The organism is Agromyces sp. P2_B3 (genome assembly GCF_056404815.1).
This window is the reverse complement of record NZ_JBFUDH010000003.1, coordinates 57,672-115,123: the sequence shown is the minus strand read 5'-3', so window position 1 is coordinate 115,123 and position 57,452 is coordinate 57,672. Positions and strand designations below refer to the sequence as shown.

At 70.5% G+C, this 57,452-nt stretch carries 51 protein-coding genes, 4 tRNA genes and 1 pseudogene (2 of these 56 cut by a window edge); 40 read left to right on the top strand and 16 right to left on the bottom strand.

Features of this window, described 5'->3' with window-relative positions:
- Positions 1-1,477: the 3' portion of a 1-deoxy-D-xylulose-5-phosphate synthase gene (gene dxs / locus AC1DZA_RS06150; RefSeq protein ID WP_476761702.1), read on the top strand. 470 nt of this gene lie to the left of the window's left edge; only the last 1,477 of its 1,947 coding nucleotides appear in the window; the start codon falls outside the window, past its left edge; its stop codon occupies positions 1,475-1,477.
- 124 nt (positions 1,478-1,601) lie between these two features.
- Here dxs and AC1DZA_RS06145 read toward each other — a convergent pair whose 3' ends face one another.
- The 4 genes from AC1DZA_RS06145 to AC1DZA_RS06130 form a co-directional block, all read right to left on the bottom strand.
- A complete protein-coding gene (locus AC1DZA_RS06145; protein WP_476772075.1) occupies positions 1,602-3,743 on the bottom strand; it encodes a 3-hydroxyacyl-CoA dehydrogenase NAD-binding domain-containing protein in 2,142 nt (713 codons plus the stop codon).
- The gene (locus AC1DZA_RS06140) at positions 3,740-4,954 is read right to left on the bottom strand and encodes a thiolase family protein (RefSeq protein ID WP_476772074.1); all 1,215 of its coding nucleotides are present in this window, start codon (positions 4,952-4,954) and stop codon (positions 3,740-3,742) included. The genes AC1DZA_RS06145 and AC1DZA_RS06140 overlap by 4 nt, the downstream gene beginning before the upstream one ends.
- A 78-nt stretch (positions 4,955-5,032) precedes the next feature.
- A complete protein-coding gene (locus AC1DZA_RS06135) occupies positions 5,033-6,229 on the bottom strand; it encodes a ribonuclease D (RefSeq protein WP_476761848.1) in 1,197 nt (398 codons plus the stop codon).
- Positions 6,222-6,812, bottom strand: coding sequence for a DUF3000 domain-containing protein (locus AC1DZA_RS06130; protein ID WP_309978910.1), 591 nt, complete (start codon positions 6,810-6,812; stop codon positions 6,222-6,224). The genes AC1DZA_RS06135 and AC1DZA_RS06130 overlap by 8 nt, the downstream gene beginning before the upstream one ends.
- A 93-nt stretch (positions 6,813-6,905) precedes the next feature.
- Here AC1DZA_RS06130 and AC1DZA_RS06125 point away from each other — a divergent pair, with 93 nt between their 5' ends.
- A complete protein-coding gene (locus tag AC1DZA_RS06125) occupies positions 6,906-8,120 on the top strand; it encodes an alpha/beta hydrolase family protein (RefSeq protein ID WP_476772073.1) in 1,215 nt (404 codons plus the stop codon).
- 51 nt (positions 8,121-8,171) lie between these two features.
- Here AC1DZA_RS06125 and AC1DZA_RS06120 read toward each other — a convergent pair whose 3' ends face one another.
- A complete protein-coding gene (locus AC1DZA_RS06120; RefSeq protein WP_309978906.1) occupies positions 8,172-8,609 on the bottom strand; it encodes a SufE family protein in 438 nt (145 codons plus the stop codon).
- A 50-nt stretch (positions 8,610-8,659) separates the two neighbouring features.
- On the bottom strand, positions 8,660-9,559 hold the full coding sequence (locus AC1DZA_RS06115; RefSeq protein ID WP_476772072.1) for a sulfurtransferase: 900 nt from the start codon (positions 9,557-9,559) through the stop codon (positions 8,660-8,662).
- A 141-nt stretch (positions 9,560-9,700) separates the two neighbouring features.
- Here AC1DZA_RS06115 and zapE point away from each other — a divergent pair, with 141 nt between their 5' ends.
- The 3 genes from zapE (at position 9,701) to AC1DZA_RS06100 (ending at position 12,834) form a co-directional block, all read left to right on the top strand.
- Entirely contained in the window at positions 9,701-10,756 is a 1,056-nt protein-coding gene (gene zapE / locus AC1DZA_RS06110; protein ID WP_476772071.1) for a cell division protein ZapE, read from the top strand.
- Between the two features lie 215 nt (positions 10,757-10,971).
- A complete protein-coding gene (locus tag AC1DZA_RS06105; RefSeq protein WP_309978901.1) occupies positions 10,972-12,234 on the top strand; it encodes an ammonium transporter in 1,263 nt (420 codons plus the stop codon).
- 42 nt (positions 12,235-12,276) lie between these two features.
- Positions 12,277-12,834, top strand: a complete 558-nt coding sequence (locus AC1DZA_RS06100; protein WP_476772070.1) for a type II toxin-antitoxin system PemK/MazF family toxin — start codon at positions 12,277-12,279, stop codon at positions 12,832-12,834.
- 82 nt (positions 12,835-12,916) lie between these two features.
- Here AC1DZA_RS06100 and AC1DZA_RS06095 read toward each other — a convergent pair.
- A tRNA-Val gene (locus tag AC1DZA_RS06095) sits at positions 12,917-12,989 on the bottom strand.
- Positions 12,990-13,226: 237 nt separating this feature from the next.
- Between AC1DZA_RS06095 and AC1DZA_RS06090 the strand changes: the two genes are divergently transcribed.
- From AC1DZA_RS06090 to AC1DZA_RS06080, 3 genes are all read left to right on the top strand, one after another.
- Positions 13,227-13,298, top strand: a tRNA-Gly gene (locus tag AC1DZA_RS06090).
- A 56-nt stretch (positions 13,299-13,354) separates the two neighbouring features.
- Positions 13,355-13,428 (top strand) — tRNA-Cys (locus AC1DZA_RS06085).
- 26 nt (positions 13,429-13,454) lie between these two features.
- Positions 13,455-13,529: transfer RNA gene (locus tag AC1DZA_RS06080), tRNA-Val, on the top strand.
- Between the two features lie 110 nt (positions 13,530-13,639).
- Here AC1DZA_RS06080 and AC1DZA_RS06075 read toward each other — a convergent pair.
- Positions 13,640-15,718: a glycosyl hydrolase family 28-related protein gene (locus AC1DZA_RS06075; RefSeq protein WP_476772069.1), complete on the bottom strand. Its 2,079-nt coding sequence runs from the start codon at positions 15,716-15,718 to the stop codon at positions 13,640-13,642.
- 218 nt (positions 15,719-15,936) lie between these two features.
- A complete protein-coding gene (locus AC1DZA_RS06070) occupies positions 15,937-16,536 on the bottom strand; it encodes a hypothetical protein (RefSeq protein ID WP_476772068.1) in 600 nt (199 codons plus the stop codon).
- A gap of 177 nt (positions 16,537-16,713) precedes the next feature.
- On the opposite strand from AC1DZA_RS06070, the gene thrS reads away from it, so the two are divergent.
- Both thrS and AC1DZA_RS06060 read left to right on the top strand, forming a co-directional pair.
- The gene (gene thrS, locus AC1DZA_RS06065; protein WP_476772349.1) at positions 16,714-18,663 is read left to right on the top strand and encodes a threonine--tRNA ligase; all 1,950 of its coding nucleotides are present in this window, start codon (positions 16,714-16,716) and stop codon (positions 18,661-18,663) included.
- Positions 18,660-19,226, top strand: a complete 567-nt coding sequence (locus tag AC1DZA_RS06060; RefSeq protein ID WP_476772067.1) for an HIT family protein — start codon at positions 18,660-18,662, stop codon at positions 19,224-19,226. Before thrS ends, AC1DZA_RS06060 begins: the two co-directional genes overlap by 4 nt.
- 21 nt (positions 19,227-19,247) lie before the next feature.
- Here AC1DZA_RS06060 and pdxY read toward each other — a convergent pair whose 3' ends face one another.
- On the bottom strand, positions 19,248-20,099 hold the full coding sequence (gene pdxY / locus AC1DZA_RS06055) for a pyridoxal kinase PdxY (RefSeq protein WP_476772066.1): 852 nt from the start codon (positions 20,097-20,099) through the stop codon (positions 19,248-19,250).
- 7 nt (positions 20,100-20,106) lie between these two features.
- Positions 20,107-21,459, bottom strand: a complete 1,353-nt coding sequence (locus tag AC1DZA_RS06050) for an aminotransferase class I/II-fold pyridoxal phosphate-dependent enzyme (protein WP_476772065.1) — start codon at positions 21,457-21,459, stop codon at positions 20,107-20,109.
- A gap of 110 nt (positions 21,460-21,569) precedes the next feature.
- Between AC1DZA_RS06050 and pdxS the strand changes: the two genes are divergently transcribed.
- From pdxS to AC1DZA_RS05995, 11 genes are all read left to right on the top strand, one after another.
- Positions 21,570-22,460 carry a pyridoxal 5'-phosphate synthase lyase subunit PdxS gene (gene pdxS / locus AC1DZA_RS06045; protein ID WP_309978886.1) on the top strand — a complete coding sequence of 297 codons (891 nt, stop codon included), beginning with the start codon at positions 21,570-21,572 and terminating at the stop codon, positions 22,458-22,460.
- Complete coding sequence (gene pdxT / locus AC1DZA_RS06040; RefSeq protein ID WP_476763018.1) at positions 22,457-23,113, top strand: pyridoxal 5'-phosphate synthase glutaminase subunit PdxT; 657 nt, start codon at positions 22,457-22,459, stop codon at positions 23,111-23,113. Before pdxS ends, pdxT begins: the two co-directional genes overlap by 4 nt.
- 34 nt (positions 23,114-23,147) lie before the next feature.
- Entirely contained in the window at positions 23,148-23,678 is a 531-nt protein-coding gene (locus AC1DZA_RS06035) for a DUF1697 domain-containing protein (RefSeq protein ID WP_476763019.1), read from the top strand.
- A gap of 104 nt (positions 23,679-23,782) precedes the next feature.
- Positions 23,783-24,541, top strand: a complete 759-nt coding sequence (locus tag AC1DZA_RS06030; RefSeq protein WP_159603390.1) for a YebC/PmpR family DNA-binding transcriptional regulator — start codon at positions 23,783-23,785, stop codon at positions 24,539-24,541.
- 10 nt (positions 24,542-24,551) lie between these two features.
- Entirely contained in the window at positions 24,552-25,160 is a 609-nt protein-coding gene (ruvC, locus tag AC1DZA_RS06025; protein WP_476772064.1) for a crossover junction endodeoxyribonuclease RuvC, read from the top strand.
- The gene (ruvA, locus tag AC1DZA_RS06020; protein ID WP_476772063.1) at positions 25,157-25,777 is read left to right on the top strand and encodes a Holliday junction branch migration protein RuvA; all 621 of its coding nucleotides are present in this window, start codon (positions 25,157-25,159) and stop codon (positions 25,775-25,777) included. Before ruvC ends, ruvA begins: the two co-directional genes overlap by 4 nt.
- A gap of 53 nt (positions 25,778-25,830) precedes the next feature.
- Positions 25,831-26,841, top strand: coding sequence for a Holliday junction branch migration DNA helicase RuvB (ruvB, locus tag AC1DZA_RS06015; protein WP_476772348.1), 1,011 nt, complete (start codon positions 25,831-25,833; stop codon positions 26,839-26,841).
- A 72-nt stretch (positions 26,842-26,913) separates the two neighbouring features.
- A complete protein-coding gene (gene yajC / locus AC1DZA_RS06010; RefSeq protein ID WP_476762404.1) occupies positions 26,914-27,300 on the top strand; it encodes a preprotein translocase subunit YajC in 387 nt (128 codons plus the stop codon).
- Between the two features lie 180 nt (positions 27,301-27,480).
- Positions 27,481-29,097 carry a protein translocase subunit SecD gene (gene secD / locus AC1DZA_RS06005; protein WP_476762409.1) on the top strand — a complete coding sequence of 539 codons (1,617 nt, stop codon included), beginning with the start codon at positions 27,481-27,483 and terminating at the stop codon, positions 29,095-29,097.
- A complete protein-coding gene (secF, locus tag AC1DZA_RS06000; RefSeq protein WP_476762405.1) occupies positions 29,097-30,116 on the top strand; it encodes a protein translocase subunit SecF in 1,020 nt (339 codons plus the stop codon). Before secD ends, secF begins: the two co-directional genes overlap by 1 nt.
- A 71-nt stretch (positions 30,117-30,187) precedes the next feature.
- On the top strand, positions 30,188-32,440 hold the full coding sequence (locus AC1DZA_RS05995; RefSeq protein ID WP_476762406.1) for a RelA/SpoT family protein: 2,253 nt from the start codon (positions 30,188-30,190) through the stop codon (positions 32,438-32,440).
- Here AC1DZA_RS05995 and AC1DZA_RS05990 read toward each other — a convergent pair.
- The 3 genes from AC1DZA_RS05990 to AC1DZA_RS05980 all read right to left on the bottom strand — a co-directional run bounded on the left by AC1DZA_RS05990 (position 32,419) and on the right by AC1DZA_RS05980 (position 35,282).
- Positions 32,419-33,039, bottom strand: a complete 621-nt coding sequence (locus AC1DZA_RS05990) for a type IV toxin-antitoxin system AbiEi family antitoxin (RefSeq protein WP_476772062.1) — start codon at positions 33,037-33,039, stop codon at positions 32,419-32,421. The genes AC1DZA_RS05995 and AC1DZA_RS05990 overlap by 22 nt on opposite strands.
- Before the next feature lie 107 nt (positions 33,040-33,146).
- The gene (locus AC1DZA_RS05985; protein ID WP_476772061.1) at positions 33,147-34,379 is read right to left on the bottom strand and encodes a DUF349 domain-containing protein; all 1,233 of its coding nucleotides are present in this window, start codon (positions 34,377-34,379) and stop codon (positions 33,147-33,149) included.
- A 111-nt stretch (positions 34,380-34,490) separates the two neighbouring features.
- Positions 34,491-35,282, bottom strand: coding sequence for a peptidylprolyl isomerase (locus AC1DZA_RS05980; protein ID WP_476772060.1), 792 nt, complete (start codon positions 35,280-35,282; stop codon positions 34,491-34,493).
- A 135-nt stretch (positions 35,283-35,417) separates the two neighbouring features.
- Between AC1DZA_RS05980 and AC1DZA_RS05975 the strand changes: the two genes are divergently transcribed.
- The 10 genes from AC1DZA_RS05975 to aroB all read left to right on the top strand — a co-directional run bounded on the left by AC1DZA_RS05975 (position 35,418) and on the right by aroB (position 46,244).
- Positions 35,418-36,845, top strand: coding sequence for a replication-associated recombination protein A (locus AC1DZA_RS05975; protein WP_476772059.1), 1,428 nt, complete (start codon positions 35,418-35,420; stop codon positions 36,843-36,845).
- A 194-nt stretch (positions 36,846-37,039) separates the two neighbouring features.
- Entirely contained in the window at positions 37,040-37,663 is a 624-nt protein-coding gene (gene rpsD, locus AC1DZA_RS05970) for a 30S ribosomal protein S4 (protein WP_159605795.1), read from the top strand.
- A gap of 88 nt (positions 37,664-37,751) precedes the next feature.
- Positions 37,752-38,003, top strand: coding sequence for a hypothetical protein (locus tag AC1DZA_RS05965; RefSeq protein ID WP_309978853.1), 252 nt, complete (start codon positions 37,752-37,754; stop codon positions 38,001-38,003).
- A gap of 52 nt (positions 38,004-38,055) precedes the next feature.
- Positions 38,056-40,713, top strand: coding sequence for an alanine--tRNA ligase (gene alaS, locus AC1DZA_RS05960; protein ID WP_476772058.1), 2,658 nt, complete (start codon positions 38,056-38,058; stop codon positions 40,711-40,713).
- A 3-nt stretch (positions 40,714-40,716) separates the two neighbouring features.
- Positions 40,717-41,193 (top strand): Holliday junction resolvase RuvX, encoded by a 477-nt coding sequence (ruvX, locus tag AC1DZA_RS05955; protein WP_476772057.1) that lies wholly within the window; start codon positions 40,717-40,719, stop codon positions 41,191-41,193.
- Positions 41,190-42,563 (top strand): endolytic transglycosylase MltG, encoded by a 1,374-nt coding sequence (gene mltG / locus AC1DZA_RS05950; protein WP_476772056.1) that lies wholly within the window; start codon positions 41,190-41,192, stop codon positions 42,561-42,563. The genes ruvX and mltG overlap by 4 nt, the downstream gene beginning before the upstream one ends.
- Positions 42,556-43,407, top strand: coding sequence for a shikimate dehydrogenase (locus tag AC1DZA_RS05945; protein ID WP_476772055.1), 852 nt, complete (start codon positions 42,556-42,558; stop codon positions 43,405-43,407). The genes mltG and AC1DZA_RS05945 overlap by 8 nt, the downstream gene beginning before the upstream one ends.
- 23 nt (positions 43,408-43,430) lie before the next feature.
- Positions 43,431-44,651, top strand: coding sequence for a chorismate synthase (aroC, locus tag AC1DZA_RS05940; protein WP_476772054.1), 1,221 nt, complete (start codon positions 43,431-43,433; stop codon positions 44,649-44,651).
- Positions 44,644-45,162 (top strand): shikimate kinase, encoded by a 519-nt coding sequence (locus AC1DZA_RS05935; protein WP_476772053.1) that lies wholly within the window; start codon positions 44,644-44,646, stop codon positions 45,160-45,162. The genes aroC and AC1DZA_RS05935 overlap by 8 nt, the downstream gene beginning before the upstream one ends.
- Positions 45,159-46,244: a 3-dehydroquinate synthase gene (gene aroB, locus AC1DZA_RS05930; protein WP_476772052.1), complete on the top strand. Its 1,086-nt coding sequence runs from the start codon at positions 45,159-45,161 to the stop codon at positions 46,242-46,244. Before AC1DZA_RS05935 ends, aroB begins: the two co-directional genes overlap by 4 nt.
- Positions 46,245-46,309: 65 nt before the next feature.
- Here the strand turns inward: aroB and AC1DZA_RS05925 are convergent, their stop codons facing one another.
- The gene (locus AC1DZA_RS05925) at positions 46,310-48,565 is read right to left on the bottom strand and encodes an esterase-like activity of phytase family protein (protein ID WP_476772051.1); all 2,256 of its coding nucleotides are present in this window, start codon (positions 48,563-48,565) and stop codon (positions 46,310-46,312) included.
- Between the two features lie 194 nt (positions 48,566-48,759).
- Here AC1DZA_RS05925 and AC1DZA_RS05920 point away from each other — a divergent pair, with 194 nt between their 5' ends.
- The 3 genes from AC1DZA_RS05920 to nusB all read left to right on the top strand — a co-directional run bounded on the left by AC1DZA_RS05920 (position 48,760) and on the right by nusB (position 50,250).
- Positions 48,760-49,200 (top strand): type II 3-dehydroquinate dehydratase, encoded by a 441-nt coding sequence (locus AC1DZA_RS05920; RefSeq protein ID WP_476761791.1) that lies wholly within the window; start codon positions 48,760-48,762, stop codon positions 49,198-49,200.
- Positions 49,201-49,276: 76 nt separating this feature from the next.
- The gene (gene efp, locus AC1DZA_RS05915; RefSeq protein ID WP_309978836.1) at positions 49,277-49,840 is read left to right on the top strand and encodes an elongation factor P; all 564 of its coding nucleotides are present in this window, start codon (positions 49,277-49,279) and stop codon (positions 49,838-49,840) included.
- Positions 49,837-50,250 carry a transcription antitermination factor NusB gene (nusB, locus tag AC1DZA_RS05910; protein WP_309978834.1) on the top strand — a complete coding sequence of 138 codons (414 nt, stop codon included), beginning with the start codon at positions 49,837-49,839 and terminating at the stop codon, positions 50,248-50,250. The genes efp and nusB overlap by 4 nt, the downstream gene beginning before the upstream one ends.
- Before the next feature lie 10 nt (positions 50,251-50,260).
- Here nusB and AC1DZA_RS05905 read toward each other — a convergent pair whose 3' ends face one another.
- Positions 50,261-50,665, bottom strand: coding sequence for a DUF6855 family protein (locus AC1DZA_RS05905; protein WP_476772050.1), 405 nt, complete (start codon positions 50,663-50,665; stop codon positions 50,261-50,263).
- Positions 50,666-50,839: 174 nt separating this feature from the next.
- Here AC1DZA_RS05905 and pyrR point away from each other — a divergent pair.
- The 6 genes and pseudogenes from pyrR to carB form a co-directional block, all read left to right on the top strand.
- Positions 50,840-51,382 (top strand): annotated as a pseudogene (gene pyrR / locus AC1DZA_RS05900) (bifunctional pyr operon transcriptional regulator/uracil phosphoribosyltransferase PyrR); the annotation flags it as partial.
- Positions 51,382-52,335: an aspartate carbamoyltransferase catalytic subunit gene (locus AC1DZA_RS05895; RefSeq protein ID WP_476772049.1), complete on the top strand. Its 954-nt coding sequence runs from the start codon at positions 51,382-51,384 to the stop codon at positions 52,333-52,335. The pseudogene pyrR and the gene AC1DZA_RS05895, both read left to right, overlap by 1 nt.
- Entirely contained in the window at positions 52,332-53,675 is a 1,344-nt protein-coding gene (locus AC1DZA_RS05890) for a dihydroorotase (protein ID WP_476772048.1), read from the top strand. The genes AC1DZA_RS05895 and AC1DZA_RS05890 overlap by 4 nt, the downstream gene beginning before the upstream one ends.
- Complete coding sequence (locus tag AC1DZA_RS05885; protein WP_476772047.1) at positions 53,668-54,219, top strand: PH-like domain-containing protein; 552 nt, start codon at positions 53,668-53,670, stop codon at positions 54,217-54,219. The genes AC1DZA_RS05890 and AC1DZA_RS05885 overlap by 8 nt, the downstream gene beginning before the upstream one ends.
- Positions 54,212-55,369, top strand: coding sequence for a glutamine-hydrolyzing carbamoyl-phosphate synthase small subunit (gene carA, locus AC1DZA_RS05880; RefSeq protein ID WP_476772046.1), 1,158 nt, complete (start codon positions 54,212-54,214; stop codon positions 55,367-55,369). Before AC1DZA_RS05885 ends, carA begins: the two co-directional genes overlap by 8 nt.
- Positions 55,369-57,452 carry the 5' portion of a carbamoyl-phosphate synthase large subunit gene (gene carB, locus AC1DZA_RS05875; protein ID WP_309978822.1) on the top strand. The gene runs 1,207 nt beyond the window's last position, so 2,084 of the gene's 3,291 nt are visible here — the first part of the coding sequence; the start codon lies at positions 55,369-55,371; the stop codon falls past the right edge of the window. The genes carA and carB overlap by 1 nt, the downstream gene beginning before the upstream one ends.

The window sequence follows — 57,452 nt, the reverse complement described above, 5'->3', positions numbered from 1 at the left end:
GAACAACATCTCCGACGACAACACCCGCAAGCTCATCGTGGTCGTCAACGACAACGGGCGGTCGTACGCCCCGACGATCGGCGGCATGGCCCGCTTCCTCAACACGGTGCGCACGAGGCAGTCGTATCGGTCGCTCCACCAGTCCAGCCGCAAGGCGTTCGACCGGCTGGGCTCGCCCGGCCGGGCGTTCTACCGCGGCGTCCGCGGCGGCCTGCACGGGTTCCTCAGCCGGTTCAGCGGCAACGAGGCCCTCTACTCGAACCTCGACATCAAGTACATCGGCCCCATCGACGGGCACGACGAGCGCGCCATGGAGGAGGCGCTCCACCAGGCCAAGGCCTACGGCGCGCCGGTGATCGTGCACACGATCACCGACAAGGGCCGCGGATACGAGCCCGCGCGTCGCGACGTCGCCGACCAGTTCCACGCGGTGGGGCAGATCGACCCCGAGACCGGAGAATCCCTCGAGTCGGCGTCCTCGCCGTCGTGGACGAACGTGTTCGCCGACGAGCTCGTACGGCTCGCCGAGCGCAACGAACGCCTCGTCGGCATCACCGCCGCGATGCTTCGCCCGACGGGACTGCACCGCATGGCGGAGCGGTTCCCGAATCGGGTCTTCGACGTGGGGATCGCCGAACAGCATGCCGCGACCTCTGCCGCCGGGCTCGCGTTCGGCGGCTTGCACCCGGTGGTCGCCGTGTACGCCACCTTCATCAACCGCGCGTTCGACCAGGTGCTGATGGATGTCGCGCTGCACAAGGCCGGCGTCACCTTCGTGCTCGACCGTGCCGGCGTCACCGGCCCTGACGGGCCCAGCCACCACGGCGTCTGGGACCTCTCGATCCTGCAGGTGGTACCCGGCATCCGCATCGCCGCGCCGCGCGACTCGGTGCGGCTGGCCGAGGAGCTCGGCGAGGCCGTGGCGGTCGAGGATGCGCCGACCGTGCTGCGGTTCCCGAAGGGCACCGTCGGCGTGGACTACGACGCGATCCGGCGCACCGACGATGGCGTCGACGTGCTCGCCGAGTCCGGACGTCGCGACGTCCTGCTCGTCACCGTCGGACCCATGGCGGGCATCGGCCTCGACGTCGCGCAGCGGCTCGAGGCCCAGGGCATCGGCGCGACGGTGGTCGACCCCCGGTGGGTCGTGCCCGTGCCGGCCAGCGTGATCGAGCTCGCGCGCGACCACCGCATCGTGGTGAGCCTCGAGGACGGCATCCGCGTGGGCGGCATCGGCACCCGGATCCGCCAGGACCTGCGTGAGGCCGGCGTCGACACCGCGGTCACCGAGATCGGCCTGCCCGACGAGTTCCTCGAGCACGGGTCGCGGGGTGACATCCTGGAGCGCGTCGGCCTGACCCCGCAGCACATCGCCCGCGACGTGACCGCGATGGTGCTGGGCTCGAAGCTGCCGCACGCGCGCGGCGCGGGCCTCGAGGCCGTGTCGAGCGACACCACGCCCCAGCCGCGGGTCTGATTCCGAACTCACCGCCCGGCCCGAGCCGCGGGTCGCGTTCGGTCCGACCGCTCACCCGCGGCACGTCAGGACACGAGAACGGCCCCCGGCGAATCGCCGGGGGCCGTCACTTCGTGCGCGCGACCTACGCGGACACGCCCTTCACGGGCGGGTGGTGGAAGGTGTCGCCGAAGACGCGCTCGGACGCGCCCACCCGGTCGAGGTAGGGCGTGACGCCGCCCATCTGGAACGGGAAGCCGGCGCCCAGGATGAGGCAGAGGTCGATGTCCTCGGGAGCTGCGACCACCTCACCGTCGAGCATCAGCCGAACCTCGCGTGCGAGGCCGTCCTGCAGGCTGACGAGGATCTCATCGGCGCTGCGCGGATGCGTGCCACCTGACACGATCTTCATGGCTCCCTTGTCGAAGCCCTTGACCTTGCCCTTGTCGTCCTTGTCGAGGAGCTTGCCGTACTCGGCGAGCCTGTGGAGGTTCTCGCTGCGGTAGAAGCGGTCGGGGAACGCGGCGTGGTGGGTGTCCAGCACGTGCGCACCGACCTTCAGCCCGACCAGATCGAGCAGCGCGGACGGCGCCATCGGCAGGCCGAGCGGGGCGATCGCCTGGTCGACGGTCTCGAAGGAGGTGCCCTCATCGACCGCGCGCATGGCCTCGCCGAGGAGCACCGCGAGGAGGCGGTTGACCACGAAGCCGGGAGTGTCGGCGGTGATGACCGCGTTCTTCTTGAGGTTCTTCGCGGTGACCATCGCGGTCGACAGGGTCGCGACATCCGTGTGCGGTGTCTTCACGACCTCGATGAGCGGCATGACCGCGACCGGCGTGAAGAAGTGGAAGCCCACGAGCCGCTCGGGATGCGCGAGCTTGGCGCCGATCTGCTCGACCGACAGCGACGACGTGTTCGTCGCGAGCACGGCCTCGGGGGAGACGAACTGCTCGATCTCGGCGAACACGTCCTGCTTGATCTGGAGCTCCTCGAACACCGCCTCGATGACCCAGTCGCAGTCGGCGAAGTCGGCCTTGTCGGTGGTGCCTGTGACGAGCGCCTTCAGGCGGTTGGCCTCATCGGGGGAGATACGGCCCTTCGAGAGGAGGGTGTCGATCTCGTCGGCGATGTATGCGACGCCCTTGTCGACGCGCGCCTGGTCGATGTCGGTGATGACCACGGGCACCCGGAGGCGGCGAACGAAGAGCAGCGCGAGCTGGCTCGCCATGTAACCGGCGCCGATGACGCCGACCTTCGTCACCTTCTTCGCGAGCTCCTTGTCGGGCGCTCCGGCCGGCCGCTTCGTGCGCTTCTGCACGAGGTTGAAGGCGTAGACGGATGCCTGGAGCTGGTCGCCCGCGATGAGGTCGGCGAGCACCTCGTCCTCGCGCTGGAATCCCTCGGCGCGGCTGCCGCTCTTCGCCGCCTTCATGAGGTGGAGGGCGGCGTACGGCGACTGGGGAACGGAGCCGATGCGGCTCTTCAGCATCTTCGTCGCGATGCCGATCGCGGCATCCCACTTCACGAGGCGTTCCACCTTGCCGGGCTCGTGCGGCCGCTTGACCTTGACGCGACCGGAGATCACGTCGTCGGCCCAGCGGATCGAGTCCTCGAGGTAGTTCACCGACGGGAAGATGGCGTCGGCGATGCCGAGGTCGAACGCGTCCTGCCCCTTGAGGGTTCGGTTCTGCTTCAGCGGGTTCTCGATGACGACCTTGAGTGCGTTCTCGATGCCGATGAGGTTCGGGAGGATCGTGGCGCCGCCCCAGCCGGGGATGAGCCCGAGGAACACCTCGGGAAGGGCGAGCGCTGGGACCGAGGCATCCACCGTGCGGTAGTCCGCGTGCAGGCCGATCTCGACGCCGCCGCCGAGGGCGAGGCCGTTGTAGAACACGAAGGACGGCACCCCCACCTCGCCGATCTTCGCGAGCGCGTAGTGGCCGAGCTGCACGAACTTCTTCGCCGTCTCCTTGTCGGGGATCTCGGCGACCTTCGAGAGGTCGGCGCCCGCGGCGAGGATGAACGGCTTGCCCGTGACGGCGACGGCGTGGATCTCGCCGGCGGCGGCCCGCGCCTTCAGCCCGTCGAGCGTGTTCGCGTACTCGAGGAGCGTGGCGGCGCCGAGCGTGTTCGGCCGGGTGTGGTCCCGTCCGTTGTCGAGCGTGACGAGCGCGAGGGTCTTGCCCGACGGGAGCGGGACGTCGCGCACGTAGGAGTGGGTGACGACCTCGTCGTCGCCCGCGAGGGCGACGAGGGAGGAGAAGTCGATGGTGGAGTAGTCGGTCATCCGCGGGCCTTCTTCGCTGCCTTCTTGTCGAAGTTCGGGTTCTCCCAGATCATCGTGCCGCCCTGGCCGAGGCCGACGCACATGCTGGTGATGCCGTAGCGCACCTCGGGGCGCTCGACGAACTGGCTCGCGAGCTGGTTCATCAGGCGCACGCCCGACGACGCGAGCGGGTGGCCCACGGCGATCGCGCCGCCCCACGGGTTGATCCGGGGGTCGTCGTCGTCGATGCCGTAGTGGTCCATGAAGGAGAGCACCTGCACGGCGAACGCCTCGTTCATCTCGAAGAGGTCGATGTCGTCGACCGTGAGGCCCGCCTTGCGGAGCGCCTTCTCGGTGGCCGGGATGGGACCGATGCCCATGATCTCGGGGTCGACGCCCGCGAACGCGAAGCTGACGAGCTTCATCTTCGGCGTCAGGCCGAGCTCCTTCGCTGCGGCGCCCGACGCGAGGATGGCGGCCGTGGCCCCGTCGTTCAGGCCCGAGGCGTTGCCTGCTGTGATGCGGCCGTGGGGACGGAACGGGGTCTTCAGCGTTGCGAGGCCCTCGAGGGTGGTCTCGGGTCGCATCACCTCGTCGCCCGTGGCGAGTCCCCAGCCCTCCTCGGTGCGGACGGCGACCGGCACGAGGTCCTGCTGGATCTTGCCGGCCGCGTAGGCGGCGGCGGTCTTCTGCTGGCTGGCGAGGGCGTAGCGGTCGCTGCGCTCCTTCGTCAGCTGCGGGAAGCGGTCGTGGATGCGCTCTGCGGTGGCGCCCATGACGAGGGCGTCCTCGCCCACGAGCCGCTCGCTGAGGAAGCGGGGGTTCGGGTCCACGCCCGAGCCCATGGGGTGGTGGCCCATGTGCTCCACGCCGCCGGCGATGGCCACGTCGTACATGCCGAAGCCGATCGAACCCGACATCATCGCCGCGGCGGTCATCGCCCCGGCGCACATGCGGTCGATCGAGAATCCCGGCACCGTCTTGGGCAGCCCCGCGAGGATCGCCGCCGTGCGGCCGAGGGTCAGTCCCTGGTCGCCCGTCTGGGTGGTGGCCGCGATGGCGACGTCGTCGATGCGGTCCTTCGGCACGTTCGGGTTGCGCTCGAGCAGTCCGACGATCGCCTTGACGACGAGGTCGTCGGCCCTCGTGTTCCAGTACATGCCCTTTTCACCGGCTCGTCCGAACGGGGTACGGACCCCGTCGACGAACACGACTTCAGCTCGTTCAGCCACGCTGCAGCTCCCTCGATTTGGTCAGGATGTCTCGATCCTACGAACGGGCCGGGAGGGCGCTGAATCGCTTGACGGAACCTACGAAGCGCCGGATGCGGCATCCTCAACGGATTGTGACGCCTCGACAAAGGCATCGGCGATGATCTGTGCGGTTGCCTCAACCTGCCACGGCCTCGCACCGAGCTCCGCGAGCGCGATGGCGATGGCATCGGCCGTGGGCTCGGCGGGCGGATGCCACGCGACGCGCCGCAGGTGATCGGGCGTGAGGAGGTTCTCGACGGGCATCTCGATGCGCTCCGCGACCTCGACGACGCCGGCTCGCGCGAGGCGCAGGCGTGCGTCGGCCTCGGGGTTGCGCATCGACCACGCGCGCGGCGGAGGCGGCGAATCGGTCGGGACGCGCACGGCGGGCAGCTCGTCGGTGGTCAGTCCGCGTTCGACGGCCGACCACCACCGGTCGAGCTCGGAACGGCTCGCCCGGCCCGTGAACTCGCGAAGGTCTGCGAGCGCGCGACGGGTGGCGGGCATCGCCCGGGCGGCCGCGAGGATCGACGCGTCGGGCACCATGCGGCCGGGTGCGACGTCGAGCTCCGAGGCGCGGGCGTCGCGGGCGAGCCAGAGCTCGCGGGCCACCGCCAGGCTCCGGGGGCTCCGGATGCCGTGGATGCCCGAGAGTCGTCGCCACGGCTCAGCCGACGGCACCTTGGCCTCACGGTCGAGGACCGCCCGGAACTCCTGGTCGGCGAGGTCGGTCTTGCCCGCCTCGTCGAGGCGTGCCACGAGCGCGTCGCGCACGTCGACGAGCAGCTCCACGTCGAGCGCGGCGTACGTCAGCCACGACTGCGGCAGCGGCCGTGTCGACCAGTCGGCCGCCGAATGCTCTTTCGCCAGGTGCACGCCGAGGAGCTCCTCGACCACGGACGCGAGCCCGACCCGCGGCATCCCGAGCAGTCGTGCCGCGAGCTCGGTGTCGAAGATGCGCTCGGGATCGAGCCCCACCTCGCGGAGGCACGCGAGATCCTGGCTGGCGGCATGGAGCACCCACTCGTCACTGCCGATGGCCTGCTGCAGCGAGGTGAAGTCGGGGATCTGGGGCGGATCGAAGAGGAACGTGCCGGCACCACGGCGATACATCTGGATGAGATAGGCGCGCTGCGAGTACCGGAATCCGCTGGCCCGCTCGGCGTCCACCGCGATGGGACCTTCTCCGTCACCGAGGCGCCGGACCGCGTCCTCGAAGTCGGCGGGCGATTCGATCACCCGGAATTCATCCACGGTCGTTCCTCCGTCGGGGCAGGGCGGTCACCCCCTCTGAACGAGGCGGCAGCCCCGCGAGCATGCACAACAACTCACCCCAGCCTTCCACATGCGGGCCGACGGCGGCATCGAGGGGCGTCCACGACGCCCGCACCTCGATCTGCGCGCCGTCGCCCTGGCGTGCGAGCTCCCCGAATCCGGTGGACAGGATCTTGGTCGCGGTGCCGGATGCCGCGATGTACCGTGCCCCGCGCGCGTCGAGCGCATCCACGAGCCACGACCACGCGACATCCGCGAGGAACGGGTCGAGCCCGATGTCGGTCTCGAGGGGCGCCTGCGCGAAGCAGACCACGCGGAACCGGCCGCCCCAGGCCTCGGGTTCGGTGGGGTCGTAGAGGAGCACGAAGCGGCCGGTGCCGAGGTCGGAGTCGACCTCGTGCCGGCTCGGCGCGACATCCGCCGACAACGCCACCGCGAAAGGGGCGAGCGAACCCGGCGCAGGGATCTCCGAGACCCGCAGCTCCGCTCGTGGTGAGGCCGCACGCACGGCGTCGAGTGCGGCCTCGAACTCTGCGGGATGATGCGTCGAGGAGTCGGGCACGTGTGCAGACTAGAGTCTCGGATGGGGCGCAGGGCGGCGGCACGCCGCACCGCCGCCCAGAGAGACGAACGGCTTCGCGGGGAGGGCGCAGGGATGGGTCGAGGAGCGGACTCGGGGAATGCGGTGCGCATCGCGGGGACGGCGATCGGACTGCTCGCCGCCGCCGTCGGAGCCGTCGCCGCGGTGACGACGGTGGTCATGGCGCGGCGGGTGGTGACCCCGTCCACCACTCGCACCGAGGACGTGAGGATCCTGTCCGTCGACCTGCCTCGAGGCGAGATCGTGCTGGCGGCCTCCGCTGAGACGCGGATGCCGGGTCGGTACGGGCTCTGGTTCGAACGGGACTCGGGGCACGCCCGGCTCGGCGAGATCGTCGACGAGACCGACCGCGTCGTGCGGCGACGACTCGATGCGGTGGATTTCGGACGGCTCGACCGCGCGGGACGCGGTCGCCTCAGCGGCTGGTACCACCTCGGACCGTGGGAGCTGGGGCACGAGTACGAGAACGTGCTGGTGGAGACGCCGCTCGGGCCCGCGCCCGCGTGGTTCGTGCCCGCCCCCGAGCCGTCCACGCAGTGGGTGGTGCAGGTGCACGGGCGCGGCGCGAAGCGCCAGGAAGGCCTGCGCGCCGTCGATCCCGCGCGGGACGCCGGCTGGAACACGCTGGTCGTGTCGTATCGCAACGACGGCGAGGCTCCCGAGAGCGCCGATCGCCGCTACGGGCTCGGAGGCACCGAATGGGCGGACGTCGTCGCGGCCGTGCGCTACGCCGAGCAGCACGGCGCGGAGCGGATCGTGCTCATGGGCTGGTCGATGGGCGGCTCGATCGTGCTCCAGGCGGTGCTGCGTTCCGCCGCGGTGCGCGAGCGCCTCGTCGGGGTCATCCTCGACTCGCCGGCGATCGACTGGGTCGACATCCTCCGGTTCCAGGGCACGCTGCAGAAGCTGCCTCCGGGGTACGGCGACATCGTCGTGCGCCTCCTGGGCGGGCCATGGAGCGGTGGCCTCACCGGCCTGGCCGCGCCCATCTCGGTGGAGGAACTCGACCCCGTCGCGCGCGCCGACGAGCTCGACGTGCCCATCCTCCTCATGCACAGCCAGGACGACGGCTACGTGCCCATCGACGGGTCACGACGGCTCGCGGCCGCGCGTCCCGACCTCATCGAGTTCGAGGTCTTCGAGGGCGCCCGCCACACGAAGCTCTGGAACCACGACCCTGCACGCTGGACACGGCTCGTGCGCGGATGGCTCGAACGCAGCGACGCCGACGTGCGTCGGCTCGCCGAGGAGGCGGAGATCGCCGGCTGACGCCTGATACCTGCCTCCGCGGCTCGCCTGCGGGGAAGCCGTCCCGATCGTTCAGGCCGCCACGCGCTCCCGCACCTGTCGGCGCACCCGGGCGAGCATGCCCGACATGCCGCGCACCCGCAGCGGCGACACCGCCTCGGCCAGGCCGAGCGACTGCGGGTAGTCGGCGGGCACGGCGAGGACCTCGTCGACCGAGAGCCCGTCGAGACCCTGCACGAGGATCGACGCGAACCCCCGCGTGGTGGGCGACTCGGCCGGTGCCGTGGCGTGCAGGTGCACCCGTCCGTGCTCGACCTCCACGAAGATGAAGACCGGCGACTGGCACTCCTCGACCTTCTCGAAGAGGTCGGGGTGGTCGCGGTACCGCTCGGGCAGCTCGGGCAGCTCGTTGGAGAACTCGAGCAGCAGCTGCAGGCGATCGCGGACGCCGAGCGCGAGGAAGTCCTCGCGGGTCTCGGCGAGTCGGGCGGGCAGGGTCGTGGCGTCCATCGGATCCATTCTCCCACCGCCGACGTGCGACACCGCCCGCAGGCTCCGGACTAGCGGGTCGGCACCTCGCCGCGCTCGGCGCCGGTCGCGATGGGCACGCGCACCGCGCTGCCCCACTCGGTCCACGAGCCGTCGTAGTTGCGCACGTGCTCGAAGCCGAGCAGGTGCGTCAGCACGAACCAGGTGTGGCTCGAGCGCTCGCCGATGCGGCAGTACGCGATCACCTCGTCGCCGTCGCTGAGACCGGCCTCGTCGCGGTAGATCGCGTCGAGCTCGGTGCGGCTCTTGAAGGTGCCGTCCGCGGCGGCGGCCCGGGCCCACGGCACGGATGCCGCGGTCGGGATGTGCCCGGCGCGGAGGGCGCCCTCCTCGGGGTACGCGGGTGCGCTCGTGCGCTCGCCCGTGTACTCCTCGGGGGAGCGCACGTCGATGAGCGGGTTGCCGAAGTGCGCGAGCACGTCCTCCTTGAACGCGCGCACGACGGAGTCGTCGCGCTCCACGACCGGGTACTCGACGAGGCTCACCTCGGTGACGTCGGTGGTGAGCGGACGCCCCTCGGCGATCCAGAGGTCGCGGCCGCCGTCGAGCAGGCGCACGTCCTCGTGGCCGAAGAGCGTGAACACCCACAGCGCGTAGGCCGCCCACCAGTTGTTCTTGTCGCCGTAGATCACGACGGTCGTGTCGCGGGCGATGCCCTTCGAGCCGAGCAGGGCGGCGAACTGCTCGCCCGTGAGGTAGTCGCGCACGACCGGGTCGTTGAGGTCGGTGTGCCAGTCGATCTTCACGGCGCGGGGGATGTGGCCCGTCTCGTAGAGCAGCACGTCCTCGTCGGACTCGACCACCACGAGGCCCGGTTGCCCGAGGTGTTCGGCGAGCCATTCGGTGGTGACGAGGCGCTCGGGGTGCGCGTACTCGGCGAACTTGGCTGCGGAGTCGAACTCGGCGGACATGGAACCTCCAGGGATCGTCCGATCGGACGGGGTGTGCGGGGGAGCGGACTAGGCTGGTGACCTGTCCACCTCGAATCTACGCGGCGTGCGGGTGGAAGTCAGCATGCCCGTCATCCGGTGCAATACGGGAGTCCCTCCAGCATGACCACGGCCGCGAGCCATGCCCTCATCCGCCTCATCGAGCGGAATCCCACCATCTCGGCGGCCGAGATCGCCTCGGAACTGGCGCCGCCGCCGCAGTTCGAGCACGCGTCCTTCGAATCGTATCGGCCCGACCCCGACTTCCCGTCGCAGCAGGCGGCCCTCGATCGGCTCAAGGAGTTCGCCGGCGCCTGGCGCGCGGCGCAGCGCCCGGGCGGATTCTTCTCGCGCAAGCGGCCCGCACGCATCGAACTGCCGGGCGTGTACCTCGACGGCGGCTTCGGCGTCGGCAAGACCCACCTGCTCGCGGCGCTGTGGCACGTCGCCCACGGGCCGAAGTACTTCGGCACCTTCATCGAGTACACGGCGCTCGTCGGGGCGCTCGGGTACGCGCAGGCGGTCGAGCTGCTCCGTGGTGCACGCCTCGTCTGCATCGACGAGTTCGAGCTCGACGACCCGGGCGACACGATGCTCATGACCCGCTTCCTCGGCGAGCTGATGGCCGGGGGCACCAGGGTGGCGGCCACCTCGAACACGCCGCCGAACGCCCTCGGCGAGGGCCGGTTCGCGGCGTCGGACTTCCTCCGGGAGATCCACGCGCTGTCGTCGAACTTCGAGACCCTCCGCATCGACGGCCTCGACTACCGCCGCCGCGACACCGAGGGGCACGCCGAGGCGATCCCCGACGCGGCCGCGGTGACGCACACGGCCGAGGCGCTCGCCGCGCGCGGCCACCGGGTCTCCCTCGACGGCTTCGACGACCTCATCGCCCACCTGGCCACGGTGCATCCGTCGAAGTACATCAAGCTCATCCAGGGAGTCGAGTTCATCGCGCTCGAGGGCGTGCACGAGCTCTCGAACCAGAACGCGGCGCTCCGCCTCGTGGCCTTCATCGACCGGGTGTACGACGCGGAGGTGCCGATCATCGCGAGCGGCATCCCGCTCGACCAGGTGTTCGACGACGAGATGATGGGCGGCGGCTACCGCAAGAAGTACCTGCGCGCCATGAGCCGCATGATCGCCCTCACCACGGGCGAGCTGCCGCCGCACGACTGACGTCGCGCACGCGGCATCCGTGAACGCGTGATGAGCCGGCCGGATGCCGCGACCGCACGGATTCACATCGATCGCCCGGCCCGCCGAAATGTGCTGTTTACATGGATGGCCGAGGCCGTAACGATCCGGAAACACAACACGATCCCTCTCGAAACGTCCCGTCATGAGACTGGACCGCACCAGGTTCCCCAACCCTGCACTGAGAGAGGTTCGAGATGGATCAAGGCAACACGGCGTTCCTACTGATATCCGCAGCACTGGTGTTGCTGATGACGCCGGGACTCGCGTTCTTCTACGGCGGCCTCGTCAAGGCGAAGAGCGTCATCAGCATGATGATGCTCAGCTTCGGCGCCATGGGCCTCATCGGCGTCCTCTGGGTGCTCTACGGCTACGCCATCGCCTTCCCCTCGGCTGAGGGACTCGCCGCCCCCTGGTCGATCGACTGGTCGGCGATCGGCCTCGAGAGCCTCCTCGAGACCCCTGAAGGCGCCGCGTACCCGCCGCTCGCCTTCGTCGGGTTCCAGGCGACCTTCGCGATCATCACGGTGGCCCTGATCTCGGGCGCCATCGCCGACCGCGCCAAGTTCGGTGCGTGGATGATCTTCGCCGCCGTGTGGGCGACGGTCGTCTACTTCCCCGTTGCGAGCTGGGTGTTCAACTTCGGCCTGGCCGACGACGGCAGCTTCGCCTACGGCGGCTGGATCACGTACGGCATGCAGCAGTTCTTCGGCGTCGGCGCCCTCGACTTCGCCGGTGGCACCGCGGTGCACATCAACGCCGGTGCGGCGGCCCTGGCCCTCGCGCTGGTGCTCGGCAAGCGCGTCGGCTTCTCGAAGGGCGCGCACGTGCCCCACAACCCGCCGTTCGTGCTCCTCGGCGCCGGCCTCCTGTGGTTCGGCTGGTTCGGCTTCAACGCCGGTTCCGAGCTCGCGGCCGACAACACCGCGGCCGTGGCGTGGATCAACACCCTCGCCGCTCCGGCAGCCGCCCTGCTGGCGTGGCTCGTCGTCGAGAAGATCAAGGACGGCAAGCCCACGTCGGTCGGCGCGGCATCCGGTGCCGTCGCGGGCCTCGTCGCGATCACCCCCGCGTGTGCGTTCCTCACGCCCATCTGGGCGATCGTGCTCGGTATCATCGCCGGCGCGGTGTGCGCCCTCGCGGTCGACCTGAAGTTCCGCTGGGGCTTCGACGACTCGCTCGACGTGGTGGGCATCCACCTCGTCGGCGGCCTCATCGGAACGCTCTACCTGGGCTTCTTCGCGAACACGACCGGCCTCATCTACAGCGGCAACCTCACGCAGCTGCTGGTGCAGGCGATCGCCGCCGTCTCGGTGATGGTGTACTCGTTCGTGCTGGCCTTCGTCATCGGCTTCATCGTGCAGAAGACCGTCGGCTTCCGCGTGAAGAACGAGGACGAGATCGCGGGCATCGACACGGTCGTGCACGGCGAGGACGCGTACAAGCTCGAGACCGTCTGACGACGCTGATCCACCGCGAGGGCGGTGGGGTAGTGTGCGGGTGTGCCAGACACCAGCCGCTTCCTCACCGCCCTCGGGCGCGTGTTCGGAAGGTTCTCGGGAGCACGCAGGTCGGCCACGTCGAGCAGCGCTCCGGATGCCGCGACGGCGGGTGCTGCGGCCCCGGTCGGGCTGCTCTCACCCGGCCAGTCGGGACCGTCGGCCACGGTCGAGGTCGACCCGGCACGCTTGCGCGACGTGCGTCTCACGTACGCTCCGGCGCACGACGGCGAACCCGACCCCGGCGAGATCGTGTGGACGTGGGTGCCGTACGAGGAGCGCGACGGCCGCGGCAAGGACCGGCCGGTGGTGATCGTCGCGGCGTCGGGCGGCGGCGACTTCCTCGCGGTGCAGCTCACCAGCAAGGCGCACGACGGCGACCGCGACTTCCTGAGCCTCGGAACCGGCCCCTGGGACGCCTCCGGACGGCCGAGCTGGGCGCGGGTCGACCGCCTCTTCCGGGTGCGCACCGGGGGGATGCGGCGCGAGGCAGCCTCGCTCGATGCCGCTCGCTACGCGCTGCTCACGCGGGCGCTCGGCGATCGGTACGGCTGGCGCTGAGTCGTCGCGGCATCCGCCCTCGACACCGAACCCCCCGCATCCGGAAACGAAGAACGCCCCCCAGTGGAGTGGGAGGCGTTCGTGGGCGATGCCGGGCTCGAACCGACGACCTCTTCCGTGTGAAGGAAGCGCGCTACCAGCTGCGCCAATCGCCCATGTGGGATCGCGGTGCACCGTGGTGACCGCGGACTCGATACTAGCCGACCCGGCGGGCCGAATGCACATCGACGGCCGGCGGACAGCCGCCCGGGCGCGCCGAACGCGTCGACACGCCCGGGATCCGGGCACCGAATGGGCCGATGACCGGGGGGAACCTGCCACCCGGTCCGCTCAGTTTGTGATTCGTTCACCGGATCAGTTAGAGTCTCTCTGCACGCAGAAATGCGGGCAACGCGGATGTGGCGCAGTGGTAGCGCATCACCTTGCCAAGGTGAGGGTCGCGAGTTCGAATCTCGTCATCCGCTCTGATCGGGAATGAGCGTGAGTTCATTCCTGTTCTTCTGGTGGTGAACCCAAACGCGGTGGATTGGCCGAGAGGCGAGGCAGCGGCCTGCAAAGCCGTATACACGGGTTCGAATCCCGTATCCACCTCCAAGCTGAGAAACCTCGATTCTCGACTTGGGCGATTGGCGCAGCGGTAGCGCGCTTCCCTGACACGGAAGAGGTCACTGGTTCGATCCCAGTATCGCCCACCACGACAAGGCCCCGGCATCGCCGGGGCCTTTCGCATTGCACTGGGGAGTCATCCGACGCGAGAAGCCGGATGCCCCGTTCGAGGCATCCGGCCCATCGCGATCAGCTCACCTCACCAGGGTGATGGCGCTGGTGGTGCGACGACCGGCGGCCGATCATCGCACGTGATCGTGTTCGGCAATTCCCACGGCGCGAGCCAGGGCCCGGTCGTGTTCACGCCGCTCGAGTCGTTGCCGCCGAGGTCGACGAGCGAGAACTCCGACCCCGCCGGCGTGAAGTGGAACGTGCCGCAGTTGTTCACCCCCACCGCGCCGACGTTGCGCGCGTCGACGTTCTCGAACGATGCCGAGCCCGCGACCCTGGCACTGACCACCGACGTGCCGGTGCCGTCGACTCGGACGTCGGCGAAGTGCACGCCCGAGATGGACACCTGGTCCTTCACGGGCCAGTCGGACACGAGCATGATCGCGTTGTAGGTGCTGTCGAGGAAGTGGTCGCCGGTCACCCGGATGTCGGCCTGGTCGATCGATCGGTCGAGCGCGTAGAACCAGACCGCCCCGAGCCCGATGTTCCAGTTGAGCTCGTACGTGCCGGCCCGCACGGTGGTGTTGTCGACGATCGCGAGCGAGCCGGTGAAGGGCTCGGCGCCGAACCTGGAGCCGACGTGCAGCCCGCTGCCCTCGCGGATCGGGTCGGCGACGAGGTTGCCCGACACGGTGGTGTCGGTGCCGCCGTAGATCGCGATGCCGTTGGCGAGCGTGGGCGTCTGCACGGTGTTGCGCTCGAACGCGTTGCCCGCGTTCGCGACGGTCTCCGACCACATCGCGAGCCCGTCGTCGCCGGTGTTGCGCACGAAGGTGTTCTCGACCGTGGATCCGGTCACCCCGGTGTGGAAGTTCAGCCCGTCGGCGATCTGGTCGACGATGATGCTGTCGCGCACCTCGAGGCCGTCCATCGGCCCGTCGAACCACATGCCGACCTTGGTGTGGTGGATGTAGAGCCCTTCGATGGTCGAGTCGCTCATCGCCCCGCCCACGCCGTTGACCTGGTCGGTGTCGATGCGCTCGCGCACGTCGCCCTCGATGGCGAACCCCGAGAGGTGCACGTTGGTGCTGCCGCCCTCCGCGGCATCCCTGCCGTAGAAGCCCACGCCGGTGTGCACGGAGCCGTCGGGCGCCGGCTCGGCGAGCGCCACCTCGCTCCCGCGGATGGTGGTGTACCAGCTGCCGGCACCCTCGATGGTCACGTCGTCCACGATGACGTGCCGGTCGACGCGGAACGTGCCCGGCGGCACGTACACGGGCAGGTCGTGGCGCTTCGCGAAGGCGATCGCCCGATCGAACGCCGGTGCGGCGTCGCGCCTGCCGGTCGGGTCGGCCCCGAACAGCAGCACGTTCGCGGCCTTCAGTCGCACGTGCGGCGCTGCGACCAGTTCGCTGTCGAGGAGGTCGATCGTGGTCAGCTCGGCCGTGGCCCGCTTCGGGACGGCCAGCCGGACGACGTCACCGGCCTCGTATGTCCGGCCCAGGAGCATCCGCTGCTCATCGTAGAAGTGCATGGGGCGGAACGGGGTCGTGACGGCGTAGTCGGTCCCGGGCACGCACCCGCACTCGGTGATCCACCAGTCGGGGTGGAGGAGGCCCGCGTTCGGGTCGTTCGTGAACGGGTACTGGTTGTAGAGCCAGGAGTACTCGGAGGTGAGGCTCATCGTGCGCTTCTGCCGGCCGTTCACGGTGATGTCGAGAGGCGAGCGGATGCCGCCGCCCTCCGCCGCGTCGGGGATGCTGTAGCGCACGGTGATCGCGTTGGCCTGCGCCGGCAGCGTGAACTCCACGTACTGCCCCGGCGCGAGCTGCACCGCGCTCCGTCCCGACGCCTCGGCGGGGAGGGTGTAGGCCGCGCGGTCGGGGCCGATGACCGTGCCGGTGTGCACCGCTCCCTCGGCCTCCTGCTCGAGGAAGGGCACGTCGGCGCCACGGCCGGCGACCAGCTCGGGGTCGAGGGCCGCCCGAGTGACGGCCGGAACGGGCGCCGATGGCGCTCCGGATGCCGCGACGGCGGCACCGGGCGCAGCGAGCACTGCTGCGGCGAGCAGCCCCGATGCGACGGCGGCGCCGATCGCCGCGCGCGCCCTCGGTGTCCGCGGGCGGCGCCGGATGGGCTCGGACGTATGGCTGGTGGATCGCGTCATCGTCGACTCGGTTCCTCTCGGTGGTGCACGCCATCGGACACCGCGGGCGACTGCTGCACCCACGAGTGAGCCGACCCTACGTCCGCGCTTGACGGCGTCACAAGGGGCTGCGAAGGAATGTCGACGAAGAGTCGAGTTCTTGCGGATGCGGGCGAAAGCCGTTGCAAATCGCGACATCCGCGTGCACTCGCTTGCGCCCGATGGCGAAAGAGCTGAGCTCAGCCGATCGGGAGCGGATCGAAGACGAGCGGCGGGTGCGCGATCCTCGTGCTGAACCACGACCAGGCCTCGCCCGACGTCTGCTCGATCGCCGCCGACGCGTCCAGGCCGGGCGGCACGTTCCGCAGGATGATCGTGATGACGCGGCGGCCGCTGAAGCGGATCGATCCCGGTGCGTCCACGGTGCCGCTGCCCGCGTACCCGCTCGGCGTGAAGGCGGCGCGCGTGGGCGCGTCCACGGCGAAGGTGAACACGTAGGTGCCGGGGCCGGTCGCGCCGTAGGCGGCCGGGTTGAAGTGCACCGAGACGGCGGGGTTGCGGTGCGGGGACTCCCGGAGGTCGAAGCCGGCGTACGGCTCGGCGGCGTCGGTCTGCACGATCGTCGGGCGGATGAGCGTGAGGTTCGTGCGCCCGAGACCGACCGTGACGGTGGGGGAGAGCACCTGGATGGGCGCCCAGAAGATCGGGCCGAATCCGAGTTCGCCGGCTCGGCGCTTGGCGGCCCAGTCCTCCGCGGTCAGGTCGGTCTCGAAGTCCGCGAACAGCGCGGTGCCGGCCGCTGCGCCGCGGTCGTCGTCGGTGGGGTCTGAGCTGGACATGAGGCAAACTCTAGAACTCGGATGCCGCCGCGTCATCAGGGTGCGCACCGACCGGCAGTCGGCGGCCGGGCTGCCCCTGCCGCCGCACTACAGTTGAAGGGTTCGTTTCGACCCCAGAGGGAGTGGTTCACAGTGGCCGACGGCTTCGAGCTCTTCACCGATCGATCCGTTGTCGCGATGCGCGTCAACGGCGAGCTCAAGGACCTCGCCACGACGGTGACGGACGCCGACGTCGTCGAGCCGGTCACGATCGACTCGCCCGACGGCCTCGCCATCCTGCGCCACTCGACCGCGCACGTGCTCGCCCAGGCGGTGCAGGCCGTCAACCCCGAGGCGAAGCTCGGCATCGGGCCGCCGGTGGCCGACGGCTTCTACTACGACTTCGACGTCGCCGAGCCCTTCACCCCGGAGGACCTCAAGGCCTTCGACAAGGAGATGTCCCGCATCGTGCGCCAGGGCCAGCGTTTCGTGCGTCGGGTCGTGTCCGACGACGACGCCCGCGCCGAGCTCGCCGGCGAGCCGTACAAGCTCGAGCTCATCGGGCTCAAGGGGTCGACCGGACACGGCGAGTCGACCGGCGACGACCACGAGTCGGTCGAAGTCGGCGGCGGCGGCGAGCTCACCATCTACGACAACGTCGACCCGAAGACCGGCGAGACGGTCTGGAAGGACCTCTGCCGGGGCCCGCACCTGCCGAACACCCGCATGATCGGCAACGGCTGGTCGCTCACGCGCATCGCGGCGGCGTACTGGCGTGGATCCGAGAAGAATCCGCAGCTGCAGCGCATCTACGGCACCGCGTGGCCGACGAAGGACGAGTTGCGCGCCTACCAGCACCGGCTCGAGGAGGCGGCCAAGCGCGACCACCGCAAGCTCGGGCGCGAGCTCGACCTCTTCAGCTTCCCCGACGAGATCGGGTCGGGGCTCTCGGTCTGGCATCCGCGCGGCGGAACGGTGCGCATGGAGATGGAGCAGCACGCCCGGCGTCGACACATCGAGGGCGGGTACACCTACGTCTACACGCCGCACATTGCGAAGGAGGATCTCTTCCTCCAGTCCAACCACCTCGTGACCTACAGGGAGGGCATGTTCCCGCCCATCCGCATGGACGAGGAGCGTGACGCCGAGGGCAACATCACCAGGCAGGGCCAGGACTACTACCTGAAGCCCATGAACTGCCCGATGCACATCCTCATCTACAAGGAGCGCGGTCGCAGTTACCGCGACCTGCCGATGCGCCTGGCCGAGAACGGCACGGTCTATCGCAACGAGCTCTCGGGAGCCCTGCACGGCCTCACCCGGGTGCGCGGCTTCACCCAGGACGACTCGCATCTCTTCGTGACGCCCGAGCAGCTCGAAGAGGAAGCGACGAAGGTCATCGACTTCGTCATCTCGATGCTGCGCGACTTCGGGCTCGATGACTTCGAGCTCGAGCTCTCCATGCGCGACGACAGCAAGGAGAAGTGGATCGGCTCCGACGAGTTCTGGGAGTACTCCACGAACGCACTGCGGAATGTCGCTCGGGCGAGCGGATTGAAGCTCACCGAGATGCCCGGTGAGGCCGCCTTCTACGGACCCAAGATCGACCTCAAGACGCGCGACGCGATCGGTCGCACGTGGCAGCTGTCCACCGTCCAGGTCGACCCGAACCTCCCCGAGCGCTTCGGGCTCGAGTTCACCGACCGCGACGGGCTGAAGAAGCGCCCGATCATGATCCACCGGGCGCTGTTCGGTTCGATCGAGCGGTTCTTCGCCATCCTCCTCGAGCACTACGCCGGCGCGTTCCCACTGTGGCTGTCGCCGGTCCAGGTCGTCGGGATCCCCGTCGCCGACGAGTACGCCGACTACCTCGGCGGCATCATCGACGAGCTGCGCGGAGCGGGCGTGCGCGCCGACCTCGACACGAGCGACGACCGCATGCAGAAGAAGATCCGCACCCACACCCAGCTGAAGGTGCCGATCCAGCTCATCGCAGGCGAGAACGACCGCGCGGGTGACACGGTGAGCTTCCGCTTCCGTGACGGCACGCAGGAGAACGGCGTGCCGATCGCCGACGCCGTCGCCCGGGTGCGTGCGGCGATCGAGGACCGCCGCCAGGTGACCACGAGGGACGACCTGTTCGGATGACGCGCGCATACCAGGCCGACGAGTTCGACGGGGTCCCCACGGATGCCGCGTCCGACCTCGCCGGCGTGCCCGACGCGTTCCAGCGGCTCTGGACCCCGCACCGGCTGGTGTACATCCAGCACGGGCAGCAGCCCGACGAGCACACCTGCCCGTTCTGCCGCGCGCCCGAGATGAGCGACGAGCAGTCGCTCATCGTCGCGCGGGGCAGGCGCGCCTACGTCCTGCTCAACCTGTTCCCCTACAACAGCGGGCACCTCCTCGTGTGCCCCTACCGGCACATCGCGACCTACGACCAGGCGACGCCCGAGGAGGTCGCCGAGATCGGCGAGCTGACCCAGATCGCGATGCGGGTCGTGAAGCAGGTCTCGCGGTGCGACGGGTTCAACATCGGCATGAACCAGGGGCGCATCGCCGGGGCGGGCATCGCGGAGCACCTGCACCAGCACATCGTGCCGCGCTGGGCGCTCGACGCGAACTTCTTCCCGATCATCGCCGGCACGAAGGCCCTGCCTCGACTGCTCGGCGAGGTGCGGCAGGAGATCGCCGAGGCGTGGCCCGCCTGAGGATCCGGCGGCCCTGACGGCTCAGCGCACCCGGCGGGCCTCGAACTGCATCCGGGGGTGGGCGTAGGCCTCCTGCGACTCGACGAGCCGGAGCTCGCGCTCGCCCGACTCGTGGGTGTTCTCGAGCAGGTCGAACACGCTCGACGCGGTGCGCGCGAGCGCGTCCGCCGCGTCGCCGGTGCGTCGATAGTGCGCGGTGAAGAGCGCTGCTGTCACGTCGCCCGAGCCGTTCGCCTTCAGCGGCAGCAGGGGGGTCTGCACGATCCACGCGCCGTGTTCGTCGACGGCGAGCATCTCGATGGTGCCCTCCTCGCGATCGGGCCGCTCCACGCTGGTCACGAGCACGGTGCGTGGGCCCGACGCCCGCGCCAGGTCGACGGAATCCAGCGTGGACTCGAGCGATCCGGGCTCGGTGCCGGTGAGGTATCCGAGCTCGAACTGGTTCGGCGTGATGAGGTCGGCGGCCGGCACCACGCGCTCGCGCAGCAGCACGGGGATCGCGGGCGCGACGAAGCATCCGCTCTTCGCATTGCCCATCACCGGATCGCACGAGTAGACGGCCGCCGGGTTGGCCGCCTTGATGCGCGCGACCGCGTCGAGGATGACGTCGGCGATGCCCTCGGAACCCTGGTAGCCCGACAGGATGACGTCGATCTCGGGGAATGCCCCGCGGTCCTCGATGCCGGCGATGACCTCGCGCACGTCCTCGGGACTGATCAGCGGGCCGCGCCAGGCACCGTACCCCGTGTGGTTCGAGAAGTTCACGGTGTAGACCGGCATGACCTCCACGCCGATGCGCTGGAGGGGGAACACGGCCGCGGAGTTGCCGACGTGGCCATAGGCGACGGCGGACTGGATGGAGAGGACCTTCACCCCTCGATCATTCCATCTCGGCCGCGACGAGTCGCCCGCCCGCCGCACGCACGGCCGCGGCCACGTCGCCGGCGAGCCGGTCGGCGTCGGCGTCGGCGAGGTCGTGCACCGTGAGCCGGAGCCTGCGCACCGCGCTCGCATCGGCGAGGGAGAACTCGTCGCCCGCGCGCACGAGCCATCCGCGCCGCATGAGGTGCTCGGAGACGTCGCGCGCCGGCACCGGAAGCGGGACCCAGAGGTTGAGGCCGTCGCCGGCTGCGGCCGGGACGCCGAGCGCGCTGAGCCGCGCGGCGAACGCCGCGTTGCGCGCCGCGTAGTGCGCGCCGGCGGCCGTGACGCGGGCCGTGACGTCGGAGTCGGTGACGAGCGAGAGCACGAGGCGCTGCAGCAGGTGGCTCACCCACGTGGTGCCGGGGGTGAGGCGCGTCGCGAGTCGTTCGGCCGTGTCGGGATCGGATGCCGCGACGGCGAGGCACATGTCGGGTCCGAGGAACTTCGACACCGAACGCACGAGCGCCCATCGCCGATGATCTGGGCCGATGAGCGAGCGGAACGGGGTTCGCGACAGCATCGAGAAGTGGTCGTCCTCGATCACGAGCACGTATGGGTGCTCGCGCAGCACCTCGCGAAGCTCCGCGGCCCGCGCCTCCGAGAGGCTCGCCCCGGTGGGGTTCTGCGCCCGGGGCGTGCTCACGACGGCGCGCACGCCCTGCTCCAGCGCGGACCGCAGCCCGGCCACGGTCATGCCCTCGTCGTCGACCGGCACCGGCACGGCACGATACCCGCCGACACGCACGGTGTGGATGCTGGTCAGGAAGCAGGGATCCTCGAGCGCCACGGCGTCGTCGCGCACGAGCGCCTGGGCGAGCAGCCGCTCGACCGCGTCGGCGGCCCCGTTCGTGATCGTGAGCCGGAGGTCGGACGGGGCGAGGTCCCCGCGCATCCACGCGTGCGCCCACTGCTCGAGGCCCGGGTCGATCACGGGCTCGCCGTAGAGCACCGGCCGGCCCGCCATGCCGGCGAGGGCGCGGGACGGGTCGGGGATGAGATCGGGGTCGGGATTCCCGGTCGCCACGTCGCGGAGCACGCTGTCGGGAGCGAAGCCCTCCTGCGCGACGGCGGAGCGGTCGGCGACGTGCGTGCCACCGCGGCCGCGGGTGACGACCATGCCGGCCGAGGTCAGCTGGCGGTACGCCGCGACCGCGGTGTTGCGGTTGACGCCCAGGCTCTCGGCGAGGTTGCGCACGGGGGGCAGCGGATCTCCGGGCTGCAGCCCGCCGCGCTCGATGAGCGCGCGGACGCTCGCGGCGATGTCCGCGGCCGACCGGCCGGTGATCTCGAGGGTCAGGTCATGATCCATGGGTGCTCCGAATCTCCGTGCCGGACCATGCTATCTTTTGGCCTAGGTCAAGCGGGCGTTCTGTCCGCAGAACTGCGCGATTGCGCGTCATCCGTCGAAAGGACCCCCCGATGAGCACTGTCGAGACCGGCTCCAGCCGCGTGAAGCGCGGCCTCGCCGAGATGCTGAAGGGCGGCGTCATCATGGACGTCGTCACGCCCGAGCAGGCGCGCATCGCCGAGGATGCCGGCGCCGTCGCCGTCATGGCGCTCGAGCGCGTCCCCGCCGACATCCGTGCCCAGGGCGGGGTCGCCCGCATGAGCGACCCCGACCTCATCGAGGCGATCATCGCCGAGGTCTCGATCCCCGTCATGGCGAAGGCCCGCATCGGCCACTTCGTCGAGGCGCAGGTGCTCCAGGCGCTCGACGTCGACTACATCGACGAGTCCGAGGTGCTCTCGCCGGCCGACTACGTGAACCACATCGACAAGTGGGCGTTCAACACGCCGTTCGTCTGCGGCGCCACCAACCTCGGCGAGGCGCTCCGACGCATCAACGAGGGTGCGGCCATGATCCGCTCGAAGGGGGAGGCCGGCACCGGCGACGTCTCCGAGGCGACCAAGCACATCCGCAAGATCACCTCCGAGATCAACCAGCTGAAGTCGATGACGCGCGACGAGCTCTACGTCGCGGCCAAGGACCTCCAGGCGCCGTACGAGCTCGTGGCCGAGATCGCCGAGACCGGCAAGCTGCCCGTGGTGCTCTTCACCGCGGGCGGCGTCGCCACCCCGGCCGACGCGGCCATGATGATGCAGCTCGGCGCCGACGGCGTGTTCGTCGGCTCCGGCATCTTCAAGTCGGGCAACCCCGAGGCCCGCGCCGCGGCCGTCGTCAAGGCGACGACGTTCTACGACGACCCCGCCGTGATCGCCGACGTGTCGCGCGGCCTCGGCGAGGCCATGGTCGGCATCAACGTCGGCGACCTCGCCGCCCCGCACCGTCTCGCCGAGCGCGGCTGGTGACCACCACCCTCCGCAGCGAGTCGATCGGCGCGGGGGAGGAGGCCCCCGGCGGACCTCGCGTCGGCGTGCTCGCCCTGCAGGGCGACTTCCGAGAGCACGCGCACGTGCTCTCGCGGCTCGGTGCGCGCGTCTCGCTGGTGCGCCGGCCGGGTGAGCTCGCCGAGATCGACGGGCTCGTCATCCCCGGCGGCGAGTCGAGCGTCATGGACAAGCTCTCGCGCTCGTTCGGCCTCGCCGAGCCGTTGCAGGACGCGATCGGCGACGGGATGCCGGTCTACGGCACGTGCGCCGGGCTGATCATGCTCGCCGACACAGTGCTCGACGCGATCGCGGGCCAGCAGAGCCTCGGCGGCCTCGACGTGGTGGTGCGGCGCAACGCCTTCGGATCGCAGAACCAGTCGTTCGAGACCGACCTCGACGTCCCGGCGCTCGGCCCCGAGCCGGTGCACGCCGTCTTCATCCGCGGGCCCGTGGTCGACTCGGTCGGCCCCGGGGCGACGCCGCTCGCGCAGCTCGAGGATGGACGCGTGGTCGCGGTGGAGCAGGGCAACCTGCTCGGCACGAGCTTCCATCCCGAGATCACGGGGGAGTACCGGTTCCACGAGTACTTCCTCGGCAAGGTTCGCGAGCGGCGCGTCGCCGCCGCGGGGTGACACGGGGGTCGGCGGCCGGGGCTATGGTCGCGTCATGACCCAGTACATCGCCCTGCTGCGAGGCGTGAACGTCGGCGGCGTCACGGTGAAGTCCGCCGAGCTGCGCGACCTGTTCGCCGGGCTCGGCTTCGACGGCGTGCGCACCGTGCTCGCGAGCGGGAACGTCGTCTTCGAGGCCCCGTCGCGCGACGCCCGAGCAGCCATGAAGTCTCGCATCGAGCACGGGCTGCGCGATCGGTTCGGCTACGACGCGTGGATCGTGCTGATCACCCGGGCCGAGCTCGAGCGCGCCATCGAGGCGTTCCCCTTCGACGCCGACGATGCGAAGCGCCAGCCATGGGTGATCTTCGCCGCCGAACCGGCCGTCGCCGCCGAGCTCATTGGCTTCGCCGACCAAGCCGATCCCGACGTCGACCCCCTCGCCGTGGGCGACGGGGTCGTCTACTGGAACCCGGTCAAGGGCACGACCGTCGACACCCCGTTCGCCAAGCTGCTGTCGAAGGCGACGTACAAGCCCGTCACGACGAACCGCAACCTCCGCACGCTCCGCAAGATCCTCGGCTGAAGCCCGTCGCTGCGGCATCCGCCCGTCGACCGGTTGCCGCCCGGCCGCTGCCATACAATGGTTCGTCGGCGGATGCACCCGCCGCGAAGCGATTCAGGAGCATCATGTCCGGGCATTCCAAGTGGGCGACGACCAAGCACAAGAAGGCCGTCATCGACCAGCGACGGGCGAAGTCGTTCGCCAAGCTCATCAAGAACATCGAGGTCGCAGCCAAGATGGGCGGTGCCGACCTCTCGGGCAACCCGACGCTGGTCGACGCCGTGCAGAAGGCGAAGAAGACGTCGGTGCCCAACGACAACATCGACCGCGCCATCAAGCGCGGTGCCGGGCTCACCGGTGAGTCGATCGAGTACACGACGATCATGTACGAGGGCTACGGCCCCAACGGCGTCGCACTGCTCATCGAGTGCCTCACCGACAACAAGAACCGCGCGGCCGCCGAGGTGCGCACCCTCATGAGCCGCAACGGCGGCACCATGGCCGACCCGGGCAGCGTCGCCTACAACTTCGCGCGCAAGGGCGTCATCGTCGTCCCCTCCGAGGGCACGACCGAAGACGACATCCTCGCCGCGGTGCTCGACGCGGGCGCCGAGGAGGTCAACGACGAGGGCGACACCTTCGAGGTGATCACCGAGGCATCCGACATGGTCGCGGCCCGCACCGCCCTCCAGGAGGCCGGCATCGACTACGACTCGGCGGATGCCGCGTTCGTGCCGAACCTCAAGGTCGAGGTCGACGCCGACACGGCGCGCAAGGTGTTCCGTCTCATCGACGCGCTGGAGGACAGCGACGACGTGCAGAACATCTACAGCAACTTCGACCTCTCGGCCGAGGTGCAGGCCGAGCTCGAAGCCGAGGACTAGGCCGATCGCCGTGCGCGTGCTGGGCATCGACCCGGGGCTCACGCGCTGCGGCGTGGGCGTGGTCGACGTCGAGCCCAACCGCACCGCACGACTCGTCGACGTGGTCGTGCTGCGTTCGCCGGCCGACCTCGACACGCCGAGGCGCCTCGCCCGCATCGCGGACGGCCTCGAGGCGATCCTCGAGGAGCACCGGCCGCAGGCCGTCGCGCTCGAGCGCGTGTTCGCACGCAGCGACGTGTCGACCATCATGGGCACCGCGCAGATCTCCGGCGTGGCGATGCTGATCGCGGCCCGGCGGGCGCTGCCGGTGGCGCTGCACACGCCGAGCGAGGTCAAGGCCGCCATCACGGGCTACGGCCGTGCCGACAAGGCGCAGGTCGGCGCCATGGTGGCCCGCATCCTCGGACTCGAGGAGGTCCCGAAGCCGGCGGATGCCGCGGACGCGCTGGCCCTCGCGATCTGCCACGCCTGGCGCACCGGGGGAGTGGCGGGCGCGGCCGTGCTCGACGCCGCCGCGCCGCCCGCTCCGGGCACCACGCTCACTCCGGCCCAGCGGGCGTGGATCGCCGCCGAGCGTTCCGCTGCGGTGTCGGGGGCGGCCCGTAGGGTGAAGGAGTGATCTCCTCTCTCCGCGGCCCCGTCCTGACGGCGGCAGGCAGTTCGGTCGTGATCGAGGTCGGCGGGGTCGGATTCCACGTCAACACGACGCCCGCGTTCGCCCTCGCCTGCCGCGAGGGGCATGAGGCCTCGGTGCACACGAGCCTCGTGGTGCGGGAGGACGCGCTGACCCTCTTCGGGTTCGCCTCCCGCGACGAGCTCGACGTGTTCGAGTTGCTGCTCGGTGTCACGGGCGTCGGCCCGAAGTCGGCCCTCGGCGTGCTCTCCGCCCTCTCGCCCGACCAGGTGGCCGCGGCCGTGCAGGGCGACGACGACGCCGTCTTCCGCAAGGTCAGCGGCATCGGCCCGAAGACGGCGAAGCTCATCACCCTCTCCCTCGCCGGCAAGCTCGTGGCGCGGCCCTCCGGCCCCACCGCGGCGCCCGTCGTGACCGGCGGGGTCGCCGAGAGCGTGCTCGCCGCGCTGACCGGGCTCGGCTGGTCCGAGCGGGTCGCCGCCGAGGCGGTCGACGAGACGATGGCCACGGCATCCGAGACCGAGGCCGGCTCCGTCCCGTCCGTGCTCCGGCTCACCCTCGCTCGGCTCGGCCCGGCGCAGCACGCGGGGCGGGCGCGGTGACCGCGAACGGCGTCGACGACGGCGACCTCGTCGGGGTCGACCTCACCGACCCGATCCTCGCGTCCGAGGCCGAGCTCGCCTTCGAGGGCGCCCTGCGTCCCCGGAGCCTCGCCGAGTTCGTGGGCCAGACGCGCGTGCGGGGCCAGCTCCAGCTCCTCCTGACCGCGGCCACCCTGCAGCAGCGCACGCCCGATCACATCCTGCTCGCCGGGCCCCCGGGGCTCGGCAAGACGACGCTCGCGATGATCGTCGCCCACGAGGGCGGGCGGCCGCTGCGCATGTCGAGCGGCCCTGCCATCCAGCACGCCGGCGACCTCGCGGCCATCCTGAGCTCGCTGGTGCCCGGCGAGGTGCTCTTCATCGACGAGATCCACCGCATGGCGCGTTCGGCCGAGGAGATGCTCTACCTCGCCATGGAGGACTTCCGCATCGACATCATGGTCGGAAAGGGAGCCGGTGCCACGTCGGTTCCGCTCGACCTCGCCCCGTTCACGCTCGTCGGCGCGACCACCCGGGCAGGCCTCCTGCCCAACCCGCTGCGCGACCGCTTCGGGTTCACGGCGCACCTCGAGTTCTACGACGAGGCCGAGCTCGAGCAGGTGCTCGCGCGCGCCGCATCGCTGCTCGGGCTGGCGATCGACCGCGAGGCGATCGCCGAGATCGCGGGCCGGTGCCGCGGCACCCCTCGCATCGCCAACCGCCTGCTGCGCCGCGTCCGTGACTTCGCGCTCGTGCACGGCGGCGATGCGGATGTCACGGCGGTCCGCGCCGCGCTCGACCTCTACGACGTCGACGCACTCGGCCTCGACCGTCTCGACCGCGCGGTCATGATGATCATCCTGACGCGGTTCGGCGGCGGCCCGGTCGGCCTCAACACGCTCGCCGTCTCGGTGGGCGAGGAGTCCGAGACGATCGAGGCCGTGGTCGAGCCGTTCCTGGTGCGCATCGGGCTCATCACGCGTACGCCGCGCGGCCGAGTCGCGACCCCATCGGCGTGGCGGCATTTCGGGCTGGCACCGGGTGCTCCCGAGGGCGCAGCCACCCTCCCGATCGATGACCTATAATCCTTTGAGGCTTGGTCCTCAACGCCGTCGACTCCGTGCGGCCCGCCGCACACCGGAAGGTTCCCTCCCCTCATGACGTTCGATCCGTTCACCATCATCATGCTCGCCGTCCTGGCGGTGCTGATCTTCTTCATGTTCCGCAACTCGCGCAAGCGGCAGGCCGATGCGCGGGAGCTGCAGTCGAAGGTCACGGCGGGCGCGAAGGTGATGACCAACTTCGGCGTCTACGGCACCATCCTCTCGATCGACGAAGACGAGAACCAGGTCCTCCTCGAGACCTCGCCCGGCACCGTGCTGACCGTCCACCGCCAGACGATCGCCCGCGTGGTCGAGCCGGCAGCGGTCGCCCCCGTCACCGAGGTCGGCGGCTCCGCACTCGAGGGCCAGCCGGAGTTCGGTGAGCGCGTCGACGACGTGACCACCGACGAGACGCCCGACACCAAGAAGTCGGACGACTAAGACTCCCGAACCAAGCTCGGTCCGCGCGCTGTCGCGCGGGCTCTTGCAGAGAAAGCAGAACCTGTGGCTGCACCATCCAAGCGGTCATCCCGGCCGACCCCCGTTCGCAAGGCATGGAGATCGCTCACCTGGCTCGGCGTGATCATCGTCGGGCTGTTCGCGATCAACGCGGCCGGCGTGATGTGGGGCGGCGGGTCCTGGACCCCCAAGCTCGCGCTCGACCTCGAGGGCGGCACGCAGATCATCCTCGAGCCCAAGGTCGAGTCGGGCGCCTCCGTCTCGCAGGAGCAGCTCGACCAGGCGGTCTCGATCATCCGCCAGCGTGTCGACGCGTCGGGTGTCGCCGAGGCCGAGATCAACACCGAGGGGTCGAACGTCGTCGTCCGCATCCCGGGTGAGCTCGACGAGCAGACCCGCGACCGCATCGAGTCCTCGGCCAAACTCGAGCTGCGCGCCGTGCTGCTCGCGGATGCCGCGACGAACCAGGCGATCGACTCGACCGAGTCCCCGGCCCCGACGGAACCGGCCGAGGAGCTCGAGTCCACTCCGACCACCGAGCCGACGGACGGCAGCGACCCGGCGTGGGTCACCCCGGCGCTCCAGGACCAGTTCGACAACTTCGACTGCTCGAGCCTCGACGACGCCGCGGCGAACGTCGCTCCGGCCGACGAACCGCTCGTCACCTGCGACGTCAGCCGAACGGCGAAGTACCTGCTCGGCCCGGTCGAGGCGAGTGGCGAGAACATCGTCAACGCGACCAACGGCATGGTCACCACGCAGACTGGTGCCAGCACCGGTCAGTGGGCAGTGAACATCCAGTTCGACCAGAAGGGCACCGAGGACTTCGGCGCGGTCAGCACCCGTCTCTTCGGGCTGCAGGGCCAGTCGCCGCGCGACCAGTTCGCGTTCGTCCTCGACGGCGCCGTGCTGACGGCTCCCCAGATGAACGGCGCCATCACCGATGGTCGCCCGCAGATCACAGGGAGCTTCACGCAGGAGTCGTCCAAGTCGCTCGCCGACCAGCTGAAGTTCGGCGCCCTGCCGCTCAGCTTCACCGTGCAGTCCTCCGACACGATCTCGGCGACGCTCGGCACCTCGCAGCTCCAGTCGGGCCTCATCGCGGGGCTCATCGGCCTCATCCTGGTCGTGATCTACACGCTGTTCCAATACCGGGCGCTCGGCTCGGTGACCATCGCGTCCCTGGCGATCGTCGGCCTGATCACCTACCTGGCGATCACGATCCTGTCGTGGCGTGAGGGGTACCGCCTCTCGCTCGCGGGCATCGCGGGCCTCATCGTCGCGATCGGATTCACGGCCGACTCGTTCATCGTGTACTTCGAACGCGTCCGCGACGAATTGCGCGACGGCCGCCCACTCGTCGGCGCCGTCGAGGCGGGCTGGAAGCGCGCCTTCCGCACGATCCTCGCGTCGAAGGGCGTCAACCTGCTCGCGGCCGTGGTGCTGTTCGTCCTCGCCGTCGGCAGCGTGAAGGGCTTCGCCTACACCCTCGGCCTCACGACGATCATCGACGTCCTCGTCGTGATCCTGTTCACCCACCCGATGCTGCAGCTGCTCGCGCAGACACGGTTCTTCTCCAGCGGCAATCCGTGGTCGGGCCTCGACCCGAACGCGCTCGGGGCGGTCTACCGCGGCCGTGCTGAGTTCCGCAAGCCGGTCGCCGTGCCCGCGGGCAAGGTCGCCTCGAGCGCACGAGAGGCGCAGAAGCGCCAGACCATCGCAGAACGCAAGGCCACCGCAGGCGTCGGCAGCGGCTCGAGCGAAGGCAAGGAGTCCTGATGGCCAACCGGCTCACCACATTCGGCAACGACCTCTACACGGGCAAGCGCTCGTTCAACTTCGTCGGCGGCCGCAAGAAGTGGTACGCCATCGCCGGCGTGCTGATCATCCTCACGGTGCTGATCCCGGTGCTCCGCGGCGTCAACTTCAGCATCGAGTTCCGCGGCGGATCGCAGTTCCAGATCGCCGGCATCGAGAACGCCGAGCCGCAGCCGGCCATCGATGCCGTGGCATCCGTCGTCCCCGACGCCGATGCGCACGTCACGATCGTCGGCGGCACGGGCGTGCGCGTCCAGACCGACCAGCTCGAGCAGGCAGACTCGCTCGCCGTCGCCAACGCCCTGGCGGAGGCCTACGACGTCCCGGTGTCCGAGGTGACGTCGTCGTTCATCGGTCCGAGCTGGGGTGCGGATGTCACGAGGCAGGCGCTCCTCGGCCTCGGCGCGTTCCTGCTCCTCGCCGGCATCATCATGGCCCTGTACTTCCGCACCTGGAAGATGTCGCTCGCGGCCATCCTCGCCCTGATCGGCGACCTGATCGTCACCGTCGGGCTCTATGCGGCGGTCGGCTTCGAGATCAGCCCGGCGGCCACCATCGGCATCCTGACGATCCTGAGTTACTCGCTGTACGACACCGTCGTGGTGTTCGACAAGATCCGCGAGAACACGACCGAAGACGGACAGGAGTCCCGCCGCACGTTCGCGGAGTCGGTGAACCTCGCGGTGAACCAGACCCTGGTGCGCTCGATCAACACGAGCGTGGTGGCGGCGCTACCGGTCGCGGCGATCCTCTTCATCGGCGCCGGCGTGCTCGGCGCGGACACCCTGCGCGACATCTCGCTCGCCCTGCTCATCGGCATCCTCGTCGGCACCTGGTCGACCGTGTTCATCGCCGCGCCGCTGTACTCGCAGCTGCGCGAGGGCGAGCCGGCGATCCATCGACACGACCAGAAGGTGCTGAAGGAGCGCGAGCGCGCAGCGGCCGTCGTCCGCGACGCCGAGGCGCTGCCCACGGCGTGATGTTCGCCTCAGGCGAGAGTGGCACGGAAGACCTCGCAGAGCGGCGATAATTGAGTTCTGGAGGTGCGCGCATGACCGAAGCGGGAGTCAACTCGACCGCTTCGCTGCGCCGCCTGGTTCCTCGGATCTTCTCGAAGGCGCAGCCGTCGGGTGCGGTCGAGACCCTCATGCGCACGGTGCGGATGCACCATCCGAAGGCCGATCTCGGGCTGATCGAGCGGGCGTACACCGTCGCCGAGCGCGCCCACGAGGGTCAGAAGCGCAAGAGCGGCGAGCCGTACATCACCCATCCGATCGCCGTCGCGCAGATCCTCGCCGACCTCGGCATCGGCTCGAAGACGGTCGCCGCGGCACTGCTGCACGACACGGTCGAAGACACGGCGTACACGCTCGACCAGGTCCGCGCCGACTTCGGTGACGAGATCGCGATGCTCGTCGACGGGGTCACCAAGCTCGACAAGGTGAAGTACGGCGACTCGACCCAGGCCGAGACGGTCCGCAAGATGATCGTCGCGATGTCGAAGGACATCCGCGTCCTCATCATCAAACTGGCCGACCGGCTCCACAACGCCCGCACCTGGGGGTTCGTGCCGGCCGCGTCCGCCTCGCGCAAGGCCACCGAGACCCTCGAGATCTACGCGCCGTTGGCCCATCGGCTCGGCATCCAGGCGATCAAGTGGGAGCTCGAGGACCTCTCGTTCGCCGTGCTGTACCCGAAGCTCTACGCCGAGATCGAGAGTCTCGTGCGCCAGCGCACTCCGCAGCGCGAGGAGTTCGTGCAGAACGTCATCGACCTCGTCGGTGAAGACCTCAAGGCCTCCAAGATCCGCGGCAAGGTCATGGGCCGGCCGAAGCAGTACTACTCGATCTACCAGAAGATGATCGTGCGCGGACGCGACTTCGATGAGATCTACGACCTCGTCGGCATCCGGGTGCTCGTGAACTCGGTGCGCGACTGCTATGCGGTCCTGGGCTCCATCCACGCACGGTGGACGCCGCTGCCCGGCCGGTTCAAGGACTACATCGCCACGCCCAAGTTCAACCTCTACCAGTCGTTGCACACGACCGTCATCGGTCCCAAGGGTCGTGCGGTCGAGATCCAGATCCGCACCCACGACATGCACCAGCGCGCGGAGTACGGTGTCGCGGCGCACTGGAAGTACAAGGAGCGGATGAACTCGGGGCGCACCACCGACGCCCAGAACGCCAACGACACCGACATGGCGTGGCTCGCGCACATCTCCGACTGGCAGGCCGAGACGGCCGATCCGGGGGAGTTCCTCGACTCGCTCCGCTTCGAGATCGGCGCGAAGGAGGTCTACGTCTTCACGCCGAAGGGCCGGGTGATCGGGCTCCCGTCGGGTGCGACCCCCGTGGACTTCGCCTACGCGGTGCACACCGAGGTGGGGCACCGCACCATGGGCGCGAAGGTCAACGGCCGCCTCGTGCCGCTCGAGAGCGAGCTCTCCAGCGGCGACGTCGTCGAGGTGTTCACGTCGAAGAACCCCGACTCCGGTCCGAGCAAGGACTGGCTGACCTTCGTCAAGAGCCCTCGCGCCCGCAACAAGATCCGCCAGTGGTTCACCAAGGAGCGCCGCGACGAGGCCATCGAGCAGGGCCGCGACGCGATCGCCCGCGCGATGCGCAAGCAGAACCTCCCGCTCCAGAAGCTCATGAGCCAGGAGTCGTTCGCCGAGGTGGCCGCCCAACTGCGGTACGACGACGTTTCCTCGCTGTACGCCGCGGTCGGAGAGGGACACGTCTCGACGCAGTCGGTGCTCGAGAAGGTCGTCGCCCTCGTGCGCGACGTCGACGAGGGGGACGAGCCCGACCTGCCCATCCCGGTGCGGTCGCGCCCACTGCCGCGGAACTCCGACTCGGGCGTGCTGGTGCGCGGTGCGCCCGACATCCTCGTGAAGCTCGCGCGCTGCTGCACGCCCGTGCCGGGCGACGAGATCGTCGGCTTCATCACCCGCGGCTCGGGCGTCTCGGTGCACCAGGCCAACTGCCACAACGTGCAGTCCCTCATGAACGAGCCCGAGCGCATGATCGACGTGGAATGGGCGCCGAGTTCCAAGAGCCTCTTCCTCGTGCAGATCCAGATCGAGGCGCTCGACCGGGCCGGCCTGCTGTCGGACGTCACCCGTGTGCTCTCCGAGCACCACGTGAACATCCTCTCGGCCAACGTGTCCACTTCGACCGATCGGCTCGCGCTCAGCCGGTTCGTGTTCGAGATGGGGGACACGACCCACCTCGACCGGGTCCTCAATGCGGTCCGTCGCATCGATGCCGTGTACGACGTCTATCGCGTGAGCGACGGCTGACCCACCGGAGCACCGGCCACGACCGGTCGGACGCGAGCAGCGGACGCTCCGAGGCAGGCCTCGACGCGACCGAGACGCGCCAGCGCGGCTGAGCGGTAGGGCATCCGGACCGCCGCCTGGAGCTTCGCTGCCAGCTCGTCGAGGAGCGCCCGGCGTGTCTCGAAGAGGGCCGCGGTGACCTCGACGGACGCGTCGTCGGGGAGGCCCGGGTCGCGGAGCAGGTCGAAGCCGGTGCGCACGACCGACGTGCACCGCACGCCACCGAGTCGGATGACCTCACCGTCGTCGATGCGGACCTCGCGGACCGTGGCCCGTCGCTCGGCGAACACCGCGATGCGCGCGCTCAGGGGCACGCAGAACTGGGCGATCGAGGGCGGAACGTCGACGGCCCCGTGGACCCAGGCGGCTGAGAGGCGCTCGATGATCAGCGCACGGGGAACACGCAAGGCGAGGGCGGCCGCTCGGAACTCGGGTAGGTCGGGCTCGTCGACCGGTGCCCATCCGTCGTCGATCGCGAACAGCTCGCCGTCGAGCCGTGCGGCGCACAGCTCAGCGAGGGGCAGATGGTCGGTGCCGAGCACCGCGGGAAGCCTGGCCATGACGCCCATGCTGCGGCATCCGGCACCGCGCGATCGACCAGGACCGTCATCTGTGGAGAACGCGCGCCCCGATCCGGGACGCGCGTTCGAGTCGTTCGGTGGTCAGCTCAGCCGCCGACGGCCTTCAGCCACGCGCGACGGGCGTCGAGTGCCTCCCGGGCCGAGGCGATCGCCCGCTCGTCGCCGGCCGACTCGGCTGCCGCGAGCTCGGCCTCGAGCTTCGCGATGGCGTCCTGGAGCTGGCCCAGCATGCCCTCGGAGCGCGCCTTCTTCTCGGGGTCCTCGCGCTGCCAGCGCTCGTCCTCGAGGGAGCGCACGTGATTCTCGACCTTGCGCAGCCGATCCTCGATAGGGCGCACCTGGTCGCGGGGCACGCGGCCGAGGTCATCCCAGCTGCGCTGGATGCGGTTGAGGGCGGCGCGAGCGGCCTTAGGGTCGGACTCCGTGAGGAGCTTCTCGGCCTCCTCGAGGAGCGCCAGTTTCTCGGTGAGGTTCGCCCGGTAGGACTCGTCCTCCTGCGCGTCGACCTCCGCCTTGGCCTGGAAGAGCACGTCGCCCGCGGCCTTGAACTTGGCCCAGAGCGCGTCGTCGACCTTCTTGCCGGCTCGTCCGGCGAGCTTCCACTCGTCGAGCAGGGATCGGTAGTCGGCGACGGCGTCGGCCCCGCGCGGAGCCAGTGCCTCTGCGCGCTCGATGAGCTGCTGCTTTCGCGTGCGAACGTCGCGGTGGGCGGCGTCGAGCTCGGCGAAGAACGCCTTTCGGTGCTGCTCGATGATCGAGCGCGCGGCACGGAACCGCTTCCACAGCTCGTTCGCCTCGTTCTTGGGCAGGCGGGGTCCGTCCTGCTGGTGGCGCTGCCAGCTCGCGAAGAGCGCGTCGAGCTCGGCGGTCGCCTGCTTCCACTGCGTCTTCGCGGGATCCTGGGCGGCGAGCGCCTCTGCCTGCTCGACGATGCGGGTGCGCTCGGCGATCGCCTCGCCGAGCGCGGCCTTCGCCTCGGCCTGCTGCTGCTCGGTCAGCTCCTTCGTGGTGCCCGAGAGCGCCTCGAGTCGCCGCGACAGGGAGTCGAGATCGCCGACGGCGTGGGCGTCGGCGACCGAGCTGCGGAGGTTCGTGACCGCCTTGGCGACGTCGGCCGCAGGTGCGCCGCGCCGGACCCGCTGCTCCAGCAGTCCGACCTGGCCGGCGAGATCGGCGTACTTGCGCTCGAAGTAGGCGAGCGCCTCCTCGGGTGTCGCGTCGGGGTACTGTCCGACCTCTCGCTCACCGTCGCTGGTGCGCACGAAGACGGTGCCCGTCTCGTCGACGCGGCCCCACGGTTGCTGCTCTGAATCGGTCACGGCCTCACCCTGTCGTGGTCGGATGCCGCCCACTGGGCGGCGATGACGGCATCAAGCCTATTGCACCGCTCGAGGGCGGCGCCGTGCACCGCGCGTCGGCGACGCGGGTCGTCACTGGATCGTGAACCCCGTGATCGTCACGGGCACCGCGGGCGCGCCGTCGGTGCCGCCGTCGGCGGTGCCGGCGTCGGTGACGCCCGCCTTCAGCTGGTCGAGCCCGCTCGTGACCTGGCCGACGACGGTGTACCCGCCGGCCTCGTCGGGCGTGAGCGTGGTGTCTTCATAGACGATGAAGAACTGGCTGCCCTGGCTGTACCCGTTCTGCTGCTGGCGCGCCATCGCGATGGTGCCGGCGGGATAGACGCCGTCGGCCGGGGCGTTCTCGACGGGACCGTAGCTGTACCCGGGGCCGCCGGTGCCGTCGCCCGCGGGGTCGCCGCACTGCAGCACCCAGATGTTCTCACGCGTCAGGCGGTGGCAGCTGGTGCCGTCGTAGAAGCCCGACTGGATGAGGCTGATCTCGCTGGAGACGGCCTGGGGCGCCGCGGCGCCGTCGAGCTCGACGCCGAGCGGGATGTCGTTGAGGGTGAGGGTGCCCGTCCACGTGCGACCCTCGGCGAGGTCGGCCGAGGGGACGTCGCCCTGGTTCTCGCCGGCGGGGGCGGTCGCCTCGGGGGTCGGCGTCGCCGTGGGCGTCGGCTCGGCGGCCGGTGCCCCCGGTCCGCCGCTGAAGTAGAACAGCTGGGCGGCGGTCGCGAGCGTGAGCACCACGACGAGCGCGATCACGGCGATGACGTTGTCCCTGGTGCGGCGGCGCTGCTTGCGGACGTGCACTTCCTGGCGGGCCTGGTACGTGCGGAGGCGCGCACGTTCCTCACGCGCCTGACGGTCGTTCGATGCCACGCATGCTCCTTCTCGGGACTCCTGCGAGCCGACTCTACGCACCCGCCGCGGTCGGCACCAATCGCGCGTGCGATGCGGTTCGCCGCCCGCCGGGCGCCGACTTCGCTGTCGGATGCCGCGGCTACGCTTGAGGGCATGGTGGACTCCAGCCCGGGGCTGCGCTCCGGCGCGACGCCGCTCGCCGTGCGCATGCGGCCGACGAGCCTCGACGAGGTGGCGGGACAGCGTCACCTGCTCACGCCCGGCTCGCCGCTCGTGGCCCTCGCCGGGGACCGCACCGGGGAGTCCGGCTCGGTCTCGGTGATCCTCTGGGGTCCGCCCGGCACGGGCAAGACCACGCTCGCGCAGGCCATCGCCCGCTCGTCCGGGCGCAAGTTCGTCGAGCTCTCCGCGGTCACGGCCGGCGTGCGCGATGTGCGACAGGTCATGGAGGAGGCGCGGGCGAGCCGCGACCTCTACGGCCTCTCCACGGTGCTCTTCCTCGACGAGATCCACCGCTTCACCAAGGCGCAGCAGGACGCGCTGCTGCCCGGCGTCGAGAACGGCTGGGTCATCCTCGTGGCGGCGACGACCGAGAACCCGTCGTTCTCCGTCATCTCGCCGCTGCTGTCGCGGTCGCTCCTGCTGACGCTCGAACTGCTCACCGATGACGACCTCGGCGTGCTCGTCGACCGAGCCGTCGCCGATCCGCGTGGCCTCGCGGGCGCCGTCGAGCTCGACCCCGAGGCGCGCGCGGCGATCATCCGGCTGGCCTCGGGCGACGCGCGCCGTGCGCTCACCGCCCTCGAGGCGGCATCCGTCGCGGCGGCGCAGATGACCGCGACCACGAGCGCGGGCGATGACGATCCCGATGCCGTCGACGTCACCGACGCGAACGGCGACGTCGACGACCCCGAGGCAGCGGATGCCGCGACGCCGGCCAAGCCGCTGATCACCGCCGACGTCGTGGCTCGCGCCGTCGACCGTGCACTGCTCCGCTACGACCGCAACGGCGACGAGCACTACGACGTCATCAGCGCCTTCATCAAGTCGGTGCGGGGCAGCGACGTCGACGCGGCGCTGCACTACCTCGCGCGCATGATCGAGGCCGGCGAGGATCCCCGGTTCATCGCCCGCCGCATCATCGTGCTCGCCTCGGAGGACATCGGCATGGCCGACCCCACTGCGCTCGGCGTGGCCGTGTCGGCGGCCGACGCCGTGCAGTACATCGGCATGCCCGAGGGGCGGATCCCGCTCGCGCAGGCCGTGGTGCACCTCGCGACCGCGCCGAAGTCGAATGCCGCCTACCTCGGCATCGACCGCGCGATCGCCGACGTGCGCGAGGGTCGCGCCGGGCGCGTCCCCAAGCACCTCCGCGACGCCCACTACCCGGGGGCGAAGCGACTCGGCCACGGCAAGGGCTACGTGTATCCGCACGACGACGCGATCGGCGTCGTGCAGCAGGAGTACCTGCCCGCAGAACTGCGCGGCGCCACCTACTACCAGCCGACCGAGCACGGAAACGAGCGCGAGGTGTCGGCACGGCTGGCGAAGCTGCGCCGCATCGTGCGCGGCGAACGCTGACGTCGGGCCTCCGAGGCCGGGCGTGATAGCATATCCCTCGGCCTGAAGCCAGATTCCCGAGCGCGGCTGCGAGGGAATCACCGGCGAGCGGGTGCGATCTGTAGCCGATCCACCCTTGGCGAATCCCTCTGACACAGACTTCCGGCGCACGAACGCGCCGCGAGTTCACTTGAGATTCTTCCGAAAGGACATTCGTGTCGAACCAGTCACGCAGCAAGACCCGCCTCTCCCGCGCGCTCGGCGTCGCCCTCACCCCGAAGGCCGCCAAGTACATGGAGAAGCGCCCCTACGCTCCCGGTGAGCACGGACGCACCAAGCGCAAGCAGGACTCCGACTACGCCGTGCGCCTCCGCGAGAAGCAGCGTCTCCGCGCCCAGTACGGCATCCGCGAGAAGCAGCTCCGCATCGCGTTCAACGAGGCTCGCCGCACCGACGGCCTGACCGGTGAGAACCTGGTCGAGCTGCTCGAGATGCGCCTCGACGCCCTCGTGCTCCGCGCCGGCTTCGCCCGCACCATCGCGCAGGCCCGCCAGTTCGTCGTGCACCGTCACATCCTCGTCGACGGCCAGATCGTCGACCGCCCCTCGTTCCGCGTGAAGCCGGGCCAGACCATCGGCGTCAAGCAGCGCTCCGAGGGCACCGAGCCCTTCCAGGTCGCCGCGGCCGGCGGTCACGTCGACGTGCTCCCCAAGCTCCCCGGCTACCTCGAGGTCGAGCTCGACACGCTCCAGGCCCAGCTCCTGCGTCGCCCCAAGCGCGCCGAGGTGCCCGTGACCTGTGACGTCCAGCTCGTCGTCGAGTACTACGCCGCTCGCTGAGCAGCTTGCATTCGGACCGGGGGTCGCGGGGGTTTCCCGCGGCCCCCGTTCCGTCTCCCGGGGCATCCGACCGCACTAGAATGTCAGGATGCGTGCCGGGCGGGACTCGCGCGGCGAGATCGGTCAGAGGGAGCACTTCGTGAAGAGCATCGTGTGGTTCGCCGTCGGCGTCGCTGCGGGCTTCGTGGCCGCCCACCAGGTCAACCAGACCGCACAGGGCCGTGAGTTCTTCTCGTCGGTCGACGCCAAGGCCAGGGCCTTCGGCAAGGCGATCGCCGAGGGCTACCACGAGCGCGATGCCGAGCTGCGCGCCGCGGGCGACGCGCCCGCCGCGCGCTGATCCGGCTCCTCGACCCAGCGCGGCCGCACGGCCGCTGAACCAGAACGGAACCATGCAGACTGCAGACATCCGCCAGCGCTGGCTGGACTTCTTCGCCGCGCGCGGCCACACGGTCGTGCCCTCGGCGTCGCTCGTGTCCGACGATCCCACGCTGCTCTTCACGGTCGCCGGGATGGTGCCGTTCGTGCCCTACCTCACCGGCCTCGTGCCCTCGCCCTATCCGCGCGCAACGAGCGTGCAGAAGTGCATCCGCACGAACGACATCGAGGAAGTCGGCAAGACGCCCCGCCACGGCACGTTCTTCCAGATGAACGGCAACTTCTCCTTCGGCGACTACTTCAAGGAGGGCGCCATCAGCATGGCGTGGGAGCTGCTCACCACGCCCGAGTCCGAGGGCGGCTACGGCTTCGCCCCCGACGACCTCTGGGTCACCGTCTACAAGGACGACGACGAGGCCATCGAGCTCTGGAAGAAGGTCGCGGGGCTTCCCGAGGAGCGGATCCAGCGCCTCGACAAGGACACGAACTACTGGCACACCGGCCAGCCCGGCCCCGCCGGACCGTGCTCCGAGATCTTCTTCGACCGCGGCCCCGCGTACGGCATCGACGGCGGTCCGGCGACCGACGACGACCGCTACGTCGAGATCTGGAACCTGGTCTTCATGCAGTACCTCATCGACGACGTGAAGTCGAAGACGGACTTCCGCATCGTCCGTGAGCTGCCGAAGAAGAACATCGACACCGGCATGGGCCTCGAGCGCGTCGCCTTCATCAAGCAGGGCGTCGAGAACATGTACGAGATCGACCAGGTCCGCCCGGTGCTCGACCGTGCCGCGGAGCTGTCGGGTCGCACGTACGGCGCCGACCACGAGGACGACGTCCGCATGCGGGTCATCGCCGACCACATCCGCTCGTCGCTCATGCTCATGAGCGACGGGGTGAGCCCGTCGAACGAGGGCCGCGGCTACATCCTGCGCCGGCTGCTGCGCCGCAGCATCCGTGCGATGCGACTGCTCGGCGTCGAGGGGCCGACGTTCCGCGAGCTGTTCGCCGCGTCGCGCGACGCGATGAAGGCGGCGTATCCCGAGGTCGCACGCGACTACGCGCACATCGAGCAGCTCGCGCTCGGCGAGGAGGAGACCTTCCTGCGCACGCTCGCGGCGGGCACCTCGATCCTCGACGTCGCGGTCGCGTCCACGAAGCAGTCGGGGCGGGCGGAGCTCGCCGGCGACACCGCGTTCCTGCTGCACGACACCTACGGGTTCCCGATCGAGCTCACGCTCGAGATGGCCGACGAGGCGGGCCTCGCGGTCGACCGGGTCGCCTTCGACGAGCTCATGACGGCGCAGCGCACCCGGGCGAAGGCCGACGCGAAGTCCAAGAAGAAGGTGCTCGCCGACCTCTCGGTGTACGGCGAGTTCCGCGCCAAGGGCGAGACGATCTTCACCGGGTACACCGAGCTGACCACGGAGTCCACCGTGCTCGGCCTCCTGGTCGACGGCCGGCCCGTGCCGGTTGCGACCGCAGGGCAGACCGCCGAGGTCATCCTGGGCGAGACGTCCCTCTACGCGGAGTCCGGCGGCCAGGCACCCGACCAGGGCCGCATCGTCGGCGACGGCTACGAGCTCGAGGTCCTCGACGTGCAGAAGCCGGTCAAGGGCCTCATCAGCCACACGGTGAAGGTCACCTCCGGCGAGGTCGGCGTGGGCGCACCCGCGACCACGCTCGTCGACGAGGACTACCGCCGCGGCGCGACGCAGGCGCACTCGGGCACGCACCTCGTGCACGCCGCGCTCCGTCAGGTCCTCGGCCCGAACGCCCACCAGTCCGGCTCCTACAACAAGGCGGGCTACCTGCGCCTCGACTACGGCTGGAACTCGGCGCTGTCGGCCGAGACGCGCAGTGAGATCGAGGAGATCTCCAACAACGCGATCCGTGACAACCTGCAGGTCGTCACCCGTGAGATGCCGCTCGACGAGGCGAAGAGCCTCGGCGCGATGGCACTGTTCGGCGAGAAGTACGGCGACGTCGTGCGCGTCGTCGACATCGGCGGTCCGTGGTCGAGGGAGCTCTGCGCGGGCACCCACGTGTCCACGAGCTCCGAGGTCGGCATGATCAACATCGTCGGCGAGTCGTCGGTCGGCGCCTCGAACCGACGCGTCGAGTCGCTCGTCGGCATGGACGCGTTCCGCCGGTTCGCGGCCGAGCGCGCGCTCGTCTCCGAGCTCACCGCCAACCTGAAGACGCGGCCCGAACAGCTCGTCGACCGCGTCGGCGAGCTCGTCTCGAGCCTCAAGGCGGCCGAGAAGCGCATCGCGCAGTTCGAGGCGAAGGCGCTCGGCGACCGCGTTCCGGCCCTCGCCGCCAACGCCGTGCGCTCGGGAGACGTGCTCGTCGTGGCCGAGCACGTGGGGCAGCTCGGCTCGGGCGACGAGGTGCGGTCGCTCGCGACCGCCGTGCGCGGGAAGCTCGGCGACGCGGCATCCGTGGTCGCGCTCACGGCCGAGGTCGGCGGCAAGCCGGTCGCGATCGTCGCCACCTCTCCCGGCGCCCGCGAGGCGGGCGCGAACGCAGGCGCGCTCGCGAAGGCGATGGCGGCGGTGCTCGGCGGCGGTGGCGGTGGAAAGCCCGACCTCGCGCAGGGCGGCGGCAGCGACGTGTCGGCGATCCCCGCCGCGCTCGACGCCGTGCGACGCGAGCTCGCCCGATAGACCATGCGCCAGGGAGCGAGGCTCGGCATCGACGTCGGGCGGGCACGCATCGGCGTCGCGCGGTGCGACGCGGGCGGCCTGCTGGCGGTACCGGTCGAGACCGTCCAGCGTGCCGCCGACGGCGATGCCGACGTGCGCCGGATCCTCGAGCTGGCCGACGAGTTCGGCGCCATCGAGCTCGTCGTCGGCAATCCGCTCTCGCTCTCGGGCGCGGCCACGGCGTCGACCGAGGATGCGATCGGCTTCGCCGGGCGTCTCGCCGCGGGCGGCGTCCCCGTACGACTGGTGGATGAGCGGCTCTCGACGGTGAGCGCACAGCAGGCCCTGCGAGCCACTGGCAAGTCGAGCCGCAGCCAGCGTCCCATCGTCGACCAAGTCGCAGCCGTTATCATTCTGCAACACGCCATCGACGCCGAGCGGGCCTTGGGTTCCGAGCCCGGACGCCTGCTCACGACAGACGAAGGGTCGTCCCACCTGTGACCCAGTTCCCCTCGGAGCCGCACGGATCCTCGACGGATCGCGCCGCGGTCGACTGGCATGCGCTGCTCGCCGGCGACGTCGACCCGACGCGCTCCCAGCAGGGCTCCGCAGGGGAGCCGTCCTCGCCCGAGCACGTCGCGGCCGCGCCCGACCGTCCCATGACCCGTCGGGAAGCGCGCGAGGCCGAGCAGCGCCGCGCCGCCGCGACGGAGGCCGAGGTGCTCGCCCCGGCCAAGCCGTCGCGCGCCGAGCGCCGCGCCGCGGCATCCGACTACGAGGTGCACGACCCCGAGCACACGAGGCGTCGCGGCCCATGGGGATGCCTCCTGGGACTCGTCGTCGTGGCCGCGCTCGTCGCGGGCGCCGTCTTCTTCCTGCAGGGGCCCATCAACGCCCTGATCGAGCGGTTCACCCCCGCTGCCGACTACACGGGCGCCGGAACCGGCGAGGTCGTCTTCATGATCCACGACGGCGAGACCGGCTCCGACATCGCCGAGAACCTCGTCGACGAGGGCGTGACCGCGTCCTACGACGCCTTCTACGACCTGCTCCTCGAGCAGTCGCCCGAGCCCGAGTTCCACCCGGGCGCCTACCAGTTGGCCGAGAAGATGAGCGCGCAGGCGGCGCTGGATGCGCTGACCGACCCCGCCAACAAGCTGGAGAACACCTTCGTCATCCCCGAGGGCACGGCGCTGCCCGACGTGCTCGTCGCGATCGCGGAGGGAACCGGCATCCCGATCGAGGAGCTCCAGGCCGCGGCCGCGGAGCCGCCCGCGAACTACGGGCTGCCCGTGGAAGCCACGAACCTCGAGGGCTTCCTCTTCCCGGCGACGTACACGCTCGATCCCGGCATCAACGCCCATGGCGTGCTGCAGACGCTCGTCGACCGCCAGTTCGAGGCGCTCGACGCCGCCGGCGTGCCCGCCGACCAGCGCTGGAGGACGATCGTGCTCGCCTCGATCGTGCAGCGCGAGGCAGGGTCGAACACCGAGGACTTCCCGAAGGTCGCCCGCGTGTTCCAGAACCGCCTCGACCAGGGCATGAACCTCGAATCCGATGCCACGGTCGCCTACGGCACGGGCAACACGCACACGGTGTGGACGACCGACGCGGAGCGCGCCGACGCCTCCAACCGCTACAACACCTACGCGAACCCCGGATTGCCGATCGGGCCGATCGGCAATCCCGGCGACGTCGCCATCAACGCGGCGATCCACCCGGCCGACGGCACCTGGCTGTTCTTCGTCCCCGTGAACCTCGCCACGGGCGAGACCGTGTTCTCGACGACCGTCGAGGAGCACGAGGCGGCCGTCGCGCAGCTCCAGGAGTGGTGCGCCGCCAGCGAGGAGAACGCGGCCTACTGTGAGTGACCCCGGCCCGGGTGGCGCGCCGCGCGCGGCTCGGCTGGCCGTGCTGGGATCGCCCATCTCGCACTCGAGGAGCCCGGCCCTGCACCGAGCGGCGTACGCCAGGCTCGGCCTGGACTGGGAGTACACCGCCATCGAGATGGACGGCGCCGGGCTGGCCGGGTTCCTCGACACGCGGGATGCCGCGTGGCGCGGGCTGTCGCTCACGATGCCGCTCAAGCAGGACGTGCTGCCCCTGCTCGACGAGCTCGACGAGATCGCACGGCTGACGAACGCGGCGAACACCGTGCTGCTCGCCGATGGGCTCCGACGGGGGTTCAACACGGATGTCGGCGGCATCGTCCGCGCCCTGCGCGACGCCGGCTGCGACCGCGCGGAGCACGGCCTGCTGCTCGGCGGGGGAGCGACCGCGGCGTCGGCCCTCGCCGCCATGGCCGAGCTCGGCGCGCAGTCGGTGGAGGTGCTCCTGCGCCGACCCGAGGCCGGCGGGGCGATCGCCGCCCTCGGGGCCGCCCTCGGCCTCCGGGTCGAGTTCCGGCCGATCGGCGACCTGCCCGCGATCGACGACGCCGACCTGGTGGTGAGCACCCTGCCCGGCGGCGCCGATCCCGGCGTTGCGGCATCCGTCCTGCTCAGGGAACGCACGCCGCTGCTCGACGTCGCGTACGCACCGTGGCCGACGACCCTCGCCTCGCAGTGGCTCGAGGCGGGCGGGACCGTGGTGCACGGGCTCGAGATGCTGCTGCACCAGGCGCTCCTGCAGGTGCGCATCTTCACGTCGGGGGATCCGCTCCGCGAGCTGCCCGACGAGGCCGCCGTCCTCGACGTCATGCGCCGTTCGCTCTGATCCGCCTGTGGAAGGATAGGAGCATGCTCCGTTGGCTCACCGCCGGAGAGTCGCACGGGCCTGAGCTCGTCGCGATCCTCGAGGGTCTTCCCGCCGGTATCCCCGTCTCGCTCGACGCCATCCGCGCCGACCTCGCGCGCCGCAAGCTCGGCTACGGCCGGGGTGCGCGCATGAAGTTCGAGCAGGACGAGCTCGACATCTCGGGCGGCGTCCGCCATGGGGTGAGCCTCGGCAGCCCGATCGCCCTGCGCATCGGCAACACCGAGTGGCCGAAGTGGCAGGAGGTGATGAGCCCCGAGCCCATCGACCCGGCGAAGCTCGGCCGCGGCCGCGGCGCGCCCCTCACGCGTCCGCGCCCCGGCCACGCCGACCTCGTCGGCATGCAGAAGTACGGCTTCGACGAGGCCCGTCCGGTGCTCGAACGTGCGAGTGCCCGCGAGACCGCCGCGCGCGTCGCGCTCGGCGCGGTCGCCCGGGGGTTCCTGGCCGAGCTCGGCATCCGCCTCGTCGCGCACACCATCGCCATCGGGCCGGTGCGCGTGCCCGAGGACCGCCCACTCCCGCTGCCCGGCGACGTCGACCGTCTCGACGCCGACCCGTTGCGCTGCTTCGACGAGGAGACCTCGGCGCGGATGGTGGCCGAGGTCGATGCGGCCCACAAGGACGGCGACACCCTTGGCGGCGTGGTCGAGGTGCTCGCCTACGGCGTGCCGCCCGGCCTCGGGTCGTACGTGCACTGGGACCGCCGGCTCGACGCGCAGCTCGCCGCGGCGCTCATGGGCATCCAGGCCATCAAGGGCGTCGAGGTGGGTGACGGCTTCACCACCACCACCCGTCGCGGCTCGGCCGCGCACGACGAGCTCCACCTCGCCGACGGGCGCATCGTGCGGGCGAGCGACCGTGCCGGCGGCACCGAGGGCGGCATGTCGACCGGAACCGTGCTGCGCGTCCGCGCCGGCATGAAGCCCATCGCGACGATCCCGCACGCCCTGCCGACCATCGACGTCGCCACGGGCGAGGCGGCTCCCGCCCACCATCAGCGATCGGATGTCTGCGCCGTGCCGGCGGCGGGCGTCGTCGCCGAGGCGATGGTCGCGCTCACGCTCGCCAACGCCGTGCTCGAGAAGTTCGGCGGCGACTCCGTCGTCGAGACCCGTCGCAACCTCGATTCGTACCTCGCCGCCATCCCCGACGCGCTCCTCACCGAGATCGCCGACGCGGATGCCGCACGCGACCGTGTCTGACGGCCCCCGGCTCGCGCTCCCCATCGTGCTCGTCGGCCCCATGGGAGCGGGCAAGTCGCGCGTCGGACAGCGGCTCGCGGCATCCGCCGACGCCCCGTTCGTCGACACCGACACCCGCATCACGGAGCGCTACGGACCGATCGACCAGATCTTCGAGCGCGAGGGCGAGGAGTACTTCCGCATCGTCGAGCGCGAGGTCGTGGCCGACGCGCTGCGGGAGGAGGCCGTGATCTCGCTCGGCGGGGGAGCGGTGCTGCATCCCGACACCCGCGACGACCTCTACGGGCTGCCGGTGGTGTGGCTGAAGGTCACGGCCGAGGCCGTCGCCCCCCGGCTCGCCGGCGGCTCACGCCCGCTCATCGCGGAGGGCGGGCTGGCCAGGTGGACCGCCATCATGGAGGAACGGGCACCGGTCTACGCCGCGCTCGCCGACCTCGACATCGACACGTCGCGCCGCTCGGTCGCGCGCATCGTCGAGGACATCACCGAGCGGTTCGGAGGAGCACGATGACGGCAGGCGAGACGCGCACGGTGATCCCGGTCGGCGGGGAGTCGGGGTATCAGGTCGTGGTCGGCCGCGGAGTGGCAGCCGAACTCGGCGAGGCGCTCGGGTCCGCGGTGCGCAAGGTGCTCATCGTGCATGCGCCGACCCTCGGCGCTCGGGCCGCCGCGCTGCGCGAGGAGCTCTCCGATCGCTTCGAGGTGCTGCTCGCCGAGGTGCCCGACGCGGAGGCCGGCAAGCGGGTCGAGGTCGCGGCGTTCTGCTGGCAGATCCTCGGACAGGCCGACTTCACGCGCAGCGACGCCGTGGTCGGGCTCGGTGGCGGCGCGATCACCGACCTCGCCGGCTTCGTCGCGGGCACCTGGCTCCGAGGCGTCCGCATCGTGCAGCTGCCGACGACCGTGCTCGGCATGGTCGACGCGGCCGTGGGCGGCAAGACCGGCATCAACACGAACGAGGGCAAGAACCTCGTCGGCGTCTTCCACGCTCCCGCCGCGGTGCTGTGCGACCTCGAGCTGCTCGACACCCTGCCGCGCAACGAGATCCTCGCCGGCTTCGCCGAGATCGTGAAGGCGGGGTTCATCCGCTATCCCGAGATCCTCGACCTCATCGAGGCCGATCCAGACCGGGCGACCGATCCGGCCTCGCCCGAGTTCCGACGCGTCGTCGAGCTCGCGATCCACATGAAGGCCGAGGTCGTCTCCGAGGACTTCACCGAGCAGGGGCTCCGCGAGATCCTCAACTACGGCCACACGCTCGGCCACGCCGTCGAGCACGCCGAGCGCTACCAGTGGCGGCACGGTGCCGCGGTCTCGGTCGGCCTGGCGTTCGCCGCCGAACTCGGCCGCCTGTCGGGCCGGCTCTCCGACGACGTCGCAGACCGGCACAAGCGCGTGCTCGACCTGCTCGGGCTGCCCACGAGCTATCCCGCCGGCCGCTGGAACACGCTCCTCGCGACGATGCAGCGCGACAAGAAGGCCCGCGCCGGCCAGCTCCGGTTCGTCGTGCTCGACGACCTCGCCAAACCGACGGTGATGCTGGCCCCCGACCAGTCGCTGCTGTTCGCGGCCTACCAGGAGATCGCCTCCTGAGCGTGCGAGGAACGGGCGGATGCCGCGGGGCATCCGCCCGTTCCCGAACGGTCGATCGGTCCTGATCAGCCGGCGGTCGCCGCCCCGATGTCGGGGTTGTCGCTGAAGTAGCCGTCGAGCCCGGTCGCGAGGAACACGCGCAGCTCGCCCTCGAGGTCGCCGATGCCGGCGGGATCGGTGCTTGAACGGAACTCGGCCGACAGGAACGTGTTCTCGCGGCGGAACGTCCAGGCGTGCACGTCGAGCCCCGCTGCGTGCGCGTCGGCGACGAGCGTGGTCGGCGTTCCGAGGGTGCCGGTGGCCGTGCGGGGGATCACCAGGCTCTTCTCGACGCCCACCCCGTCGGCGTAGCTTGCGATCTCTGCGAGCCCGGCCGGGGTCGCGAGGTCAGCATACGTGCGGGCGTCACCGGCAACCGTGAAGTCCCACGGACGGCCGCTGGAGTTGAGGAGCTGGGCGAGCGGCACGTCGGTGGCGGCGTCGAGCTCCTTCAGGTTGGCCACCTCGAAGCTCTGCACGATCACGGGCGCATCCGCGGAGTCGAGGCCGTTCCGGGCGAGCTCCGCGACGAGGGGCTCCTCCAGCGAGAGGCCGATCGAGTCGAAGTAGCTCGGGTGCTTCGTCTCGGGGTAGACGCCGACGGGCAGGCCGTCGCAGCTGAGGGAGTGCCGGGCGAGGTCGAGCACCTCGTCGAGCGTCGGAATCGCGTAGAGGCCGTTGAATGCGGTGTTGGCGGGGCGCACCTGCGGCAGGCGCTCGACCGCGCGCAGCGTCTTCAGCTCCGCGAGCGTGAAGTCCTCGGTGAACCACCCGGTGACCGAGACGCCGTCGACGACCTTCGTCGTCTTGCGGTCGGCGAACGCGGGCCGCGACGCGACATCCGTGGTGCCGCTGATCTCGTTCTCGTGCCGGGCGACCAGGACGCCGTCCTTGGTGGAGACGACGTCGGGCTCGATGAAGTCCGCGCATTCGGTGATGGCCGTCTCGTAGGAGGCGAGCGAGTGCTCCGGGCGGGAGCCGCTGGCGCCCCGGTGCCCCACGACGGTGACGTCCGACGGCTGCACGCGCGTGCGGTCGAGGTCGATGACGTCGAACTCGGTGTCGTCGGGGGTTCCGGTGATCCGGGCGTCGTTGCCCGGGTAGTTGTTGTCGTTCGCGATGAGCAGGTTGCCGTCCTTCAACTGGACGACGGTCTCGAGCGATTGCACGGGCAGCGAGAACGGGTCTCCGGTGCCATAGCCGTCGCCCGCGCCGATGAGGGCCGGGTTCGCGATGCGGAGCGCATCGAGCACGAGCGTCTTCTCGAGCTTGCCCTCGGCGTCGGTGCGCCCGAGGTCCACCCGGTAGATCCGCTTCGTGACGGCCTGGTCGCCCTCGAAATCGTCACGCTCGACGAGCAGGAGCACGCCGTTGCGCGCGGTGAACGCGTCGCCGACGACGTTCGCGTCCTGGTCGGTCTCGTAGTTCCACGTCCGGCCCGTGTAGGCACCGGCCTTCGTGTCGAACTCCAGCACCTCGCGGCGGCGGAGGTCGGGGTCGTCCGCGTAGGAGCCCTCGACGACGGGGTAGAGGTAGCGGCCGTTCGCCGAGCCCGCGAGCGCCTCGAAGCCGCGGCTCGCTCGAACGCGGGGCGTCTCGCCCGGCTGCAGGTACGGGTTCTGCGGGGACTTGGCGCCGCTCGCGAGGGCGATGGGCTTCTCGAGCAGGGTGCCGTCGGCGTCGAAGTGGAGGAGGAACGGACCGAACTCCTCGCCGACCCAGAAACTGCCGTCCTTGGCGCGAACGACCGACTCGATGTCGAAGTCGGCGCCCGTGAGGAGACGATCCGGCGTGGCCTCGTTCACGATGGGGAAGTCGAGCACGTGGTCGGCATCGTTGTAGGAGATGAACCGCTCGACGGCCAGGTCGCCGGCGCCGCCGGCCGAGGTCTGCCACGCCGGCCGCACCAGGTAGTTGCGGAGCAGGAAGTCGGCGGAGTTCGTCTTGGCGCCGAAGCCGTTGTCGGGCTGCGCCCAGAACGTCCCGTCGCCGTTCTCGATGACCGCGGAGAACCCGGGGATCACCTGGCCGCCGAACGGGCCCGTTCGTCCGTTCACGGTCGTGGTGAGGGCGGCGCCGCTGGCTGGGCCGGGCTCCAGGTGGTCGGCCGACAGGGTCGCCCTGGCGACGAGGGTGGGCTCGACCTTCTTCACGGACGGGCCCTTCGGGGCGTCGTTCCCGGCGGCCATGGCGGGGGAGGGGAGGAGGATGGCGGCGGCCGTGACGGCGGCCGCGACGATGGCGACGAGGCGCATTCGACCGCGAGTCGATTCGGTTGGCATGGGCTTGAGCCAATCGGGCGCAGGGCACGGCTTCGTGGCCGTGATCGGTACGCGCCCCGACCACTTCGTGAACCGGAGGCGCGCCGTCCGAAGGAGTGTCAATGCGCCGTCAACCGGGGGTTCACCCGTTCGCCGCACCGATCGGTCGAGGCGGCCCGGCCAGGCGACGGATGCCGCATCGCTAGGCTTGCCGCGTGACCACCATCCTCGTCCTCAACGGACCGAACCTGGGGCGCCTCGGCACCCGCGAGCCTGAGGTGTACGGGAGCGAGACCCTCGCCGACATCGGCGCCCGCCTCGCGGCATCCGTGCCCGACGACGTCGAGATCGACCTGCGCCAGACCGACGACGAGGCCGAGCTCATCGGCTGGATCCACGAGGCGGTGGATCGACGACTGCCGGTCGTGCTCAACCCGGCGGCGTTCACGCACTACAGCTACGCGCTCCGCGATGCGGCCGCCCAGCTGGCCCAGGCCGGAGTGCCGCTCGTGGAGGTGCACCTCTCGAACCCGCACTCGCGCGAGACGTTCCGGCACACGAGCGTCATCTCGGGCGTGGCCACAGGCGTGATCGCCGGGTTCGGTGCGGACTCCTACCGGCTGGCGATCGACTGGGTTCTGCGGTCGCGCGACTGAGTCGACTACACTCGATCAGTCGCACGCGAAATGCCGCGCGCCCTCTGACTTCCCTCGATCGATCGGAATCACCTCCATGGCAAGCACCGCTGACATCAAGAACGGCGTCGTCCTGAACATCGACGGCCAGCTCTGGAGCGTCATCGAGTTCCAGCACGTCAAGCCCGGCAAGGGCGGGGCGTTCGTGCGCACGAAGCTGAAGAACGTCGTGACCGGCAAGGTGGTCGACCGCACGTACAACGCCGGCGCGAAGATCGACATCGAGAACGTCGACCGCCGTGACTTCACCTACCTCTACAACGACGGTGACGGCTTCGTGTTCATGGACGCGACCGACTACGACCAGGTCACCGTGCCCGCGACCGTCGTGGGCGACGCCGCGAACTTCATGCTCGAGAACCAGGCCGTCACGATCGCCCTGAACAACGGCAACCCGCTCTACGTCGACCTGCCCGCGTCGGTCGTGCTCGAGATCACCTACACCGAGCCGGGCCTGCAGGGCGACCGCTCGACCGGCGGCACCAAGCCCGCGACGGTCGAGACCGGCTACGAGATCCAGGTGCCGCTGTTCCTCGAGACCGGCACGAAGGTCAAGGTCGACACCCGCACGGGCGACTACCTCGGCCGCGTGAACGAGTGAGCGCTCGAACGAAGGCGCGCAAGCGCGCCCTCGACATGCTGTACTCGGCCGACATGCGCCAGGTGCCGGTCGAGCAGGTGCTCGTGGCGGAGGCCGAGCGTGCCGTGGGCGAGCCCGAACGGCAGGCGTCCTGGCTCTACGCGCGCGAGATCGTCGACGGCATCGTCGATCACCGCGACGAGATCGACGAGCTCATCACGACGCACTCGCGGGGCTGGACGCTCGAGCGCATGCCGGCCGTCGATCGCGCCCTGCTGCGCATCGGCGCGTGGGAGATCCTCTACAACGACGAGGTGCCCGACGCCGTCGCGATCTCCGAGGCGGTCGAGGCGGCGACGGTGCTCTCCACCGACGACTCCGCCGGCTTCGTGAACGGCCTGCTCGCGGCGATCTCGCACTCGAAGGCGTAGTCGGCGCTCGTCAGGTCGCCCGGATGCCGTTGTTGCGGGCGTCATGCGTGAGTTCGGCGAGCCCGAGCTGCTCGAGCAGCGGCGGCAGGTACATCCCGAACCGGCCCCGGTAGCCCTTGCGGAGGCCGTACCAGCCGCCGACGGGATTCGACTCCGCGCGGCCCCACGCCTCGACGGTGCCGTCGGCGGCCGGCTTCTGGTCGTCGGCGGCGCCGAGCGGGACCCAGTCGCCCTGTTCCCGGAGCCAGGCCGCGAGGTCGTCGATGGCCGACAGGTGGTACTTCAGGGTGGTCGAGCCCACGATGCAGACCAGCGCGGGCGGGTCGCCGTCCTCGTCGCGGTACATCGTGTAGGCCGAGGTTCCAGGGGCCGTCGTCAGCTGCCAGGGATCCGTCGCGGTGCCGCTGCCGGTCATGGTCACTCCCGCCTTCGAGCGGATGCCGCGCCTGGGCCGGCCCGGGCCTTCGCGCCGCTGCCGCACCCGCGCGCCCGATGCTACTCCGGGCCGATCGGACCGGCCACCGCCGTGCTGGTAGGCTGGTTCGAAAGGCAACCTTGAAGCCCGTCCAGTGAGGCGGAGAAGGGAGTCCGCATGGCTGTGCGCACCGTGCTGCAGCAGGCTGACATCGATCGGGCGATCACTCGCATCGCCCACGAGATCCTCGAGTCGAATCGCGGGGCCGAACGGCTCGTGCTCCTCGGCATTCCCACGCGCGGCGCGGTGCTCGCCGAGCGCCTCGCGACGATCATCGGCCGCATCGCGGCATCCGAGGTGCCGACCGGGTCTCTCGACGTGACCATGTACCGCGACGACCTCGACCGCAATCCGGTTCGGGCGCCGCAGCCGACGTCGGTGCCCGACGGCGGCATCGACGGCGCGACGGTCGTGCTCGTCGACGACGTGCTGTACTCGGGCCGCACCATCCGCGCCGCCTTCGACGCGCTGGCCGACCTCGGCCGCGCGCGCGCCGTGCGCCTCGCGGTGCTCGTCGATCGCGGCCACCGCGAGTTCCCCATCCGCGCGGACTTCGTCGGCAAGAACCTGCCGAGTTCGGCGCGCGAGCGGATCAACGTGCGCCTCACCGAGATCGACGGTGACGACGCGGTCACGATCGACGGGGGCGACGACTGATGCGCCACCTCCTGTCGACCAAGGACCTCGCCTGCGACGAGGCCATCGCGCTGCTCGACGTCGCGGAGGACATGGCGGCCGTGCAGGAGCGGGAGATGAAGAAGCTCCCCACCCTGCGAGGCAAGACGGTCGTGAACCTCTTCTTCGAGGACTCGACGCGCACCCGCATCTCGTTCGAGGCCGCGGCGAAGCGGCTCTCGGCCGACGTGATCAACTTCAGCGCCAAGGGCTCGAGCGTCTCGAAGGGCGAGAGCCTGAAGGACACCGCCCAGACGCTGCAGGCCATGGGCGCCGACGGGGTCGTCATCCGCCACCACGCGTCGGGCGCCCCCCAGACCCTCGCGACGAGCGGCTGGATCGACGCGGGCGTCGTGAACGCCGGCGACGGCACCCACGAGCATCCGACCCAGGCGCTCCTCGACGCGTTCACGATCCGGCGGCGCCTGCACGGTGCCGCGTCACGTGGGCGCGGGCTCGACGGCGTGCACGTCGTGATCGTCGGCGACATCCTGCACTCCCGCGTGGCCCGGTCGAACGTATGGCTCCTGACCACCCTCGGCGCAGAGGTCGAGCTGGTCGGACCGCCGACGCTGGTTCCCGTGGACACGTCGGGCTGGCCCGCCCGGGTGGGCTACGACCTGGACGCGGCCCTGCAGAGCGACCCCGACGTCGTCATGATGCTGCGCATCCAGGCGGAGCGCATGCACGCGGCGTTCTTCCCGAACAGCCGCGAATACGCCCGGACCTGGGGCCTCGACGATGCCCGGTTCGACCGGTTGCCCCCGACTACGATGGTCATGCACCCCGGCCCGATGAACCGCGGGCTGGAGATCGCCGCCCGCGCCGCCGACTCGCCGCAGTCGACGGTGCGCGAGCAGGTCGCGAACGGAGTATCAGTGAGAATGGCCGCCCTCTACCTGCTGCTGTCCGGCGAACGAGGTGAAGCCCGATGACCGAGCGCATCCTCATCACCGGTGCGACGCTGCCGTCCGGCGAGCGGGCCGATCTCCTCCTCGACGGCGGTGCCATCGCCGAGGTCGGTCGCATCGCGGATGCCGCGGGCGCGACGATCGTCGACGCCGACGGCCTCATCGCCCTCCCCGGCCTCGTCGACCTGCACACCCACCTGCGTGAGCCCGGCTACGAGCAGAGCGAGACGGTGCTCACCGGCACCCAGGCCGCAGCGGCGGGCGGTTTCACCGCGGTCTTCGCGATGGCCAACACGTTCCCGGTCGCCGACACGGCCGGCGTCGTCGAGCAGGAGGCGAGCCTCGGCCGCGCCGCCGGCTACGCGACGGTGCAGCCCCTCGGCGCGGTCACGGTGGGCCTCAAGGGCGAGCAGCTGGCCGAGCTCGGGGCGATGGCCCGATCTCGTGCGAACGTGCGGGTCTTCAGCGACGACGGGTTCTGCGTCGCCGACCCGCTGCTCATGCGGCGCGCCCTCGAGTACGTGAAGGCCTTCGACGGGGTGATCGCGCAGCACGCCCAGGAGCCGAGGCTCACACAGGGCGCCCAGATGAACGAGGGCGCGCTCTCGGGCGAACTCGGGCTCGCCGGCTGGCCCGCCGTCGCCGAGGAGTCGATCATCGCGCGCGACGTGCTGCTCGCCGAGCACGTCGGCAGTCGCCTGCACGTCTGCCACGTCTCCACGGCCGGGTCCGTCGAGGTGATCCGCTGGGCGAAGGCGCGCGGCATCGCCGTGACCGCCGAGGTCACCCCGCACCACCTGCTGCTCACCGAGGACCTCGTCGCGAGCTACGACCCGCGGTTCAAGGTGAACCCGCCGCTCCGCCGTGCCGAGGACGTCGAGGCTCTCCGTGCCGCCCTCGCCGACGGCACGATCGACATCGTCGCGACCGACCACGCGCCGCACCCGGTCGAGGCCAAGGAGAGCGAGTGGGATGCCGCGGCGAACGGCATGGTCGGGCTCGAGTCCGCCCTCTCCGTCGTGCACGCCGCCGTCGTCGAGAACGGCCTGCTGAGCTGGTCGGATGTCGCGCGGGTCATGTCCGCGACCCCCGCTCGCATCGGCCGACTCACCGGGCATGGCCAGGCACTGGTGGCCGGATCGCCGGCCGAGGTCACGCTCTACGACCCGGCCGCGGCATCCGACTTCTCGCTCGAGCGTCTCGCCGGACGCAGCGTGAACTCGCCGTACCTCGGGCGCCGCCTGCCCGGCCGCGTCGTCGCCACCTTCCACGCGGGCTACGCCACGTACGCCGACGGCGCGGTGCGCCCGGCCGACGAGGTCGCGCGGCGCGCGGACACCGCAGCGGAGGTGGCACGTGGATAAGTGGATCGGCGTGCTCATCTCCGTGGCGATCGTCGGCGTCGCCGCGTGGCTCATGCTGCGGTCGTGGCGGCGTCGCACCCGACGCGACGAGTCCCTCACGTCCTACCCGCTGCCCGGTGCGCTCGGCTCGTTCCTGCTCGAGACCGAGGTGCTCTACGTCGCCACGACCCCGACGGGCGAGCCGCTCGAGCGGCTCGCCGTGCAGGGGCTCGCGTTCCGGGGCGCCGCGCGCATCGAGATCGCGGCCGAGGGCGTCGTGCTGCGGGTCGCCGGCGAGTCTGCGAGCTTCCTGCCCGCCGAGCGCATCGTGTCGGCGGGGGAGGCCAGCTACGCCATCGATCGCGGGGTGGAGCCCGAGGGACTCGTCGCCATCACGTGGATCGCGCACGTGGCCGATCCCGATGCTCGGGCTCCCCACGTCGACAGCTACCTCAGGGCCCGTTACCCGGGCGACTCGGCGCGCATCATCGCCGCCGTCAACGACATCGCCGCGGCGCGTGCCGCATCGCGGCCGGAGAAGGAGAGCGAGGCCTCGGATGACTGAGACCCCAACCCGCACGTCGGACCCCGCCGTGCTTGTGCTCGAGGACGGACGCCGCTACGAGGGCCGCGCGTACGGCTCCCGTGGGCGCACCCTCGGCGAGGCGGTCTTCGCGACCGGCATGACCGGCTACCAGGAGACGCTGACCGACCCGTCGTACGCGGGCCAGATCGTCATGATGACCGCGCCGCACATCGGCAACACGGGTGCGAACGACGAGGACATGGAGTCGTCGAGGATCTGGGTCGCCGGATTCGTCGTGCGCGACCCCTCCCGCGTCGTGTCGAACTTCCGCGCGCAGCGCAGCCTCGACGACGACCTCGAGGCGGCCGGCGTCGTCGGCATCAGCGGCATCGACACCCGCGCGGTCACCCGCCACATCCGCTCTGCGGGCGCGATGCGCGCCGGGATCTTCTCCGGCGACGCCGCGCTGCTCACCCACGGGGAGCAGCTCGAGCTCGTGCTGGGCGGCGAGGAGATGACGGGCCTGAACCTCTCCGGCACGGTCTCCACCACCGAGGCCTACTCCCTGCCCGCCGAGGGAGATCGCGTCGGCTCGGTCGCGGTCCTCGACCTCGGCGTGAAGACCTCGACGCTCAAGTACCTCGCCGAGCGCGGCTTCGACGTGCACGTGGTGCCGCAGTCGATCACCGCCGAGGAGGTGCTCGCGATGGCCCCCGACGCGCTGTTCTTCTCGAACGGACCGGGCGACCCCGGGGCATCCGACCGTCATGTCGACCTGCTGCGCACGACGCTGCGCGAAGGGCTGCCCTACTTCGGCATCTGCTTCGGCAACCAGCTGCTCGGCCGGGCCCTCGGCTTCGGCACCTACAAGCTGCCCTTCGGCCACCGCGGCATCAACCAGCCCGTGCTCGACAAGGCCACCGGCCGCGTCGAGATCACCTCGCACAACCACGGCTTCGCCGTCGACGCCCCGATCGACCGGGTGAGCGACTCGGCCGAGGGCTTCGGCCGCGTCGAGGTGAGCCACTACGACCTCAACGACAACGTCGTCGAGGGCCTCAACTGCCTCGACATCCCGGCGTTCTCGGTGCAGTACCACCCCGAGTCGGCGGCCGGCCCGCACGACGCGAACTACCTCTTCGACCGGTTCCGCGACATGGTCATCGCGAGCAAGGAGACCAACGCCTGATGCCCAAGCGCGACGACATCAACAGCGTCCTCGTCATCGGCTCCGGGCCGATCGTGATCGGCCAGGCCGCGGAGTTCGACTACTCCGGCACCCAGGCGTGCCGCGTGCTCCGCGCCGAGGGCGTGCGCGTCATCCTCGTGAACCCGAACCCGGCCACGATCATGACCGACCCCGACTTCGCGGACGCCACCTACATCGAGCCCATCACGCCCGAGATCATCGAGTCGATCATCGTCAAGGAGCGCCCCGACGCGGTGCTGCCGACGCTGGGCGGCCAGACGGCGCTGAACGCCGCGATCGCCCTGCACGACGCGGGGATCCTCGAGAAGCACGGCGTCGAGCTCATCGGCGCGAAGGTCGACGCGATCCGCAAGGGCGAGGACCGCCAGCTCTTCAAGGACCTCGTGATCGAGGCGGGCGCGGGCGTCGCCCGCTCGCACGTGGCGAAGACCCTCGACCAGGCGAAGGAGTTCGCGCTCGACCTCGGCTACCCCCTGGTCGTGCGCCCGTCGTTCACGATGGGCGGCCTCGGCTCGGGCTTCGCGTACACCGAGGAGGACCTGGTGCGCATCGTCACGCAGGGCCTCCACGACTCGCCGACCACCGAGGTGCTCCTCGAGGAGTCGATCCTCGGCTGGAAGGAGTACGAGCTCGAGCTCATGCGCGACACCGCCGACAACACGGTCGTCGTCTGCTCCATCGAGAACGTCGACCCGGTCGGCGTGCACACCGGCGACTCGATCACCGTCGCGCCGGCCCTCACGCTCACCGACCGCGAGTACCAGAAGCTCCGCGACATCGGCATCGACATCATCCGAGCCGTCGGCGTCGACACCGGCGGCTGCAACATCCAGTTCGCGATCGATCCCGCCGACGGCCGCATCATCGTCATCGAGATGAACCCGCGCGTCTCCCGCTCGTCGGCGCTCGCCTCGAAGGCCACGGGCTTCCCGATCGCGAAGATCGCCGCGAAGCTCGCCATCGGCTACCGCCTCGACGAGATCCCGAACGACATCACCCGGGTCACGCCCGCGAGCTTCGAGCCGACGCTCGACTACGTCGTCGTCAAGGTGCCCCGCTTCGCGTTCGAGAAGTTCCCCGCCGCCGACCCGACGCTCACCACGACCATGAAGTCGGTCGGCGAGGCCATGGCGATCGGCCGCAACTACGCGACCGCCCTGCAGAAGGCGCTGCGCTCGCTCGAGAAGCGCGGGTCGTCGTTCCACTGGGGCGACGAGCCGCGCAGCGTCGAGGAGCTCGTCGAGGCCTCTCGCGTGCCAACCGACGGCCGCATCGTGCTCGTGCAGCAGGCGCTCCGCAAGGGCGCCACGGTCGACGACCTCTTCGAGGCCACGAAGATCGACCCGTGGTTCCTCGACCAGATCCTCCTCATCAACGAGGTGGCCGAGACCGTCGCGACGGCCGAGGCGCTCGATCACGACACGCTGCTGCTCGCCAAGGACCACGGCTTCTCCGACGCGCAGATCGGGCAGCTGCGCGGGTTCGGCGAGGCCGATGCGCGCGAGGTGCGGCACATCCTCGGCATCCGTCCGGTGTACAAGACGGTCGACACGTGCGCCGGCGAGTTCCCGGCGCTGACCCCGTACCACTACTCGAGCTACGACCTCGAGACGGAGGTGGAGCCGAGCGACCGCCGCAAGGTCGTCATCCTCGGGTCGGGGCCGAACCGCATCGGCCAGGGCGTCGAGTTCGACTACTCGTGCGTCCACGCGTCGTTCGCGCTCTCCGACGCGGGCTTCGAGACCATCATGATCAACTGCAACCCCGAGACGGTGTCGACCGACTACGACACGAGCGACCGGCTCTACTTCGAGCCGCTCACGCTCGAGGACGTGCTCGAGGTCATCCACGCGGAGTCGCAGACCGGCGAGCTCGTCGGCGTCGTCGTGCAGCTCGGCGGGCAGACCGCCCTCGGGCTCGCGAAGGGCCTCGAGGCGGCGGGCGTGCCCATCCTGGGCACCACGCCCGACGCGATCGACCTCGCCGAGGAGCGCGGGCTGTTCTCGGGCATCCTCGACGCGGCGGGGCTGCTCGCCCCGCGCAACGGCACCGCGATCGACGT

Coding starts and splice junctions, on each gene's coding strand:
- AC1DZA_RS05895 (WP_476772049.1), top strand. CDS start 51,382: ATGCGCCACCTCCTGTCGACCAAGGACCTCGCCTGCGACGAGGCCATC.
- AC1DZA_RS06050 (WP_476772065.1), bottom strand. CDS start 21,459: ATGGATCATGACCTGACCCTCGAGATCACCGGCCGGTCGGCCGCGGAC.
- secD (WP_476762409.1), top strand. CDS start 27,481: ATGTGGGGCGGCGGGTCCTGGACCCCCAAGCTCGCGCTCGACCTCGAG.
- aroC (WP_476772054.1), top strand. CDS start 43,431: ATGCTCCGTTGGCTCACCGCCGGAGAGTCGCACGGGCCTGAGCTCGTC.
- AC1DZA_RS06115 (WP_476772072.1), bottom strand. CDS start 9,559: ATGTCCGCCGAGTTCGACTCCGCAGCCAAGTTCGCCGAGTACGCGCAC.
- AC1DZA_RS05995 (WP_476762406.1), top strand. CDS start 30,188: ATGACCGAAGCGGGAGTCAACTCGACCGCTTCGCTGCGCCGCCTGGTT.
- alaS (WP_476772058.1), top strand. CDS start 38,056: ATGCAGACTGCAGACATCCGCCAGCGCTGGCTGGACTTCTTCGCCGCG.
- AC1DZA_RS06075 (WP_476772069.1), bottom strand. CDS start 15,718: ATGACGCGATCCACCAGCCATACGTCCGAGCCCATCCGGCGCCGCCCG.
- yajC (WP_476762404.1), top strand. CDS start 26,914: ATGACGTTCGATCCGTTCACCATCATCATGCTCGCCGTCCTGGCGGTG.
- pdxS (WP_309978886.1), top strand. CDS start 21,570: ATGAGCACTGTCGAGACCGGCTCCAGCCGCGTGAAGCGCGGCCTCGCC.
- AC1DZA_RS06060 (WP_476772067.1), top strand. CDS start 18,660: ATGACGCGCGCATACCAGGCCGACGAGTTCGACGGGGTCCCCACGGAT.
- AC1DZA_RS05890 (WP_476772048.1), top strand. CDS start 52,332: ATGACCGAGCGCATCCTCATCACCGGTGCGACGCTGCCGTCCGGCGAG.
- efp (WP_309978836.1), top strand. CDS start 49,277: ATGGCAAGCACCGCTGACATCAAGAACGGCGTCGTCCTGAACATCGAC.
- AC1DZA_RS05990 (WP_476772062.1), bottom strand. CDS start 33,039: ATGGCCAGGCTTCCCGCGGTGCTCGGCACCGACCATCTGCCCCTCGCT.
- AC1DZA_RS05905 (WP_476772050.1), bottom strand. CDS start 50,665: ATGACCGGCAGCGGCACCGCGACGGATCCCTGGCAGCTGACGACGGCC.
- aroB (WP_476772052.1), top strand. CDS start 45,159: ATGACGGCAGGCGAGACGCGCACGGTGATCCCGGTCGGCGGGGAGTCG.
- AC1DZA_RS05975 (WP_476772059.1), top strand. CDS start 35,418: ATGGTGGACTCCAGCCCGGGGCTGCGCTCCGGCGCGACGCCGCTCGCC.
- AC1DZA_RS06030 (WP_159603390.1), top strand. CDS start 23,783: ATGTCCGGGCATTCCAAGTGGGCGACGACCAAGCACAAGAAGGCCGTC.
- AC1DZA_RS06120 (WP_309978906.1), bottom strand. CDS start 8,609: ATGGACGCCACGACCCTGCCCGCCCGACTCGCCGAGACCCGCGAGGAC.
- ruvX (WP_476772057.1), top strand. CDS start 40,717: ATGCGCCAGGGAGCGAGGCTCGGCATCGACGTCGGGCGGGCACGCATC.
- zapE (WP_476772071.1), top strand. CDS start 9,701: ATGACCACGGCCGCGAGCCATGCCCTCATCCGCCTCATCGAGCGGAAT.
- thrS (WP_476772349.1), top strand. CDS start 16,714: ATGCGCGTCAACGGCGAGCTCAAGGACCTCGCCACGACGGTGACGGAC.
- AC1DZA_RS06035 (WP_476763019.1), top strand. CDS start 23,148: ATGACCCAGTACATCGCCCTGCTGCGAGGCGTGAACGTCGGCGGCGTC.
- AC1DZA_RS06125 (WP_476772073.1), top strand. CDS start 6,906: ATGGGTCGAGGAGCGGACTCGGGGAATGCGGTGCGCATCGCGGGGACG.
- AC1DZA_RS05925 (WP_476772051.1), bottom strand. CDS start 48,565: ATGCCAACCGAATCGACTCGCGGTCGAATGCGCCTCGTCGCCATCGTC.
- AC1DZA_RS06070 (WP_476772068.1), bottom strand. CDS start 16,536: ATGTCCAGCTCAGACCCCACCGACGACGACCGCGGCGCAGCGGCCGGC.
- AC1DZA_RS05965 (WP_309978853.1), top strand. CDS start 37,752: ATGCGTGCCGGGCGGGACTCGCGCGGCGAGATCGGTCAGAGGGAGCAC.
- carA (WP_476772046.1), top strand. CDS start 54,212: ATGACTGAGACCCCAACCCGCACGTCGGACCCCGCCGTGCTTGTGCTC.
- AC1DZA_RS06105 (WP_309978901.1), top strand. CDS start 10,972: ATGGATCAAGGCAACACGGCGTTCCTACTGATATCCGCAGCACTGGTG.
- secF (WP_476762405.1), top strand. CDS start 29,097: ATGGCCAACCGGCTCACCACATTCGGCAACGACCTCTACACGGGCAAG.
- AC1DZA_RS06145 (WP_476772075.1), bottom strand. CDS start 3,743: ATGACCGACTACTCCACCATCGACTTCTCCTCCCTCGTCGCCCTCGCG.